The sequence below is a fragment of the Streptococcus sp. NLAE-zl-C503 genome (assembly GCF_900104285.1).
GTDB lineage: Bacteria > Bacillota > Bacilli > Lactobacillales > Streptococcaceae > Streptococcus.
Window position 1 is genome coordinate 1 of record NZ_FNJT01000002.1, and the last position, 57,671, is coordinate 57,671.

At 42.6% G+C, this 57,671-nt stretch carries 58 protein-coding genes (1 of these 58 running past the window's edge); 10 read left to right on the forward strand and 48 right to left on the reverse strand.

Annotated features, from left to right (window positions below; genetic code table 11):
• Window positions 1-117 precede the first annotated feature (117 nt).
• Window positions 118-1,488, reverse strand: coding sequence for a 23S rRNA (uracil(1939)-C(5))-methyltransferase RlmD (rlmD, locus tag BLS46_RS04140; RefSeq protein ID WP_093585842.1), 1,371 nt, complete (start codon window positions 1,486-1,488; stop codon window positions 118-120).
• Window positions 1,489-1,525: 37 nt separating this feature from the next.
• On the opposite strand from rlmD, the gene recX reads away from it, so the two are divergent.
• Both recX and BLS46_RS04150 read left to right on the forward strand, forming a co-directional pair.
• Window positions 1,526-2,302: a recombination regulator RecX gene (gene recX, locus BLS46_RS04145; RefSeq protein WP_093585844.1), complete on the forward strand. Its 777-nt coding sequence runs from the start codon at window positions 1,526-1,528 to the stop codon at window positions 2,300-2,302.
• A gap of 88 nt (window positions 2,303-2,390) precedes the next feature.
• Window positions 2,391-2,924 carry a nucleoside tri-diphosphate phosphatase gene (locus tag BLS46_RS04150; RefSeq protein WP_000775318.1) on the forward strand — a complete coding sequence of 178 codons (534 nt, stop codon included), beginning with the start codon at window positions 2,391-2,393 and terminating at the stop codon, window positions 2,922-2,924.
• A gap of 69 nt (window positions 2,925-2,993) precedes the next feature.
• Here the strand turns inward: BLS46_RS04150 and BLS46_RS04155 are convergent, their stop codons facing one another.
• The 28 genes from BLS46_RS04155 to BLS46_RS04290 form a co-directional block, all read right to left on the reverse strand.
• Complete coding sequence (locus tag BLS46_RS04155; RefSeq protein ID WP_093585846.1) at window positions 2,994-3,761, reverse strand: epoxyqueuosine reductase QueH; 768 nt, start codon at window positions 3,759-3,761, stop codon at window positions 2,994-2,996.
• Between the two features lie 125 nt (window positions 3,762-3,886).
• Window positions 3,887-5,509 (reverse strand): chaperonin GroEL, encoded by a 1,623-nt coding sequence (groL, locus tag BLS46_RS04160; protein ID WP_093585848.1) that lies wholly within the window; start codon window positions 5,507-5,509, stop codon window positions 3,887-3,889.
• A 15-nt stretch (window positions 5,510-5,524) separates the two neighbouring features.
• Window positions 5,525-5,809 carry a co-chaperone GroES gene (gene groES / locus BLS46_RS04165; RefSeq protein WP_000917317.1) on the reverse strand — a complete coding sequence of 95 codons (285 nt, stop codon included), beginning with the start codon at window positions 5,807-5,809 and terminating at the stop codon, window positions 5,525-5,527.
• 156 nt (window positions 5,810-5,965) lie between these two features.
• The gene (locus BLS46_RS04170) at window positions 5,966-6,361 is read right to left on the reverse strand and encodes a single-stranded DNA-binding protein (protein ID WP_000282433.1); all 396 of its coding nucleotides are present in this window, start codon (window positions 6,359-6,361) and stop codon (window positions 5,966-5,968) included.
• A 75-nt stretch (window positions 6,362-6,436) separates the two neighbouring features.
• The gene (locus BLS46_RS04175) at window positions 6,437-7,198 is read right to left on the reverse strand and encodes an SDR family NAD(P)-dependent oxidoreductase (RefSeq protein WP_093585850.1); all 762 of its coding nucleotides are present in this window, start codon (window positions 7,196-7,198) and stop codon (window positions 6,437-6,439) included.
• Between the two features lie 41 nt (window positions 7,199-7,239).
• Window positions 7,240-7,866: a YtpR family tRNA-binding protein gene (gene ytpR, locus BLS46_RS04180; RefSeq protein ID WP_084948561.1), complete on the reverse strand. Its 627-nt coding sequence runs from the start codon at window positions 7,864-7,866 to the stop codon at window positions 7,240-7,242.
• Window positions 7,867-7,880: 14 nt separating this feature from the next.
• Window positions 7,881-8,198, reverse strand: a complete 318-nt coding sequence (locus BLS46_RS04185; protein WP_084948560.1) for a thioredoxin family protein — start codon at window positions 8,196-8,198, stop codon at window positions 7,881-7,883.
• Window positions 8,195-8,494 (reverse strand): DUF4651 domain-containing protein, encoded by a 300-nt coding sequence (locus BLS46_RS04190; RefSeq protein ID WP_084925594.1) that lies wholly within the window; start codon window positions 8,492-8,494, stop codon window positions 8,195-8,197. Before BLS46_RS04190 ends, BLS46_RS04185 begins: the two co-directional genes overlap by 4 nt.
• Window positions 8,495-8,669: 175 nt before the next feature.
• Entirely contained in the window at window positions 8,670-10,277 is a 1,608-nt protein-coding gene (locus BLS46_RS04195; RefSeq protein ID WP_084925592.1) for a CTP synthase, read from the reverse strand.
• Window positions 10,278-10,593: 316 nt separating this feature from the next.
• A complete protein-coding gene (gene rpoE, locus BLS46_RS04200; RefSeq protein WP_000418415.1) occupies window positions 10,594-11,184 on the reverse strand; it encodes a DNA-directed RNA polymerase subunit delta in 591 nt (196 codons plus the stop codon).
• Between the two features lie 210 nt (window positions 11,185-11,394).
• Window positions 11,395-13,224, reverse strand: a complete 1,830-nt coding sequence (locus BLS46_RS04205) for a DUF6119 family protein (RefSeq protein WP_084925590.1) — start codon at window positions 13,222-13,224, stop codon at window positions 11,395-11,397.
• A 70-nt stretch (window positions 13,225-13,294) separates the two neighbouring features.
• The gene (locus tag BLS46_RS04210; RefSeq protein ID WP_093585852.1) at window positions 13,295-15,946 is read right to left on the reverse strand and encodes a valine--tRNA ligase; all 2,652 of its coding nucleotides are present in this window, start codon (window positions 15,944-15,946) and stop codon (window positions 13,295-13,297) included.
• Entirely contained in the window at window positions 15,939-17,345 is a 1,407-nt protein-coding gene (locus BLS46_RS04215) for a hypothetical protein (protein ID WP_093585854.1), read from the reverse strand. The genes BLS46_RS04210 and BLS46_RS04215 overlap by 8 nt, the downstream gene beginning before the upstream one ends.
• Entirely contained in the window at window positions 17,342-17,896 is a 555-nt protein-coding gene (locus BLS46_RS04220; RefSeq protein WP_093585856.1) for a GNAT family N-acetyltransferase, read from the reverse strand. Before BLS46_RS04220 ends, BLS46_RS04215 begins: the two co-directional genes overlap by 4 nt.
• A 282-nt stretch (window positions 17,897-18,178) precedes the next feature.
• Complete coding sequence (locus tag BLS46_RS04225; RefSeq protein ID WP_093585858.1) at window positions 18,179-18,574, reverse strand: helix-hairpin-helix domain-containing protein; 396 nt, start codon at window positions 18,572-18,574, stop codon at window positions 18,179-18,181.
• Window positions 18,575-18,671: 97 nt separating this feature from the next.
• A complete protein-coding gene (locus tag BLS46_RS04230) occupies window positions 18,672-18,926 on the reverse strand; it encodes a DUF1912 family protein (RefSeq protein WP_000119707.1) in 255 nt (84 codons plus the stop codon).
• 9 nt (window positions 18,927-18,935) lie between these two features.
• Complete coding sequence (locus BLS46_RS04235; RefSeq protein ID WP_093585860.1) at window positions 18,936-20,270, reverse strand: DUF438 domain-containing protein; 1,335 nt, start codon at window positions 20,268-20,270, stop codon at window positions 18,936-18,938.
• Window positions 20,270-20,503, reverse strand: coding sequence for a DUF1858 domain-containing protein (locus BLS46_RS04240; protein WP_000368739.1), 234 nt, complete (start codon window positions 20,501-20,503; stop codon window positions 20,270-20,272). The genes BLS46_RS04235 and BLS46_RS04240 overlap by 1 nt, the downstream gene beginning before the upstream one ends.
• Before the next feature lie 95 nt (window positions 20,504-20,598).
• Window positions 20,599-20,949, reverse strand: coding sequence for a 30S ribosome-binding factor RbfA (gene rbfA / locus BLS46_RS04245; protein ID WP_001273601.1), 351 nt, complete (start codon window positions 20,947-20,949; stop codon window positions 20,599-20,601).
• 250 nt (window positions 20,950-21,199) lie between these two features.
• Window positions 21,200-23,986 (reverse strand): translation initiation factor IF-2, encoded by a 2,787-nt coding sequence (gene infB / locus BLS46_RS04250; protein ID WP_093585862.1) that lies wholly within the window; start codon window positions 23,984-23,986, stop codon window positions 21,200-21,202.
• Between the two features lie 16 nt (window positions 23,987-24,002).
• Window positions 24,003-24,302, reverse strand: a complete 300-nt coding sequence (locus BLS46_RS04255) for a YlxQ-related RNA-binding protein (protein WP_001041396.1) — start codon at window positions 24,300-24,302, stop codon at window positions 24,003-24,005.
• Complete coding sequence (gene rnpM, locus BLS46_RS04260) at window positions 24,295-24,588, reverse strand: RNase P modulator RnpM (protein WP_000857560.1); 294 nt, start codon at window positions 24,586-24,588, stop codon at window positions 24,295-24,297. Before rnpM ends, BLS46_RS04255 begins: the two co-directional genes overlap by 8 nt.
• A gap of 21 nt (window positions 24,589-24,609) precedes the next feature.
• Window positions 24,610-25,746 carry a transcription termination factor NusA gene (nusA, locus tag BLS46_RS04265; RefSeq protein WP_084868903.1) on the reverse strand — a complete coding sequence of 379 codons (1,137 nt, stop codon included), beginning with the start codon at window positions 25,744-25,746 and terminating at the stop codon, window positions 24,610-24,612.
• Window positions 25,747-25,788: 42 nt separating this feature from the next.
• Window positions 25,789-26,268 carry a ribosome maturation factor RimP gene (gene rimP, locus BLS46_RS04270; RefSeq protein ID WP_000338696.1) on the reverse strand — a complete coding sequence of 160 codons (480 nt, stop codon included), beginning with the start codon at window positions 26,266-26,268 and terminating at the stop codon, window positions 25,789-25,791.
• Window positions 26,269-26,394: 126 nt separating this feature from the next.
• On the reverse strand, window positions 26,395-27,030 hold the full coding sequence (gene trmB / locus BLS46_RS04275; RefSeq protein WP_093585864.1) for a tRNA (guanosine(46)-N7)-methyltransferase TrmB: 636 nt from the start codon (window positions 27,028-27,030) through the stop codon (window positions 26,395-26,397).
• Window positions 27,027-27,821 carry a cell cycle regulator CcrZ gene (gene ccrZ, locus BLS46_RS04280; protein WP_093585866.1) on the reverse strand — a complete coding sequence of 265 codons (795 nt, stop codon included), beginning with the start codon at window positions 27,819-27,821 and terminating at the stop codon, window positions 27,027-27,029. Before ccrZ ends, trmB begins: the two co-directional genes overlap by 4 nt.
• 47 nt (window positions 27,822-27,868) lie before the next feature.
• Window positions 27,869-28,918, reverse strand: a complete 1,050-nt coding sequence (locus BLS46_RS04285) for an ABC transporter permease (protein WP_093585868.1) — start codon at window positions 28,916-28,918, stop codon at window positions 27,869-27,871.
• Entirely contained in the window at window positions 28,915-29,646 is a 732-nt protein-coding gene (locus tag BLS46_RS04290) for an ABC transporter ATP-binding protein (protein WP_093585870.1), read from the reverse strand. Before BLS46_RS04290 ends, BLS46_RS04285 begins: the two co-directional genes overlap by 4 nt.
• Window positions 29,647-29,713: 67 nt before the next feature.
• Here BLS46_RS04290 and BLS46_RS04295 point away from each other — a divergent pair, with 67 nt between their 5' ends.
• The 3 genes from BLS46_RS04295 (at window position 29,714) to BLS46_RS04305 (ending at window position 31,135) form a co-directional block, all read left to right on the forward strand.
• Window positions 29,714-30,124 carry an HIT family protein gene (locus BLS46_RS04295; RefSeq protein WP_093585872.1) on the forward strand — a complete coding sequence of 137 codons (411 nt, stop codon included), beginning with the start codon at window positions 29,714-29,716 and terminating at the stop codon, window positions 30,122-30,124.
• Between the two features lie 9 nt (window positions 30,125-30,133).
• Window positions 30,134-30,412, forward strand: a complete 279-nt coding sequence (locus tag BLS46_RS04300; RefSeq protein ID WP_093585874.1) for a hypothetical protein — start codon at window positions 30,134-30,136, stop codon at window positions 30,410-30,412.
• A 63-nt stretch (window positions 30,413-30,475) separates the two neighbouring features.
• Window positions 30,476-31,135, forward strand: coding sequence for a hypothetical protein (locus tag BLS46_RS04305; RefSeq protein WP_093585876.1), 660 nt, complete (start codon window positions 30,476-30,478; stop codon window positions 31,133-31,135).
• Window positions 31,136-31,215: 80 nt separating this feature from the next.
• Here BLS46_RS04305 and dnaJ read toward each other — a convergent pair whose 3' ends face one another.
• The 9 genes from dnaJ to BLS46_RS04350 form a co-directional block, all read right to left on the reverse strand.
• The gene (dnaJ, locus tag BLS46_RS04310) at window positions 31,216-32,352 is read right to left on the reverse strand and encodes a molecular chaperone DnaJ (protein ID WP_001066318.1); all 1,137 of its coding nucleotides are present in this window, start codon (window positions 32,350-32,352) and stop codon (window positions 31,216-31,218) included.
• A 516-nt stretch (window positions 32,353-32,868) separates the two neighbouring features.
• The gene (gene dnaK, locus BLS46_RS04315) at window positions 32,869-34,692 is read right to left on the reverse strand and encodes a molecular chaperone DnaK (protein WP_000034667.1); all 1,824 of its coding nucleotides are present in this window, start codon (window positions 34,690-34,692) and stop codon (window positions 32,869-32,871) included.
• Window positions 34,693-34,943: 251 nt separating this feature from the next.
• On the reverse strand, window positions 34,944-35,459 hold the full coding sequence (gene grpE / locus BLS46_RS04320; protein ID WP_093585878.1) for a nucleotide exchange factor GrpE: 516 nt from the start codon (window positions 35,457-35,459) through the stop codon (window positions 34,944-34,946).
• A 38-nt stretch (window positions 35,460-35,497) separates the two neighbouring features.
• Window positions 35,498-36,532 carry a heat-inducible transcriptional repressor HrcA gene (gene hrcA / locus BLS46_RS04325; protein WP_093585880.1) on the reverse strand — a complete coding sequence of 345 codons (1,035 nt, stop codon included), beginning with the start codon at window positions 36,530-36,532 and terminating at the stop codon, window positions 35,498-35,500.
• A gap of 191 nt (window positions 36,533-36,723) precedes the next feature.
• A complete protein-coding gene (gene glnA / locus BLS46_RS04330; protein WP_001122897.1) occupies window positions 36,724-38,070 on the reverse strand; it encodes a type I glutamate--ammonia ligase in 1,347 nt (448 codons plus the stop codon).
• A gap of 36 nt (window positions 38,071-38,106) precedes the next feature.
• Window positions 38,107-38,463: a transcriptional repressor GlnR gene (gene glnR, locus BLS46_RS04335; RefSeq protein WP_061409632.1), complete on the reverse strand. Its 357-nt coding sequence runs from the start codon at window positions 38,461-38,463 to the stop codon at window positions 38,107-38,109.
• A 76-nt stretch (window positions 38,464-38,539) separates the two neighbouring features.
• Entirely contained in the window at window positions 38,540-39,067 is a 528-nt protein-coding gene (locus tag BLS46_RS04340) for an FUSC family protein (protein ID WP_093585882.1), read from the reverse strand.
• A gap of 136 nt (window positions 39,068-39,203) precedes the next feature.
• Window positions 39,204-40,403, reverse strand: coding sequence for a phosphoglycerate kinase (gene pgk / locus BLS46_RS04345; RefSeq protein ID WP_084945802.1), 1,200 nt, complete (start codon window positions 40,401-40,403; stop codon window positions 39,204-39,206).
• A gap of 229 nt (window positions 40,404-40,632) precedes the next feature.
• Window positions 40,633-45,348 (reverse strand): endo-beta-N-acetylglucosaminidase, encoded by a 4,716-nt coding sequence (locus tag BLS46_RS04350; protein ID WP_093585884.1) that lies wholly within the window; start codon window positions 45,346-45,348, stop codon window positions 40,633-40,635.
• A gap of 315 nt (window positions 45,349-45,663) precedes the next feature.
• Here BLS46_RS04350 and BLS46_RS04355 point away from each other — a divergent pair, with 315 nt between their 5' ends.
• Window positions 45,664-47,295 carry a Na/Pi cotransporter family protein gene (locus BLS46_RS04355; protein WP_093585886.1) on the forward strand — a complete coding sequence of 544 codons (1,632 nt, stop codon included), beginning with the start codon at window positions 45,664-45,666 and terminating at the stop codon, window positions 47,293-47,295.
• Between the two features lie 97 nt (window positions 47,296-47,392).
• Here the strand turns inward: BLS46_RS04355 and BLS46_RS04360 are convergent, their stop codons facing one another.
• On the reverse strand, window positions 47,393-47,689 hold the full coding sequence (locus tag BLS46_RS04360; RefSeq protein WP_093585888.1) for a bacteriocin immunity family protein: 297 nt from the start codon (window positions 47,687-47,689) through the stop codon (window positions 47,393-47,395).
• A gap of 21 nt (window positions 47,690-47,710) precedes the next feature.
• Window positions 47,711-48,775, reverse strand: a complete 1,065-nt coding sequence (gene pepA / locus BLS46_RS04365) for a glutamyl aminopeptidase (RefSeq protein ID WP_093585890.1) — start codon at window positions 48,773-48,775, stop codon at window positions 47,711-47,713.
• A 232-nt stretch (window positions 48,776-49,007) separates the two neighbouring features.
• Here pepA and BLS46_RS04370 point away from each other — a divergent pair, with 232 nt between their 5' ends.
• The 4 genes from BLS46_RS04370 to BLS46_RS04385 all read left to right on the forward strand — a co-directional run bounded on the left by BLS46_RS04370 (window position 49,008) and on the right by BLS46_RS04385 (window position 52,726).
• A complete protein-coding gene (locus tag BLS46_RS04370; RefSeq protein WP_180364051.1) occupies window positions 49,008-49,967 on the forward strand; it encodes an ABC transporter permease in 960 nt (319 codons plus the stop codon).
• Window positions 49,957-50,913 (forward strand): iron chelate uptake ABC transporter family permease subunit, encoded by a 957-nt coding sequence (locus tag BLS46_RS04375; RefSeq protein WP_093585894.1) that lies wholly within the window; start codon window positions 49,957-49,959, stop codon window positions 50,911-50,913. The genes BLS46_RS04370 and BLS46_RS04375 overlap by 11 nt, the downstream gene beginning before the upstream one ends.
• On the forward strand, window positions 50,910-51,662 hold the full coding sequence (locus BLS46_RS04380) for an iron ABC transporter ATP-binding protein (RefSeq protein ID WP_093585896.1): 753 nt from the start codon (window positions 50,910-50,912) through the stop codon (window positions 51,660-51,662). Before BLS46_RS04375 ends, BLS46_RS04380 begins: the two co-directional genes overlap by 4 nt.
• Before the next feature lie 98 nt (window positions 51,663-51,760).
• A complete protein-coding gene (locus BLS46_RS04385; protein WP_093585898.1) occupies window positions 51,761-52,726 on the forward strand; it encodes a siderophore ABC transporter substrate-binding protein in 966 nt (321 codons plus the stop codon).
• Between the two features lie 31 nt (window positions 52,727-52,757).
• Here the strand turns inward: BLS46_RS04385 and yidD are convergent, their stop codons facing one another.
• The 8 genes in view from yidD to BLS46_RS04425 are tightly spaced (at most 18 nt apart) and all read right to left on the reverse strand, a layout consistent with a single transcriptional unit that may run on beyond the window.
• Window positions 52,758-53,000, reverse strand: a complete 243-nt coding sequence (gene yidD / locus BLS46_RS04390) for a membrane protein insertion efficiency factor YidD (RefSeq protein WP_093585900.1) — start codon at window positions 52,998-53,000, stop codon at window positions 52,758-52,760.
• The gene (locus tag BLS46_RS04395) at window positions 53,000-53,722 is read right to left on the reverse strand and encodes a pseudouridine synthase (RefSeq protein WP_001222214.1); all 723 of its coding nucleotides are present in this window, start codon (window positions 53,720-53,722) and stop codon (window positions 53,000-53,002) included. The genes yidD and BLS46_RS04395 overlap by 1 nt, the downstream gene beginning before the upstream one ends.
• Window positions 53,709-54,278, reverse strand: coding sequence for an SMC-Scp complex subunit ScpB (scpB, locus tag BLS46_RS04400; RefSeq protein WP_084974335.1), 570 nt, complete (start codon window positions 54,276-54,278; stop codon window positions 53,709-53,711). The genes BLS46_RS04395 and scpB overlap by 14 nt, the downstream gene beginning before the upstream one ends.
• Window positions 54,279-54,296: 18 nt before the next feature.
• On the reverse strand, window positions 54,297-55,025 hold the full coding sequence (locus BLS46_RS04405; protein ID WP_000351888.1) for a segregation/condensation protein A: 729 nt from the start codon (window positions 55,023-55,025) through the stop codon (window positions 54,297-54,299).
• Window positions 55,025-55,759, reverse strand: a complete 735-nt coding sequence (gene xerD / locus BLS46_RS04410) for a site-specific tyrosine recombinase XerD (RefSeq protein WP_306806748.1) — start codon at window positions 55,757-55,759, stop codon at window positions 55,025-55,027. The genes BLS46_RS04405 and xerD overlap by 1 nt, the downstream gene beginning before the upstream one ends.
• Window positions 55,756-56,217, reverse strand: coding sequence for a cyclic-di-AMP-binding protein CbpB (cbpB, locus tag BLS46_RS04415; protein ID WP_084974340.1), 462 nt, complete (start codon window positions 56,215-56,217; stop codon window positions 55,756-55,758). The genes xerD and cbpB overlap by 4 nt, the downstream gene beginning before the upstream one ends.
• Window positions 56,214-56,735, reverse strand: a complete 522-nt coding sequence (locus BLS46_RS04420) for a metallophosphoesterase (RefSeq protein WP_084945797.1) — start codon at window positions 56,733-56,735, stop codon at window positions 56,214-56,216. Before BLS46_RS04420 ends, cbpB begins: the two co-directional genes overlap by 4 nt.
• Window positions 56,711-57,671, reverse strand: partial view of a nucleoside-triphosphate diphosphatase gene (locus BLS46_RS04425; protein WP_373878966.1) — the 3' portion only. Its footprint extends 50 nt past the window's final position; the window shows 961 of its 1,011 coding nt (coding positions 51-1,011); its start codon lies off the right edge, out of view — the gene reads right to left on this strand; its stop codon occupies window positions 56,711-56,713. The genes BLS46_RS04420 and BLS46_RS04425 overlap by 25 nt, the downstream gene beginning before the upstream one ends.

Consider the following 57,671-nt stretch of genomic DNA (forward strand, 5'->3'; position numbering starts at 1 on the left):
GATTCGAACCCGTGTTACCGCCGTGAAAAGGCGGTGTCTTAACCCCTTGACCAACGGACCTGAGCTTTTCAACTCTTTCTATTATACCTACTTTTCCTACTTTGTCAAGAACTTTTTTCAGTGAATTTGATTTTTTCTTTTCTTCACTAACTTAACGACTGCTTCTGTCCGTGCAGTGTGTGGGAACATATCGACTGACTGGATATACTGGAGATCATAAACTTTTACTAGTTTAACCAAATCTCGAGCTAATGTCGATACATTGCAAGATACATAAACCATTTTTTCCGGTACATAGGTTAGGATGGTATCTAATAATTTGTCGTCTAAACCCGTTCGAGGAGGGTCGACTATCAAGGCATCTGCTCGGTAACCATCTTGATACCAGCGTGGAATAATCTCTTCTGCTGTTCCCGCTTCGTAATGGGTATTGTCAAATCCCATTTTTTGAGCATTTCGCTTGGCATCTTCTATGGCTTCTGGGATAATGTCCATCCCTCTGAGGCTCTTGACCTTATTTGCGAAGGCGAATCCAATTGTCCCAACACCGCAATAAGCATCAATCAGATGATCCTCTTTGCCAATATCCAGAGCCTTAACTGCTTCACTATAGAGAATCTCTGTCTGCTCAGGATTAAGCTGATAAAAAGCTCGAGGGGAGAGAGAAAACTCATAGTCGAGTACTCCTTCTTGAATACTCTCTTGGCCCCAGATAATTTCCGTCTTCTCACCATAGATTTCACTTGTTTTTGCTGTATTTGTGTTAACCGCAACTGTGACGACTTCTGGAAAATCTTTGACTAGGTCTTTGACTAGTTGATTCAAATTTAGCTGGCGATTTGTGACAATGATAATCTGAACTTGCCCCGTTTTTCTTGCTCTGCGTACCATGATGGTGCGAACGCCTAGTATTTTTCTCTCATCTGTAATTGGAATTTGATGGTAAGTGAGAAGCTCAGCTAAGCGATTCGCAATCACTTGAGTCTCCTTATCTTGCACCAAGCAGTCTTTCAACTCGACAAGGTAATGAGAATTTTGCGCATACAAACCTGCCTTAACCTGATTTTTAAATTTTCGAGTCTGAAATTGCAACTTAGCTCGGTAGTACTTTGGTTCCTGCATTCCGATAGTTGGACGGATTTCATAGTTTTCATATCCTGCAGGAGCAAATTTTTTCAAGGCTTGATGGAGCAAATCCGTTTTGAACTCTAACTGTTTATCGTAGTGGAGGTGCATAATTTGGCAACCACCACATTCATTATAAATCGTACAAGCTGGTACGACTCGAAACTTGGACTTTTTATTTACTTTGAGTAATTTTGCTTCAACAAAGTTGCGTTTAATAGAAGTAATCTGACAATAGATATCTTCTCCCTTGAGGGCGCCTGGTACAAAAACGAGGGTTTTCTGATAGAAACCGATTCCCTCACCATTGATGCCCATCCGCTTGATTTTTAAAGGTATTTTTTGTTTGACTTTCAGATTCATACCCCTATCTTATCACATTTTAGGGTATAATAGAACTATGAAAATCACAAAACTTGAAAAGAAAAAACGTCTCTACCTGATGGAGCTAGATGGACAGCAAACCTCTTATATCACTGAAGATACCATTGTCCGTTTTATGCTGTCTCGAGATAAGGTCATTAGCACAGAAGAACTGACCAAGATTCAGGATTTTGCCCAGTTTTCTTATGGTAAAAATCTTGCTCTCTACCATCTATCCTTCAAGGCCCGAACCGAAAAGGAAGTTCGTGAGTATCTGAAAAAGTATGATCTTGATGAAAATATCACTAGTCAAGTTATCGCTAATCTAAAAGAAGATAACTGGATTAATGATCGTCAGTATGCCTACTCTATCATCAATGCAAATCAACTTTCTGGAGATAAGGGACCTTATGTGCTAGCTCAAAAACTGTCTCAAAAAGGAATTGCCAAATCAACTATTGATGATGTTTTAAAGATTTTTGATTTTTCAGAAGTTGCTCAACGTATTGCAGAGAAACTGCTTAAAAAATACACCGGGAAGCTTCCTGCTCGCGCTTTGCAAGATAAGATTATTCAAAACTTGACCAACAAGGGCTTCTCCTATGCTGATGCTAAAAGTTCCTTTGATGACTTGGACAGTCAAGTCGACCAAGAAACGACTCAAGAACTCATTTTTAAAGAGCTAGACAAACAATATACTAAATACGCTCGTAAATATGAAGGATACGAACTTAAACAGCGTTTAACTCAAGTTTTAGCCCGAAAGGGCTACGATTTTTCGGATATAGCCAGCGCTCTTAGAGAATATCTTTAATATTTTCATGTAAAATTCTAAAAAATTAGACCAATTTATGATATAATAGTAGACGATAAACTTATAAATTGTAGAAAGTTGGTTAGTTATGAAACTTCCAAAAGAAGGCGACTTTATTACAATTCAAAGTTATAAGCATGATGGAAGTCTCCACCGTACTTGGCGGGACACCATGGTACTAAAAACAACAGAGAACGCCATTATCGGCGTCAACGACCACACACTTGTTACCGAAAGTGACGGTCGTCGTTGGGTGACTCGAGAACCGGCTATTGTTTACTTTCACAAAAAATATTGGTTTAATATCATTGCTATGATTCGTGATAATGGGATTTCCTACTATTGCAATATGGCCAGCCCCTACTATCTAGATGAGGAAGCCCTGAAATACATTGATTATGATTTGGATGTCAAGGTCTTCACTGATGGCGAAAAGCGCCTCTTGGACGTTGAAGAGTATGAGCGCCATAAACGCAAAATGAAGTATTCTGATGATTTAGACTATATTTTGAAAGAGCATGTTAAAATCCTTGTTGATTGGATCAACAATGGACGCGGTCCTTTCTCAGAAGCCTATGTCAACATTTGGTACAAACGCTACATAGAACTAAAGAATCGGTAAAGTTGTCAAACTGGGGTGAGAGCCCTGGTTTTTTATTTGAAAAACCCAGCTTTACAGCTGGGTTGATTTCTATATATCTAATTTAGTTACAGTAAACTTGATGTGGGAATAGTCTTTTTCAACATCCTTATCCAACAAGAAAGCCGTGGCATCCTTCTTAACCTGAACAAGATCAATATTCTGGGCTTGAGCTGCATAGACGCATCCACAATAACATTGACGGTAGATATCATACTCTTCACACATCTCCACTGAACGTTTGTAGCCTTGGTTTTTCTTGAAATCACTTGGAAGATAGTGGGTGGTATAAATCTTTTGCACATCAATTCCGATGCTGTTGATGGTTTGAGAATTCTTATGGGGACTGATGGTCAAAGCTGAACCAAAGTAGTCAAAGCCCAAGTCCATAGCTACTTGCGCTGTTTTATCCAGACGGTAGTCAAAACAAACCTTGCAACGGTCGCCACCTTCGGGTTCTTCTTCCAGTCCTCTGACTAACTTCCGGTATTCATTTGGTTCGTAGGGAGCTTCTAAGTACTGGACTGTATTTCCTGTTCGCTTGTTGAAATCACTGACAAATTTTTGGGTGACGTAAGCTCGCTTGTGGTATTCTGCCTTGGGATGGATATTGGAATTGGCAAAATAGATGGTCACATCAGCGTACTTGGTCAGATACTCTAGGGTGTAGGTACTACAAGGAGCACAGCAAACATGCATGAGAATAGTAGGACGTTGCTCATTTTTCTCCCAAACCTGAACCATTTTCTGCATGACACGGTCATAATTAATCTTCTGATTGGGATTCATCTTGCTCAGAATTTCTTCTACATCGATCATGTTCTTCTCCTTTTTCTAGTCTTATTTTATCATATAAGTTAGGAGAGCTCAAATCTATTTAGAAGTGATTATCATAAAAAGAAGGAATATGGTTTCCCTTCTTTTGTGTTTTTTATAAGTTACTTTTACATCATCCCGCCCATCATACTTGGATCCATGGCTGGAGCTGGGGCTACTGGTTCTGGTTTATTGGCTACGACTGCTTCTGTTGTCAAAATCAAGCTGGCTACAGATGCTGCATTTTGAAGGGCTGAACGGCTCACTTTAACTGGGTCGATAATCCCTTCTTCAATCATATTAACCCACTCGCCAGTCGCTGCGTTGAAGCCTGTACCAACTTCAGCATTCTTCAAGCGGTCAATAACGATAGACCCTTCAAATCCTGCATTGTGGGCGATTTGACGAACAGGTTCTTCCAAGGCGCGGAGAACAATATTGCGTCCTGTGGCTTCATCTCCTGTCAATTCCAAATTAGCTACGGCTGGAATGACATTTACAAGAGCAGTTCCACCACCTGCAACGATACCTTCTTCAACGGCTGCACGAGTAGCGTTGAGGGCATCTTCAATGCGGAGTTTCATTTCCTTCAACTCAGTCTCAGTTGCTGCACCGACCTTGATCACTGCGACACCACCTGACAATTTTGCCAAGCGTTCTTGCAATTTTTCACGGTCAAATTCAGAGGTTGTGGTTTCGATTTGAGACTTGATAACCACAACACGGTGAGAAATAGCTTCAGGATTTCCAGCACCTTCTACGATAACAGTGCTATCTTTGTCCACAGTCACTCTAGCAGCTTGACCAAGCGCCTCAATAGTAGCATCTTTCAACTCAAGACCAAGATCTTCTGTGATGACTGTTCCGCCTGTCAAGATAGCGATGTCTTCTAACATAGCTTTACGGCGGTCACCAAAGCCAGGAGCTTTGACAGCTACGACGTTGAATGTTCCACGAATCTTGTTCAATACAAGGGTCGGAAGAGCTTCGCCATCTACATCATCCGCAATAATCAAGAGCGGACGATTGCTTTGAAGAATGCTTTCTAGGAGGGGCAAGATTTCTTGGATATTTGAAATCTTCTTATCAGTAATCAAAATGTATGGATTTTCAAGGTCAGCCACCATTTTTTCGCTATCTGTCACCATGTACTGTGAAAGGTAACCGCGGTCAAACTGCATCCCTTCTACAACTTCAAGTTCTGTTTCCATACCACGTGACTCTTCGATGGTAATGACACCATCTTTACCAACTTTTTCCATGGCTTCAGAGATGTATTCGCCGACTTTTTCAGAACGAGAAGATACAGCGGCAACCTGAGCGATGGCTTCTTTATTGGCAACAGGGATGGCATTGTTTTTCAAGGCTTCTACAGCTGTGGCAACCGCTGCTTCAATCCCCCGACGGATACCGATTGGATTGGCACCTGCAGTAACGTTTTTGATTCCTTCGCGGACGATAGCTTGAGTCAAAACAGTTGCAGTTGTTGTTCCATCACCTGCGATATCGTTGGTCTTTGAAGCCACTTCTGATACCAATTTAGCACCCATATTTTCAAAATGGTCTTCTAGTTCAATTTCTTTGGCAATAGTAACACCGTCATTGGTAATCAAGGGTGAGCCAAATGATTTTTCCAACACGACATTCCGACCTTTTGGTCCCAAGGTTACTTTAACAGTGTCTGCAAGGATATCGACACCACGAACCATAGCTGAACGGGCATCTGATGAAAATTTAATTTCTTTTGACATACTTACTTTCTCCTTCTATTCTTCAATGATTGCCAAGATGTTGGCTTCGCCTACGATGATGTACTTTTCATCTCCATCTTTGACATCAATACCAGCGTGGGCTTCAACTAAAACACGGTCTCCAGCCTTAACGCTCGGAGCAACCAAGTCACCATTCAAGGTGCGAACACCTTGTCCTGTAGCTATAACTTGGGCAGTTTTGGTTTTTTCTTGGGCTGAGCCCGCAAGGACAAAGCCACCAACAGTTTGTTCTTTTTCTTCGATTTTCAAGACCACACGGTCTCCTAATGGTTTCAACATCTGTTTTCCTCCATGATGAACTACATATTATTAGCACTCTTTATATATGAGTGCTAATTCATAGTTCTATTGTATCACTTGGTCAGAAATAGTCAAGAAAAAAGTCTGACTTTCTCAAGATAAAAAAGCCTAAGATTGACTCAGGCTTTACTATGCTTAAAATGGCAATTCTTCCTCTTCCAAGACCAAGTCTGCCAAATCCTGTCCTGCGTTATTTTCACGCAAGGCACGTTGGGCGCGGCTTTCCAAGAGTTGGAAACCTGTCACGAGAACTTCGGTCACATAGTTGGTCTGCCCATTTTTCTCAAAGCGGCGGGTACGCAATTCCCCATCAACAGAAATGAGGCTACCTTTAGTTGCGTAACTTGCCAAGGTTTCAGCCAATTTTCCCCAAAGAACAAGATTGATAAAGTCGGCTTCGCGTTCGCCATTTTGGTCTTTGTAACGACGGTTCACAGCGATAGTTGCGCGCGCTACTGACTTGTCATTGTTGGTTTTGTGCAATTCTGGTGTAGACGTTAAACGTCCAATCAAGATAACTTTATTATACATATTTTCTTCCTCCTACTTATCTATTCGCAGGAAATCAAAAAAAGTTACAGAAATTTGTAACTTTTCGAGGAATTCTTATTTTTTATGAACCATGAAACCTGTCGCCTGTTGATTGGCCATAATGGTCATATCTGTAATCTGCACACGACGAGGCTGACTGGTCACATAAACAACCGTGTCTGCAATATCCTGAGCTTGCAAAGCCTCAATTCCCTGATAGACGGTCGCAGCACGCTCTTTGTCACCATGAAAACGTACCGCAGAAAAATCTGTTTCGACAATTCCAGGCTGAATGGCGGTCACCTTGATGTCTGTCGCAATGGTATCAATTCGCAGACCATCTGAAAAAGTCTTAACTGCAGCCTTGGTGGCTGAATAAACCGCTGCACCAGCATAGGCGTAGATTCCTGCGGTCGATCCCATATTGATAATATGCCCCTGATTGACTTTTACCATAGAAGGCAAGAAACAGCGAGTGACTGCCATCAAACCCTTGACATTGGTATCCAACATGATCAGCATATCCAACTCTTCATAGTCCTGATAGGGAGCCAAGCCAAGAGCTAGTCCAGCGTTATTGACCAAGATATCAATCTGCCCTATCGTTTCCAAAATATCGGAGCAGACAGTCTTTACCATAGCCATATCCGTGACATCCAGTGCAAAGGTCCAAACTGTTTGATTTGGAAAAGTTTCTGCAAACTCTGACTTGAGGGTCTCTAGTCTGTCTGTCCGTCGCCCTGTTAGAACGACATTCGCCCCCTGCTCCAGATAAGCACGCGCAATCGCTTCACCGATTCCTGAGGTCGCTCCTGTAATCACTACATTTTTTGCCATCTTATCCCCCTCTATCTGGTCTATCAAATACTGACAATTTCCTAGGCAGTCCAGTGTATCGCTGGGTCAAATGGCGTTCCGACAACTTGGTCTTCTGATAATTCAATAACACCACGTTTTTGCGGAGCATTTGGCAAGACAAGTTCACGAGGACTGCACATCATACCAAAACTCTTTTCACCACGAAGTTCGCCTGGGAAAATAAGATTGCCTTTTGGCATCATAGCTCCAGGAAGAGCCACAATGGTTTTCAACCCGACACGTGCATTGGGAGCTCCTGCAACGATTTGCACTGTCTTGTCACTTGCGACTGCAACTTGGCAGATGTTGAGGTGGTCACTATCTGGGTGAGCTACCATCTCGACAATCTCACCGACAACAAACTTGGGCTCTTTGTTGTTGATAATTTCTTCCACAAAGCCTTCCGCCTGCAATTCTTGGTTCAAACGTGCGACTCGCTCATCTGTCAAAAAGACTTGACCGCGCTCTGCAATTTCAAACAAACTTGAAACTTCGAAAATATTCCAAGCCACTGTTTCCCCATTATCTTTGAGGAAAATACGGGCTACCTTGCCTTTGCGCTCCACGTCTAGTTTGGCATCTCCGCTGTTTTTCACGATGACCATAAGGACATCGCCAACATGTTCTTTGTTATATGTAAAAATCATTCTTTCCTTTTCTCCTATTTCAGTCCTGCTAAAAAGTCGTTAATTTCTTCCTTACTTTTACGGTCGCGATTGACAAATCGGCCGATTTCCTTGTCCTTTTCTAAAACAACAAGACTAGGAATGCCGTACACATCCCAGAGTTTAGCCAGATCCAGATACTGGTCTCGGTCCACTCGAATAAAGGTGAACTCTGGATTGGTCTCCTCAATCTCTGGCAAGGATGGATAGATATAACGACAATCGCCACACCAGTCCGCCACAAAAAGGAAGACCTTCTTGCCATCTTGCTCGACAAAACCTGCTAGTTCTTCTATACTATCGGGAGTAATCATAAGGCTTCCTCCTCATAGACCAGGTCTTCATTTTCATAGACAAAGGTATAGTGACGACCATCCTCGAAAACGACTCCTCCGACGAGTCGCTCTAGGCTACTTTCGTAGACTTGAACATAGATAGTCGCAATCTCACCCATATCTGAGAAAAGTTCGCGCACGATAGCGGTCAACTCTTCTTGCGTCTTCATCAGTTTGTGGTTATCTGCTGCTTTTTTGGCACCCAAAGCGAGGGCACTTAGACCAGCCACAGTCAAGCCAGTCATCCATAATTTCTTAGCTTTCATACCATTCATTGTAACACAAAAAGGGCTCTAGGACAAATAGGGAAGCCGTATACGAGCAAGGAAAATCACTTCCCTCAGTGAGAAAAGAAAACTTCGGATTCTTATCGCCAAGCGCCTGAGTTAACAAGAATTTCCTGAATGGATTTAAAAACCTCTGAGATTGCTCTCAGAGATTAGAAGATAACTAGTTACTATTTTCAACTGCTGCTGTAACAAAGGCGGTGTAGAGTTCTTCTGGACGGTTTGGACGGCTGGAAAGTTCAGGGTGATACTGACAAGCCACAAAAAATTTATTCTCAGGAATCTCCACAATTTCTACCAAACGATTGTCTGGAGAAACTCCTGAAAAGACAAAGCCTGCTGCTTCAAACTGTTCACGAAAGGCGTTGTTAAACTCATAACGGTGACGGTGACGGCGTTGCACCACTTCTTGATTATGGTAAGCAGCTGCTGCCTTAGAACCACGTTTTAACTTAGATGGATAAAGTCCCAAACGAAGGGTCCCCCCCATATCCTCCACATCAATCTGATCACGCATGATATCAATGATAGGGTATTTTGTATCTGGTGCAAGTTCTGCAGAATTGGCACCTTCAAGACCTAAAACGTGACGAGCAAACTCGATACAAGTCAACTGCATTCCCAAGCAGACACCCAACATTGGAACATCATTCTCACGCGCATAACGGATGGCTTGAATTTTTCCTTCCGTACCACGTTGGCCAAAACCTCCTGGCACAATGATTCCGTCCGCATCAGACAAAAGCTCTGCCACATTCTCTGCTGTCACATCATTGGCATTGACCCAATTGATTTTAACTTCTGCGTCGTTGGCATAACCAGAGTGTTTCAAGGCTTCAACCACAGAGATGTAGGCATCTTGCAACTCAACATACTTACCGACAAGAGAAATTTTAACTTGTTTTTTCAGGTTCATGACCTTATCCACCATGGCTGACCACTCTGTCATATCTGCTACTGGTGCGTCTAATTTCAAATGGTCACAAACAATTTGGTCCATGCCTTGCGCCTGCAAATTCAATGGAATTTGGTAAAGGTGTTCGACATCCAAAGACTCTATAACGGCTTCTGGTGCCACATCACAGAACTGTGCTAGTTTGTTTTTTATTCCTTGACCAGCTGGTTTCTCTGTACGAATAACCAACATATTTGGCTGGATTCCCAAACCACGCAATTCTTTTACAGAATGCTGGGTTGGTTTGGTCTTCATTTCACCAGCAGCCCTGAGGTAAGGAAGCAAGGTTGTATGGATATACATGACATTATCTGCACCCACATCTGCCTTCATCTGGCGAAGAGCCTCTAGAAATGGCAAGGACTCGATATCCCCAACAGTTCCACCAACCTCTGTGATAATGACATCCGAGTCGGTCGTTACAGCGGCACGCTTGATTTTTTCTTTCAAAGCATCTGTGATATGAGGAATGACTTGAACAGTTGCCCCAAGGTATTCTCCACGGCGTTCTTTACGAAGAACTTCACTGTAAATTTTACCAGTTGTCACGTTTGAGTATTTGTTAAGATTGATATCGATGAAACGTTCATAGTGACCCAAGTCCAAATCTGTCTCAGCCCCATCATCTGTCACAAAGACTTCCCCGTGCTGGTAAGGGCTCATGGTTCCCGGATCGATATTGATATAAGGGTCAAACTTCTGAATAGTCACTTTTAGACCACGATTTTTCAAGAGACGGCCCAAACTTGCTGCCACAATCCCTTTCCCAATAGACGACACCACACCACCAGTTACAAAAATATATTTCGTAGACATAGATTCCTCTTTCTAAAATGCTCAAGGTCTTGTTGACTACGAGGGGACATAGAAAACAAGACCCTTATGAATAACGACTTTTCAAGAAAACTTCCTGAAAAACAAAAATAGCTCCCTAGTAACTAGGGAGCCCCGACCTCTAAAAGAGGTGCCCGAACAATATAATACCTTAAAGCAGAACATTTGTCAACCCGAATGGGTAAAACATGAAAAAAAGGAGATTGTTTTCAGAAAACCAGCTAAAGATCCGCATTCAAACGGATGACCTGCTCAAGGAACAAAAAAGGAGATCAGGCAATCTCCTCTGTGAAGTCTTTTACTCTTCTTCACTCGTTTCAGCGTCATCGTCAGAAAACTCGTCGTCTTCTTCGTTGAGATCCACGTCTTCACCCAAGTCATCAGGAGCGATTTCGTTGATTTCTGCATCATAAGCTTCCACTTCATTTTTCTCATCATCTGGATTTTCATCATCGTATGAAAGAGCTGGATCTGCTTCGTATGCATCTTCGTCTTCTGGATCATCCGCATTGTAGTCAATGGCATCTGAATCACCATCCATAAAGGCATTGACGCGTTTTTTCTTAGCTTTTGGTGCTACTTCATCGTCGTCACTTTCTTCAAGAGCGATGATTTCTTCGTCGATTTCGTCCACACCATACCATGAACGAAGACCCCATTTGTTGTCCCCAAGAGAGATGAAGCTACCGTCAAAGTTCAACTCTGTGTAGAACAAAGGCAAAGCTTCGCGGATATCGCTGTTTGATGTTCCAAGGTAGTTTTGAATTTCGTTTACAAGATCGCTAAAATGCATCTCATGATCGCGACCACGAAGTTCCAAGATAGCACGCGCCACCTCAATCATAGATAGTTCACTTTTTTCTTGCCCAGCAAATACTTCTAATTCCAAAGCGTTTCTCCTCATTTTTACTACTATCGCCAGAGCGAACAAACTCTGACCTCATTTTATCATGTACTCTTTATTGTACGATAATTTTGCGGAATAGTCAAAGGTTAAATGGGAGAAAGTGACAGGACTTTTTATTTCTTTGCTACCCAGCCGATGGTATCGATGGGAGCTTGGTACGGGCACGAATTGACTGAATTTTCATGTGGTAAGCTACTTTCTATATTTTTTATTTCTTCTTGCATCATTAGTTTGTAGATTACCATTATTTTCAAATTTTTCAAGATATTTTTTTTTAAATATATTTTTTGTGCCAATCTTATTTTCCATAAGAAAATCATTCAGTGATTCAAATAATTCGCTACTTGTTTTCTCGTGGTCACCTAATGTCTCTAAAACTCTGTCTAATACTTGTTCTTCTTTTTTATTATATACTGATACTTTTTGCTCAATAAATAATAGTCGACATTTTATTCCCATACTTGATAGAACATCATAATGTTGGGATAAATTAACCATCGAAAAGAAAGGAAGTATTTCGCTTGCTTTTTTATCATATCTTTTATCTATTACTCCATATATAACTTCAATCTTGTCATCTGGTTTAAAATAATCTTCTTCAAACAATTCATTGATATTTTTAATAAATAATATCTCATTTTTATATAACTGAGCAGATACAACTCCTTGAGCAAATAAATGACTTAAGTTTGCAGAGGAACCACCTTTTTTTATGTGAATAAATTGTTTATTAATTGTTATAATGTCAGCTGGTTCAATTTTACTATGGCCATAATCTTTCAATTGAAAGTTCTTCTTATCAAATAGTTTAAAGCGATTAGGATCAGATTCTGCAAATTTTTCATTGAATTCTCCCTCATTCCAATTTTCAGCACAGCTAGGAATTGCGGGATCATTGAATTTTTCTATATGATCAATTTTATTTACAATATCTGTATAATAGGTTGATTCTACTTTAAACCAGTCGCCATTATTTATAAAAAATTTTTCATTATTGTGATCAATTTCAATAAATAAAGCATCATAAATACTTGATATTTTCTGTGCAGAGTCGTTTGTCCAACAATATAAGGAACAACTTTTTAATTTATCTATTATTATTTTATCTTCTATATTTTTAGAAAGAAACTCCCAAAACTGTTCTGAAGGGATATCGTCATAAAAATTTTCCTTAATTTTATGACTAATATTCATACCTGATATAAAATATCCTTCTATATCAAGATAAGAGACAATTTTGTTAGGAGCAATAATAGGATTTTCTAATCGTTTATCTGTGATATGATCAAGTAATACTCCATCTAGTTCTGAGATAATTTCCTTTTCTTTAACATACTGAACATGATCAATCCACTCCAACCCTTTTTCTTTGTAGTTTTCACTAGAATACGCATCTAAAATTTCGTTTAACAAATCAGATAAAGTTACATCTGATTTAGCAGAAAATCTAAGATTATCAGCCCCATTTAACGTCGAATAATGACTATCATATGAGGCACGACCTGAAATTGATTTTAAAATATCAGCGTTTGTATCAATATGTAAATCAGAATGAGACCCATAGCTTAAAGCCTGTCTTTGAATATCTAGATAGTTTGTGGATATATTTAATGAATTAAGACTTTTGATATTACTTTCTTCAATAAGATTAACAGCCGTTCTTAATCCAAAATTCCTAACTATAGATTGCTCATTCAACATAGTTCGACCGTATCCAAAAACCAAACTAAAAACATATTCTACTTCATTTTTTACATATTTAAGCATCATAACAGCTTTATTCGATTTGTTTTTATATAAATCACTATCCAATTCACCCTTAGTATAGGACCTAAGAGTATCTAACCACTCTACTGTGTTCTCTTCCGTAGAAGCAATATATATTATTCCTTCTTTGAAATTATTATGTTTTTCTACATCCAAATCATGAGAAGCAATCCCCTCTAAGTCACCTTTCAAGCACTTCTTGAAATCATTGGTATTATGTAATATCAAATTATAATTTTCAGTATTCTTACCCATTAATACTTCCTCAAAAATCTATTTTAGTTCATTATACCAAAAAACACGGCTTCTCACCGTGTTTCTGTGTTTATCTCACCAACTTCTTCATCTCATCAATACGTGCGATGGTCGCATCATATTTAGCTTGGTAGTCGGCTTGTTTGTCGCGTTCTTTTTGGACGACTTCTGGTTTGGCATTGGCTACGAAGCGTTCGTTAGAGAGCTTCTTACCGACCATATCCAGTTCTTTTTGCCATTTATCCAATTCCTTGTCGAGACGAGCCAGTTCTTCTTCGACATTGAGGAGGTCTGCCAGTGGCAAGTAGATTTCTGCTCCTGTGATGACGCTTGACATTGCAAGTTCAGGTGCAGGGATGGTTGATGCGATTTCCAAGTGTTCTGGATTTGTGAAGCGTTTGATATAGTTGACATTGCTGTTAAAGAATGCTTCCAAGTCGCTATCGCTTGTCTTAACAAGGATGGTGATTGGCTTGCTTGGAGCAACGTTTACTTCCGCACGCGCATTACGAACCGCACGGATCAAGTCTTTAAGACTTTCCACACCAGTGTGAGCAGCAAGGTCTTCAAAGGCTGGGTTAACAGTTGGGTATTCCGCTGTGACGATAGATCCTTCTGAGATTTGTCCAAAAATTTCCTCTGTCACGAACGGCATGATAGGGTGAAGGAGACGAAGGATCTTGTCCAAGGTGTAAAGGAGAACAGAACGTGTGATGACTTTCTCTTCTTCATTATCGCTATAAAGGACTTCCTTGGTCAACTCAACGTACCAGTCCGCAAACTCATCCCAGATAAAGTTATAGAGGATGTGTCCAGCAACACCAAACTCAAATTTATCAAAGTTTTCAGTGACTTTGCCGATCGTTTCATTGAGGTTGTGGAGAATCCAGCGGTCTGTGACATTTCCAGCTTCCTTGTTGGCAACTTTTTCTACATTAGCCGTTGCTTGCTCAAGGGTCAATCCTTCATTGTTCATGAGGATGTAGCGAGAGATGTTCCAGATTTTGTTAATGAAGTTCCATGAAGCATCCATTTTCTCATAAGAGAAGCGGACGTCTTGCCCTGGTGCAGAACCGTTTGAAAGGAACCAACGAAGGGCATCCGCACCGTATTTCTCGATAACATCCATTGGGTCAATTCCGTTACCGAGAGATTTAGACATCTTACGACCTTGCTCGTCACGAATGAGACCGTGAATCAGAACGTTTTGGAATGGCTGACGACCAGTGAATTCCAAGGATTGGAAAATCATACGAGACACCCAGAAGAAGATAATGTCGTAACCTGTTACCAGGGTTGAAGTTGGGAAGTAACGTTTGAAGTCTGCTGAGTCGACATCAGGCCAGCCCATGGTTGAGAACGGCCAAAGAGCAGAACTGAACCAAGTATCCAAGACGTCTTCGTCCTGAGTCCATCCGTCACCTTCTGGAGCTTCCTCACCGACGTACATTTCGCCCTCAGCATTGTACCAAGCAGGGATTTGGTGCCCCCACCAGAGCTGACGAGAGATTACCCAGTCATGGACATTTTCCATCCATTGGAGGAAAGTATCGTTGAAACGAGGTGGGTAGAATTCTACCTTGTCCTCTGTGTCTTGGTTGGCAATAGCATTTTTCGCCAATTGGTCCATCTTGACGAACCACTGAGTAGACAAGCGTGGTTCAACCACAACACCTGTACGCTCTGAGTGACCAACACTGTGGACACGTTTTTCGATTTTAACGAGGGCACCGATTTCTTCCAACTTGGCAACGACTGCTTTACGGGCTTCAAAACGGTCCATGCCTGCAAATTCAAAGGCCAAGTCATTCATGGTTCCGTCGTCGTTCATGACGTTGACGTGTGGCAAGTTATGACGTTGACCAACCAAGAAGTCGTTTGGATCGTGGGCAGGCGTGATTTTCACAACACCCGTACCAAACTCAGGATCTGCATGCTCGTCGGCAACGATTGGAATGAGTTTGTTAGCGATTGGAAGGACTACATTTTGGCCGATCAAGTCCTTGTAGCGTGGATCTTCTGGATTGACCGCAACGGCAACGTCTCCGAACATAGTTTCAGGACGAGTAGTCGCAACTTCAAGGGCGCGTGAACCATCTTCCAGCATGTAGTTCATGTGGTAGAAGGCACCTTCGACATCCTTGTGAATCACCTCGATATCAGAAAGGGCTGTGCGAGCTGCTGGGTCCCAGTTGATGATAAACTCACCACGGTAGATCCAACCTTTCTTGTAAAGTTCGACAAAGACCTTGCGAACGGCTTTAGACAAACCTTCGTCAAGAGTGAAACGCTCGCGAGAGTAGTCTACAGAGAGCCCCATCTTGCCCCATTGTTCCTTGATGGTTGTCGCATATTCGTCTTTCCATTCCCAGACTTTCTCGAGGAATTTCTCACGACCCAAGTCATAACGACTAATGCCCTCACCACGCAAGCGCTCCTCAACCTTAGCTTGAGTCGCAATCCCCGCATGGTCCATACCCGGAAGCCAAAGCGTATCAAAGCCTTGCATGCGTTTTTGACGGATGATAATATCCTGCAAAGTCGTGTCCCAAGCGTGACCAAGGTGGAGTTTGCCAGTTACGTTTGGTGGTGGAATCACGATCGAATAAGGCTTAGCCTTTTGATCGCCTGAAGGCTTGAAAACATCCGCATCAAGCCATTTTTGGTAACGACCAGCCTCAACCTCGGCTGGATTGTATTTAGGTGAAAGTTCTTTAGACATTATTTTTTCTCCTTTTACGAATATTTCTTTTATATCTACGATTTATTAGGGCGCTGAACCCATTATTTCGATACTCATAATATCCCTTAGCGGAATCTGAATAATTCAGTTTTAGAAATTTAACTACCCCTACACTAAGTGCCGTTGCTAGAATAATAGACAAGGATACAATTATAAACGAAGTTATAATACTAGACATCCATACCGAAGCAAGTTCTTTGTTACTGGGATTGATTAAATTGATTATACTGAACTTAGCTGTATTTACCGGAATAATTTCATCTAGCTTTATCTTTTGTACCGTGAACAATGCAGAGAATAAATTTAAACAAAAAAGTGTAAGAAAACTTATCAAATGTAACCAGTAAATATGTTTTTTCATTTTCAAAGTCGGAATCGGAAGTTGCGAGGAATCATCTGTTGCAAATTGATAATGTAATTTGCCTATAATCGTTGAGATCAAAACAGGAAGTAACCATGTTAGGATGATAAGGAATCCTCCTTCTATTCGATCATAGAAAAAAATAAGTAACACATATAGAACACCAAAAACCCATCTAAGCAGTTCATTCTTTTTATCATACCCTCCCTTATCAAGTTGTGTTTTTAATACAAACCAAAAATATATAAATAGAGTTGCAAACATCATATTTACGGGAGCTAAGTCTACAATTGATTTATCTTGTAACTTCAAATAATTCAATGTCGTTGTTAAATATAAAAACAATTGAACAAATGATATAATATACATAACGACGTAGGAGGAAAAATACGTCTTATCTCGGTTTTTCCGTTTTTTACTTTGTTTAGTATAAAAATTTAATAAGCCTGTACGTAATGCAGGACAGATAATTGTAATAAATAATACAATACCCCAACTCAACCATTCTGGTGAAATATCTAAAGGTATAACCCATTGAAGCGCAAATATATAGCAAACGTCAAATATATTTAAAGATGCAAGCATAACTTTACTAGTACTAAAAAAGTCCCTAATTTTGAATAATTTCTCTTCAAAAATAATTGCATATACTAGAGGAAGTGCTGGTTGTAATAGTATAACGAACCTGTACCTATAACAAAATACCAACGCTATACTAAGAATTAAAACTAGACAATACAGGAATACTGCTATCTTGTTATTTTTAATTTTTGAGTATATTCTATATCCATAGTAACTCATCAAAGTGAGTACTATAAACTCTAAAATAAAAAATGGCAAACTTTTCTCATTGAATATTTTTACTTCCTTAACTGGTAACAAAGTAAAAGGTAGAATTAAAAATATTGATACCAAAGATGATATTACAATAATGGCAGGCCCCCAAGCCAGTATATTATATAAAAATTTTAATATTTTCTTAACATTAGATTTAAAATTACAGTTTTTGATAATCATTCCCACTCACTCCTCAGCAAGCCATATATCAGACTGTCACAGCGGTTTCCTTGAACATCCTTTCTGTCTCGGATGCGAGCTTCGAGGGTGAAGCCAAGCTTCTCTGCGACTCGTTGACTTTGGACATTATAGCCAAAGCAAGTCAACTCAATCTTGTGAAGACCCAAATTTTTAAATCCTAGGTCAATCAAGGCACGCGCTGCTTCTGGAACATAACCCCGACCCCAATAGTCTGGGTGTAAGGTATAGCCAATCTCCAGCACATCGTCTTCGTGGCGATGATTAAAATCAACAGAGCCGATGATAGTATCGGTCCCTTTAACCACTATGCCGTAACCAGCTGGGAGATTGTCCTTTTCAATGCGCTCGGGCAGAATATGCTCCAGATAATAAATCTCATCTTCCAAGGTTTTTACAGGGTGAAATGCTGCTGGATAGGCGACTTCTGGCAGACTAGCGTAGGCATGGATATCCTCAGCATCAGCCACTGTACGGACTCGTAAGACGAGCCGATCGGTTTCTAATCGTTCTGGTAATTGTGCTTGCTCCATCTTCCTACCTCGCTTCCCATAAAAAATGCCCCTGCCATCTACATGACAGGGACGAATGTGTTTATCCGCGGTACCACCCAATTTCGGGCAGAGACGCCCGCAACTCTTGTCTTTGAAGGATATACAAAGACACTTTTATTTCATTTTCATCCATCAGCAACCAGTTTTGACACATTTGTGGACTTCTCAGCGCCGCCACTTTCTGTAAAATGTGGAATTCAAAACACCTCTAATAGCTCTATTGTAACAAGTTTTTCACGGAAATGCAAGGCTCAAGAAAGATTACTTGAAACTGATTCCGTGTTCTTTTAATTTCTTGATGGTAGCTGGACCGATTCCTTTTAAGGCAAGAAGTTCTTTTTCAGTCCAGTTTTTGAAGTCAGCAGCTGACTTGATGCCTTCATCATAGAAAGTCTTAGCACGATCTACTGAGAGGCCACCCAAAGTAGCTGCGAAATCTTCTACTGAATTGGCTACTTTTTGAGCTTGTTCCTTGGTCACTTCTACTGCTTGTTCCACTTTTTTAGAGACAACTTTTCCTGCTTGACTGGCAGACTTTTCCGCATGTTTCACGACTTTTTTGGTCTCTTCTACAACTTTGGTCACTGTAGTTGAAAATGCACCTGAACGACGAAGGCTATTTCGCAATTGTTTTTTACGTTGGAGTTTCTTTGACATGATAAAATCCTTTCAATAAAAAATCCCTGCTCTGACAAGGATTTAATAAAGATATTCTATCAAGATTTCGGCAAAAAATCAAGAAAGTATCACTATTTTAATAATTTCGCTCGCCAAACAAGCCCTCTGGCAGATCATGAAATCCCTTGCCTGCTTTGAAGTTTTCAAACTTACCCAGCAAGAACTGGTAGGCATCCAAGCGACTTTCGTAGCGAATCATGGCATCTTTGGCACGTTCGTCTTGGTCTTCTTCGTAGACTTTTTGACTTTCCTTGTGCGCCATGTCATTGATCATGATCTGGGTATTAACCCAGGCTTCAAATTCCTTCATAAATTCTTGTTCGTAGCTCATTGCTTCTCCTTATTCTAATCCACGGAAGTAGTCCGTATCAATCTCTCGGTAGGGCTGGATATCCTGAACGTACTCTAGCACGCCTTGAAATTCCCCGTTCTCATCGTGTACTGCAGCGTAGGTGATGTGGACAAACTTGCCTCGCGACTCAGACTTGAACCACATTTCATACTTGTCCTTGACCCCTTCACGAAGACCTTTCATAACGGCCTTCACCTTGTCTAAGTACTTGGGCGGATGGCAGAGTTCTACATTGCGCCCGACTTGGGACGGCGTCCGTTTGAAAATCATCTCATCAGCTGGCGCATTGTCATTGTAATACTGAAAAATATCGTCTTTATTGACAAAGGTAATCTCCATAGGGAGGTGATTGAGGATGAGGTTGGCCTGCTCGACTGAGAGATAGCCATTGCCAAAAGCCTGTTGACTATGGCGGTCCAGCACTGCTTCCTTTTTCTTAGGGGTAAAGGTAATGGTAAACTGACCTTCTGGTGTATCGATAACTTGATGCACTTGGCCTTCAGCCGTGTCTAGTTGTACTGGCTCTTCTGCACTCTTTTCCTCAAGGAAACTCTGGCGTTCTGGAACCCATTTCTCAGACGGACGGATGATGGCATAACCGTAAACATCGCTCTCCTCCGCAATCTGAAGCCAGTCATCCTGAGTAAAGGACTCAAGGAGAATCATGAGAAGGATGGACTCTTCCTTGAAAATCATACTTTCAAACTCTGTCGCAAAAGCTTCAAAATCTTCTTTTACACTGCTAATCGACACTTCTGGTAGTGCCTTAGCCGTCGCTAGAGCTGTCTGAAAGAGTTCCCTGATCTGGTCATCCACTCCCCACATGACCTTAGGGGGTGAATCGTGACCATAGCGCTCCATGATGGGGAAAAAGAGCTCTTCCTTGCGCTGGTAGTGGAGGTCAAATTGCCCCAAAAGCCCCATTTGACGGACCAAGCCCTTGCGCATCTCTGCCAGCATTTCCTCATCTTCCATAGACTCATAGGTATCTAACAGTCTCCGAATGCGAATCAAGGCAGCACGGAGAGCCAGATTTTCATCCTTGAAGACGCGAACGGGGTGGCCAGGATGCTCGGTATCCTCTACTTCGACACCCTTAACAGCATTTTTAAAAAGATTAGCATGGACATCACAAAGCTCCATGACATCTTCAAAGGTAACACCTGAGTCTGAGTTCATCAGCTCGTGCTCCATGAGGGAAATCTCGATGGCTGAAACACCTGTAAAAGTCGCATCAAAACGCTCCTGAACCGACTCGGGAGAGGCGCCATTGTGCAATTCTAGCAAAATATCCCGTAGGATATGAATCCGTTCATCTGCCATTAGTCTAATCCAATCACTTCGTAGCCATTCGCTTCCAGTGTGCGAACAATCTTGTCCATAGGAGTTCCTTCGAGCTTAGAACCCTGTTTGAGCGATACCTTGCGACCGACTGTGTTACGCATCAAGGGATTAGCAAGTGGTTTAAAACCAAGCTCCACTAGGATTTCCAAGACTTCTGGATGCTTGTCTACCACTTCCGCAACGGGAATTGACACATCAATGATATTATCCATGACGACCTCCATGTATGTTCTAAAATGATTTTGCTGCTTATATTATACCATAAGGACGATTAGCATACACCAAAAAAGAGGGTTTCCCCTCTTTCTTAGTTTTTATCCAGATTGCGTAGCATCTCGTCAATCTTGTTTCCATATTCGATGGATTCGTCTTTGACGAAGGTCAAATCTGGGATTTTGTACAATTTCAAATTGCGACCAAGTTCACGTTTGATGGTACCAGTTGCTTTTTCAAGCCCGATTTGAGCTTTTTGGTTATCCGAAGCAAGGTTACTCAAAATGGTGTAGTAAACCTTGGCAACGGACAAGTCACCTAGCATCTGAACATCTGTGATGGTCACACCTTGGACCCGCGGATCACGGACTTTCTTTTGCAAAATCTCATTGACTTCACGCTTGATTTCCATGCCCACACGATCCGTTCGGAAATGATTTGCCATGATATTCCTTTCTCTACTTTGAACCAAAAGCTAGGCCAGCAGACCTAGCTATTTTTAAATTTATTGATTTTCAGCTCAAATTGAAACGAAGTTCAATTTGAACTCATCCGCTTCTTTCGCTGTGGTGAAAGTGATGGAATTGATTTATCAGTCCCATCACAAGGGATTTTTGAGACACTAGCCTCAAAAATAAGCAATGAAACCATCGGTTTGCCTGCGTCCCTCACCACCTAAGAAAGGAGCAAAAATCTTATCGCTTGATTTCTTCCATGATATAGGTCTCAATCACATCATCCATCTTGATATCATTGTAGCCTTCAATCATCAATCCACCTTCACGACCGTTCGTAACTTCTTTCACGTCGTCTTTGTAGTGTTTCAAGCTTGCGAGTTCGCCGTCATAGATAACGACACCGTCACGGATAACACGAACTTTAGAGTCACGAGTAACCTTACCGCTAGTAACCATAAATCCACCAATGGTTCCCACTTTAGATACCTTGAAGGTTTCACGGATAACTGCTTCACCGATAACTTTTTCTTCAAATTCTGGGTCAAGCATCCCTTTCATGGCTTCTTCCATCTCTTCGATAACCTTGTAGATAATACTGTGGAGACGGATTTCTACATCATCAGCTTCGGCTTGTTGACGAGCTTGTGGTGTAGGGCGTACGTTGAAACCAACGATAAAGGCATTTGAAGCTTCCGCAAGGGTCACGTCAGATTCATTGATAGCACCGACTGCCGAGTGAACGATAGTAACTTTCACACCTTCCACATCAATTTTTTGAAGTGAGGCAGAAAGGGCTTCAACAGAACCTTGTACGTCGGCCTTGATGATAACGTTAACTGACTTAAGCTCACCAGCTTTAAGTGTATCAAAGAGGTTTTCAAGGCTGACACGTTGAGTAGCTTGACGTTGTTTCATGAGGGCACGTTTTGCACGCTCTTCACCGGCTGCACGCGCAGATTTTTCATCTTCGTAAACGGCAAAGTGGTCACCCGCCATTGGCGCTTCGTTCAAACCTGTGATAGAAACCGGCGTTGATGGGCCTGCAACCTTGACACGACGACCAAGGTCATTGGTCATGGCACGGACACGACCGAAGGTATTTCCGACAACGATAGGGTCTTGGACATTTAAGGTACCTTGTTGAACAAGAAGGGTTGCGACCGCACCTTTTCCTTTATCCAAGCGAGCTTCGATAACAGTACCGATCGCACGAACTGTTGGGTCTGCCTTGAGTTCTTGGATTTCAGCCACAAGAAGGACTGTTTCCAAGAGTTCATCGATGTTTTGATTGAACTTAGCTGAGATTTCAACAAATTCAGAATCTCCACCCCAAGCTGTTGACATAACCCCATGCTCAGCCAATTCACCGATAACACGTTCTGGATTGGCACCTGGTTTATCAATCTTGTTGATAGCTACGATGATTGGAACGTTGGCCGCTTTTGAGTGGTTGATGGCTTCGATAGTCTGCGGCATAACACCGTCATCTGCCGCTACAACCAAGATGGTAATATCGGTAACAGAAGCACCACGCGCACGCATAGAGGTAAAGGCCGCGTGCCCTGGTGTATCAAGGAAGGTGATCTTCTTGCCATTTTCCACGATTTGGTAGGCACCAATATGCTGAGTGATACCACCCGCTTCACCTGTCGCAACACGAGAGTTACGAAGGGTATCCAAGAGGGTTGTCTTACCGTGGTCAACGTGTCCCATGATCGTCACAACTGGTGGACGCTCAACCAATTCATCTTCATTGAGATACCCATCTTCGACAAAGAAACGTTCGATGTCGGCATTATCCACTTCAACCTTTTGTTTGGCTTCGATACCGTAATCCACCATGAGGAGTTCGATGGTTTCTCCGTCCAAGGATTGGTTTTGTGTGGCCATAACACCCATCATGAAAAGTTTCTTAACGATTTCAGCTGGTTCACGTTTGATACGTTTTGCGATTTCCGCAACGGTCATACCATCTGTATACTCAAATTCTGTTGGCAATTCATGGAACTTGCGCTCTGTAACAGGTTTTGGAGCCTGGTTACGGTTATTTTGCTTGTTGCCTTTTTTATTCTTTTTGTTGTTATTCCAGTTACTATTTCTTTGATTTCTCACTTGATTCTGACTACTTCGATTCTTTTGTTGTTTTCTAGGACCATCTTCTTCGTGATCATAATCATCACGTTCTTTGTCTGGTCGAGCTTGTTTTTTACGACGTGTATCCACTGGCGCTTCTTTCGCTACAGGAGCTACTGTTACGGCTGGCTGCGTTTGTTCAGCTAGCTTAGCAGCTTCTTCAAAGATTTCCTCTGGTTCCTTGCGTTTATTAGCTTGAGCCAAGGCTTCTTTGGCAGCTTGCGATTGTTTGAAGCGCTCCTCACTTGAGCGTGCGTACTCTGCATTTTGCTCTGCTTTTAGGGCTGCTGCACGGGCTTTAAAGTCAACACGTGGTCCAGCTTGCTTGGACTGGAAGTCTTGTTGCTGACGGCGATTATTGCCACGATTTCCCTGACCTTGTGGTTTTTTCCCTTGGTCGTTAAAACGGCGATTGTCGCGGTTTCCTAGACTAGGTTTGCCACCATTACGGCCGTCGTTTTTCTGACGGTTACCGTTTTGTTGTTGGTCACGGTTGTTGCCCTTGTTTTGTTTGCGTCGCTCTGCCTGCTCTTTGGCACGCGCCTCACGCTCCGCCTTGAAGTTTCGACTCTGTGGTCTTGCAGCCACCACTTTTTCTTCCTTAGGCGCTACAGGTGTAGCTGGTTTGCTTTCTTCCTTAGCGACAGCTGATTTAGCTGGTGCAGGCTTTTCTGCTTTCTTTTCTACACTTGCTTTTGGTGCCTCTTGTTTGACTTCTGCCTTAGGAGCAGGTGCAGGTTTGAAGCTAGCTGCGATTTGCTCAGCAGCAGCAACTTCCACGCTCGATGAGTGGCTTTTCACATCCAAGCCCAACTCTTTTGCACGCGCTACAACTTCCTTACTTTCTTTCCCAAGTTCTTTTGCGATTTCGTACAATCTTTTCTTAGACAAATCATGTCCTCCTCTTCTATTCCATAAGAGACCTCATTTTCTTTGTAAATCCAGCATCTGTCACAGCCAGGACTTTTCTTGATTTTCCGACTGCTATGCTTAATTCCAGTGTTGAAAACACGGTTATAACTTCTACTTGATAATAGTCACTTTTATCTTGAATCTTCTTGGTTAGATTGGGGCCAGCATCATGGGCTAGAAAGACTAGCTTGGCTTTCTGGTCTTGGATAGCCTTGACCACCAATTCCTCACCCGATATGATCCGGCCTGCTCGCTGAGCAAGTCCCAAGAGATTGCTTATCTTTTGCTTATTCAAGTCCTAACTCTCTTCTTTTTACTTTGTGATCAACATAAGCGATCAACTCGTCATAAAAGCTTTCTTCCACTTCCATGTTAAAGCTACGGTTAAAGACTTTCTTCTTTTTTGCCTCTAGGGCTTCTGCATTGTCTAGCTTGATATAAGCGCCTCGACCATTGGCCTTGCCTGTCGGATCGATAAAGACTTGCCCTTCTTTGTTCTTGACAATGCGGAGCAAATCACGTTTATCAATCACTTCGTTGGATACAACAGACTTGCGCAAAGGGATTTTTCTTGTTTTCATCTTTCCCTCCTCTAGCAGCTTTTATTCTTCGATCAATTCGTCCGCAGCTGCGTAATCCACTTGACCTGCTTCTTCCATAGCTTCAAATTCGCTGGCAGACTTGATATCGATACGGTAACCTGTCAAATGAGCTGCCAAGCGAACGTTTTGTCCACGACGACCGATAGCAAGAGAAAGCTTGTTATCAGGTACAACGACCAAGGCACGTTTGCTGTCGTTTTCATCAAAGATAACTTGGTCAACCTCTGCCGGTGCGATAGCATTGTAGATAAACTCAGCTGGATCTGCTACCCACTCGATAACGTCGATGTTTTCTTCGACAGGAATCATGCGATCGCTCTTGGAATCGTAACGAGCTGGGTGGAATTTGCTGGTGATTTTCTTGATATTTGCACCACCACGCCCAACGATTGTCCCGATAGCGTCCACGTTTGGATTGTGGCTACGAACGGCAACTTTCGTACGGTCACCAGCTTCGCGGGCTACGCTCATGATTTCAACAGTTCCATCGTAAACTTCTGGAATTTCTTGCTCCATCAAGCGTTTGATCATTTCTGGATGGCTACGGCTAACAAAGACGTTGACACCACGAGGGTTGTCTTCAACCTTGTAAACATAAACTTCGATACGATCATGGGAAGCAAAAACTTCTCCAGGGATTTGGTCTTGTTTTGACAATTGGGCTTCGATGCTGCCGAGATTGACGTAGATGAAACGGTTGTCAAAACGTTCTACCGTACCAGACATGATTTCTTGTTCATGTTCTTTGTAAGTATTGTAAGTGATGGCACGTGTTTGCTTGCGCATTTTTTCCATAATGGTTTGTTTGGCAGATTGGGCTGCTACACGACCAAACTCAGCTGGTGCTTCTTCAAACTTGATCTTGTCACCAAGCTCATAGGCTGAATTAATGGCAAGAGCATCTTTCAAGCTGATTTCCAAACGGCTATCAAATACTTCATCAACAACTTCACGGACAGTATAAACTGTAAAGTCACCTGTCTTTTCATTAAAGTCGATGGCTACGCTATCAGACTGACCATAGCGTCTGCGATAAGCGGAACGAAGCGACTCTACTACTGCGTCGATGATGTCTTCTTTTTTGATTCCCTTGTCTTCTTCCAAAATGCGGAAGGCCTCTAGCATTTCTTTACTCATGTTTTCTTCACTTTTGAATCCTCAAAAGCTATCCTTTCTTTTCTATAATTTTACTGCTAAACGTGCTTTTGATACTAAACTGTATGGAATTTGGACGGTTTTCTTACGTGTCTTGTCCATATACTCCATAGTCAACTCATCCCCTTCAAAGGATACTAAGGTCCCTTCAAAGACTTTTTGCTTATCGATGGCCTGGTAGAGCCCGACATGGATGTATTTCCCAACAGCTCCAGCGACAGCATCCTTGGTTTTCAAAGGACGTTCCAAGCCTGGACTGGTGATTTCTAGGAAATATTGTTCTGGGAAGGGATCGGGCTTGATGGTGTCTAGGACAGGACTGATGATTTCTGTCAAGTCTGCCGTGTCGTTCAAGGTAATTCCTTCAGGTTTATCTACAAAAATACTGAGAATCATGTCACTGCCAATCTTTCCATACTCAATATCCACGAGTTCGAAAGGCGCTTGGATGACAGGTTCTACAACTTCTCTGACTAATTCTACGATTGTTGCGATTGCGTCCACCTCCTCATAAGCAAGAGGCGAAGATATTTCCCCGCCTCTCTTTCTCATATTCTTACTATCAGTATAGCACGTTTGTCAATTTATGTAAAGTATAAGCACTCAAACGGCTGGTTTTCAAGCTATTTCTTAAAATTCTGCCTCAACTCGGTAGATCACTTGACCTTTGCTGGAGAATTTTTGCTCATATTCCGTCATGACATTGCCTTCAAAATCACTGACATGCAGGTCCAGCCAAACCCCATTGAGTTTCATCCCATACTGAGAAAAGCTCACCAGGCTGTACTCAAACAAACCACGATTGTCTGTCTTGAAATGGATTTCCCCATTCTCAGGCAAGATGCGTTTGAAGGTATCCAAGAAACTCTTGTAAGTCAAACGACGTTTTTCATGGCGTTTTTTAGGCCAAGGATCTGAAAAGTTTAGGTAGAGACGATCAATCTCACCGTCTTCAAAATAGTCTGTCAAGTCAGAACCATCTACCCACAAAAGTTTGATATTAGGTACTCCAACTTCAAGCACCTTGTCCAAGGCATAACTCAATACCGACTTTTGGATATCAATTCCAATGTAGTTGATGTCAGGATTTTGCTTGGCCATTCCTGATACGAAGGCCCCTTTCCCACTTCCAACTTCAACATGAATAGGATGATCATTTCCAAACAAGTCTCGCCATTTCCCTTTAGCCTCCAAGGGATTGAGGACCACATACTGGGGATTAGCCTCTAGTAACTCTGTCGCCCCTTTACGATTTCTAACTCTCATCTCTTCTTTCCATACTTGTCACGGAAGACACGCAAGGCATAAATCTCCCGGTTTACATTATCTAAATCTTGATTTACAAAGTATTTGGCAATCTGGCTCAAGTAAGAATACTGACCATACCAATACAATTTATCTAACACTGTCTGATTGTACTTATAACCGTAATAAGTTAGCCAATCATGCCAATGTTGCTCTGGAATATAATGACACAACATATGCGCCACATCAAACATGCGATCCGTCAGACGAACCGAATCCCAATCCACTAGATAAACGAGTCCACTCTCTGTCTCAATCCAATTACTATGGCGAAGATCCCCATGCACAATCGTTGCATGGTCTTCCCTAAAGCCTGGAACTGTCCTACGCAAATCATCAATCACCGAGTTTAAGTACTGATGTCGTTTCAAGACTTCGGGTGCTTCCTGCCTCCAAGACTGCAACAAGTCTACTGGCGTCTCCATGGTATATCCCAAACGGCTCAACTGCTTCATCAAGGGACGTGAGCGGTGAAGACGTGTCAAGATATTGATGATCTGCTTGCGGTTCATATCGTGCGGTGTCAAGATTTTACCCGTCAACCATTCTTGAGCACACATATCACGACCATCTGGCAAACGACGAGTCCATAGTAATTGAGGAGCGATTTGTTCTCTGGCTAGGCCAGGTAGGATTGGAGAGGTGTTCATTTTTACAAAGACGCGCTTCCCATCAGGGTAGCTTCCCATATAAGCCTTGCCACTCTTCCCAGGGATAGGGGTCAGCGTTAGCTCATTATCACCCAAGTCCATTTCTTTCCTCCGTATAAAGTTTCCTTACTATTCTACTAGTTTTTGGTCTATTCGTCAACCAATCTTTTTAGTTGGTAAGGTAAATAAAACAATTGTAGGAAGAGACTAGCCCCTACAAGAGCCAACAAGGCTATTTTTTCTTGAAAAACCACTGCTCCAACTAGCAATTCCAACAAAAGAACAGTACCTCCCACACCGAGCACAATCTGTTTTAATCCCTTCTCTTTCTCCCCTTTTTCTAATGGAAAGAGCTGGGTCAAGTATTGGTAATCAAAGGCGTGATATAGGGCTAGCAATTGGAAGAGCAAGAGGTAATTAAATAGAACCACCACTGCCATCGCAATCCAAGATTGCTCGATAAAGATCACAGCTAACAAGGATAGGAGCAAAAGGCGCAAACTAAGGGCAAATAAATCTCCATTTCGCAGATAAGAACGGAGATAGAGGTTTTGCCAAATCTTGCTTGGTACTTTTTGAACTACTTTTAAGATAAAGTCCAGATAAGCTCGGCGCTTGACGCTGTTAGAAATCCCCTTGACCTGAGTAAAGAGAGCAAAGAAACGAAGCAAGACTTGCTTGCGTTTGCTTTCTTGGGAAATCACATAGTCCCAGTCCAGTCCATTGTCAGTAAAAAATTTACTGGCTTTTTGGCGAAAGACTATGTACTTCGCTGCTCCCAGTAAAAGCACATAGATGAGAAAAACTGGTAAGCCATAACCCATGGCTAAAAACAAGGGCGCAAAAAGAAGTAAGCAGAGAGTCTGTACCAATAGCCAAAAGACCAGTGAGCGCACCGTCTGCCCTTTGAGGTGGGACTTGACCTCCTCTTCACTGACTAAGAGAAAGAGCTTGTCAGGTACTTCCATGTAGGTCGCGATTCCTCCCCAAGCCAAAAACAAGGCAGAGACAATCCCCAAAAACAAGAGAATAGGCCAATGATTTTCAGGAAAATGTTGCAGGAGTTGGCTGTACTGGTAGGCTAGAAAACCGATGAGAACCAGCAGGAACAAGACAAAGTGGTCATTGAGAACATAACGTAGATAACCGACACACTCCTTACGAAAAGCCTGCTTTCGCTTTAAAAACAAGTCTTTCATAGCTCCTCCTCTTTGGTCAGAGCCAAGTAAATATCATTCAAACTCGCTTCAGGCATGTTAAAGGCTTCGCGGAGTTGCTGGAGGTTCCCCTGAGCTCGCACCTCCCCCTTGTGGAGAATGACAAAGGCATCACACATCTTCTCCGCCGAATCCAGCACGTGGGTACTCATGAGAATGGACTTGCCTTTTTGCTTTTCCACTTCCAAAAGCTGAATCAAATCGGAAATAGCCAGCGGATCAAGCCCAAGGAAAGGCTCATCGACGATAAAGAGACTCGGATCCACCACAAAAGCACAGATAATCATGACCTTCTGCTTCATTCCTTTGGAAAAATGCACAGGAAACCAATCTAATTTTTGATCCAAACGAAACATTTTTAACAAAGATTCTACTCGCTCAAAAGCCACTTTTTGCTCAATACCATAGGCCATGGCAACCGTTTCAATATGTTCTCTGAGGGTCAATTCCTCATACAGACTAGGCGTTTCTGGGATATAGCCAATCTGCTTACGATAGCTGGTCGCATCTTCTCGCAGGGTGAGACCGTTAATCTTGATTTCCCCATTGTAAGGCGTCAACAGACCAATAATCTCATTGATTGTCGTTGATTTCCCAGCACCATTGAGACCAATCAAACCGACCAACTGCCCACTTTCAACTGTAAAGGACACATCTTTCAAGACAGGAATGTGAACATAGCCTCCTGTCAGGTTTTTAATTTCTAACATATTTTCTCCGAATCTGGTATAATGTAGCTATATTATATCAAAATTCAATACAGTAGAGGTGGATTTTATGTCAGATTGTATTTTTTGTAAAATCATCGCAGGGGAGATTCCTGCTTCAAAAGTATACGAGGATGAGCAGGTTCTTGCCTTTCTTGATATCTCTCAAGTAACGCCTGGACACACCTTGGTCGTACCCAAAGAGCACTATCGCAATCTTTTGGAAATGGATGCTGCGAGCGCTAGCCAACTCTTTGCCAAAGTGCCAACAGTGGCTCAAAAAGTCATGAAGGCTACCAAGGCTGTCGGCATGAATATAATTGCCAACTGCGAGGAAGTCGCTGGTCAAACGGTCTTTCATACCCATGTGCACCTCGTTCCTCGCTACAGTGCAGAAGATGACCTCAAGATTGACTTTATCGCTCACGAACCTGACTTTGACAAACTTGCCCAAGTCGCTGAAACTATTAGAAATGCCTAAGGAGTTGCCATGAAACTATCCAATCTATTGCTATTTGCAGGAGCTGCAGCTGGAAGTTATTTTGTAGTAAAAAATCGCCAAGCCATCACAGAGGAGTTTATGGATACTAGTGACCGTGTCGAAGCTATCAAGGAGGATTTGGATGTCATTCAAAACAGCCTACAAATCATCAACCAACAAAAAGCCCTTATCAAGGAATACCAAAAAGACCTAACCTACAAGTTCAAAGTCTTAGAAAAGGATTTCCAAACCAGAATGGCAGTCCTCCAAGAAGAAAAACAAGGATAAGAGAGTCTCCAACTTTCCTTAAACTCTTTTTTGGATACTGGGTTTGAACAGAGAAGGGAGGGAATGAAAGTGAAACAGTTTTTAAAAGTTCTAGCAAAGGTCATCGCGATCCCTTGTGGTTGCCTCTGCCTGCTTGTAGCCTTGGCATTTCTACTACTTATGAATCTTTTCAAGGCCTCACCGAGTGACATCCAAAAAGGGAATGACGACTTAAAACAAATCTTTATCTCTCTTGACATGCCTCCTGAAAAAGTAGAATCAAATGGAAGGTATCAATTTGAGGGTGGAGGCTTACATTTTTATGTTACTTTCTCAGATGAGGTCATCAATAGCCACCCCGTCCTAAAAGAAAGTCCAAAACTCACCAAAAACCGACTCGAAGTCTATGTCCTCCAGACAGGAGAGATTTCCTACTATAAAGTAGGGGATAACTTGTTCAACCATGGCTTATTCCAATTTTTAGAGAAAGAAAGTGAAAAGTATTTCCAAGAAAAAGGAAAGACATTTAACCCTAATTACTCACTTCTCTTTTGGGATGATCAGGAAAGTTTTAAAAAGGGAATTTCATTCTATGAAAAAGCTTTGACTTTGGTGGAGATTCAGGATAATTCGGCAATCAACCACATTGATACTATCACAGTTAAGTCTGGCAAAGAAGCGGAAATCAAGCAACTCATTCAAGACATGGATGCAGCTGGCTTGCTCACTCAAAAGTATAAATAGTAGACCAGCTGGAGAATGATTTTCTCCGATGTTAAATTTCCAAAAACTACACAAAAAAGAGCCAATCGGCTCTTTTTACTTTATTCTCCTTCAAAGGCATCTTTTATGTGGTCAAAGAAGCCTTTTTTCTTTGGATTAACTTTCAAGTCGCCTGCAGCTGCGAACTCTTTAAGCGCTGCTTTTTGGCGGTCGTTCAAACCTGTCGGTGTTACAACATTGACAGTCACGTATTGGTCACCAACGGCACCGCCACGAAGGCTCGGTGCTCCCTTGCCACGTAGGCGGAATTTCTTGCCAGTCTGAGTTCCTTCTGGGATAACCAATTCAACATCTCCATGCACGGTTGGAATTTCTACAGTATCACCAAGGGCTGCTTGGACAAAGTTGAGGTTCAGATTGTAGAAGATAGTCGTTCCTTCACGTTCAAACTTATCACTAGCTTCTACTGAAACCACCACATACAAGTCACCATAAGGTCCACCGTTAAAGCCTGCTTCACCTTGACCCGCTAGGCGGATTTGTTGGCCTGTTTCCACACCAGCAGGGATTTTTACATGTACGCTATGAGCTTGTTTTTCATGACCTGTTCCGTGACAAGTTGTACATGGATCCTTGATTTCTTTTCCGCGACCATGACAGACATCACAGGTTACTTGGCGACGCATCATACCAAGAGGAGTCTGCGTATCGACGTTAATGACACCAGCGCCATGACAGCGTCCACAAGTGACCGGACTTGTCCCTGGCTTAGCACCAGAACCATTACATGTACGACAGCTGGCTTCACGATTGTATTTAACTTCTTTTTCTGTTCCAAAGATAGCTTCTTCAAAAGTCAAATTCACACGATACTGGAGGTCGTCTCCTTGACGAGGAGCGTTTGGATTGCGCGAAGCTCCGCCTCCGCCAAAGAAACTTGAGAAGATATCCTCAAAACCACCGAAGCCACTTGCTCCGTCAAAGCCGCCAAAACCGCCAGCACCACCAAAGCCACCATTGGCACCTGCAGCACCATATTGGTCATAGGCAGCACGTTTTTGGTCGTCACTCAAAGTCTCATAGGCTTCTTGAACTTCCTTGTATTTTTCCTCAGCACCAGGCTCCTTATTGATATCTGGGTGATATTTTTTCGAAAGCTTACGATAAGCCTTTTTGATCTCGTCTGCCGAAGCGTTTTTTGACACCCCCAGACGATCATAAAATTCAGTATTGTTCATACAAGATACTAAGAGCGAACAGAAAGCGACTGAAATTTAGGAAACCGACAAGAAATCCTGATTTCTTAGGAGGTTTATCTAATTTCCAAGCTTTCCGCTCGAGTTCAATTACGAACACCCTTATTCCTTTCTGTTAATATTGTGGAACGAGACCACGATTTAGGTCGGGTTCAATTCCCTTCTTTTATATTGATGAGATAATACTCCAGCCACTCGGCCCTATCCCTTTTTACCGAAAAACAGAGGCTGGGTTGCAACCTCTGGACTTCTTCCTATCATTACGACGTTCAAAAACAAAGTCGATTATACTTTGTTTTTGAACTAGTAAGGCGTTTAGGCAAATCGCCATAGCGATTGCCTTAGAATGACAATCACTTTAGTGATTAGCCATTCTTACCGAGTTAGGCTGAATTGAGTTTCGGCTAAAAACTTCGGAAAAAAGATAAGCCATCTTTTGTGCATCGCACAAGGCGATGGCTTCCTATTTTTCTTTCGTTTTCTTAACGCCTCAACATCTTATTTTTCCGTAAACTCTCCGTCTACGACGTCATCGCCTGCGTTTCCTGTTGCTTGTGCGCCTTCTGCTCCTGCTTGAGCTTGTTGAGCTGCTGCGGCTTGTTCGTAGAGTTTAACAGCAAGGCCTTGAGCTTTTTCGTTCAAAGCTTCGAGTTTTGCTTTCATTTCGTCCAAGTTGTTGTCTTCTTGGGCTTTCTTAAGGTCATCAAGGGCAGCTTGGGCAGCATCACGTTCTGCATCGAAGCCTTTGCCTTCAGTTTCCTTGATTGTCTTTTCAGTCGCAAAGATTGCTTGGTCTACTTCGTTACGAAGGTCTACTTCTTCTTTACGTTTCTTATCTGCTTCAGCGTTAGCTTCAGCATCCTTCATCATGCGGTCGATTTCTTCGTCTGTCAAACCTGAGTTTGATTGGATGACAATAGTTTGTTCTTTTTGAGTTCCAAGGTCTTTGGCCTTAACAGATACGATACCGTTCTTGTCGATATCAAATGTTACTTCGATTTGTGGGATACCACGAGGTGCAGCTGGGATATCTGTCAATTGGAAACGTCCAAGAGTCTTGTTATCTGCTGCCATTGGGCGTTCACCTTGAAGAACGTGGATATCAACGGCTGGTTGGTTGTCTGCTGCAGTTGAGAAGACTTGTGATTTAGATGTTGGAATAGTAGTGTTACGATCGATGAGTTTTGTAAATACTCCACCCATTGTTTCGATACCAAGTGACAATGGTGTTACGTCAAGAAGGACAACGTCTTTGACATCACCAGTGATGACACCACCTTGGATAGCAGCACCCATGGCAACAACTTCATCAGGGTTTACTGATTTGTTTGGTTCTTTACCAGTTTCAGCCTTAACAGCCTCTACAACGGCAGGGATACGAGTTGAACCACCAACAAGGATAACTTCATCGATTTCTGACAAGCTCAAACCTGCATCTGAAAGGGCTTGACGAACTGGAACTTTTGTACGTTCTACAAGGTCACGAGTCAAATCGTCAAATTTCGCACGAGTCAAAGTCATTTCCAAGTGAAGAGGTCCAGCTTCACCAGCAGTGATGAATGGCAAGCTGATTTGAGTTGAAGTTACACCAGAAAGGTCTTTCTTAGCTTTTTCAGCTGCATCTTTCAAACGTTGCATTGCCATTTTGTCAGTAGACAAGTCAATACCGTTTTCTTTCTTAAATTCTGCTACCAAGTGGTCGATGATTTTTTGGTCAAAGTCATCACCACCAAGTTTGTTGTCCCCTGCAGTTGACAATACATCGAAGACACCATCGCCGAGTTCAAGGATAGATACGTCGAATGTACCACCACCAAGGTCGAATACCAAGATTTTTTCTTCTTTGTCAGTCTTATCCAAACCGTATGCAAGGGCTGCAGCAGTTGGTTCGTTGACGATACGTTCTACTTCAAGACCAGCGATTTTACCAGCGTCTTTTGTTGCTTGACGTTGAGCATCGTTAAAGTAAGCAGGAACTGTGATGACTGCTTTAGTTACTTTTTCACCAAGGTAATCTTCAGCGTAACCTTTCAAGTATTGAAGGATCATAGCTGAGATTTCTTGTGGAGTGTATTCTTTACCGTTAGCAGAAACTTTTTCAGAAGTTCCCATCTTAGACTTGATAGAGATAACTGTATCTGGGTTTGTTACTGCTTGGCGTTTTGCAGCGTCACCAACGATGATTTCTCCGTTTTTGAATGACACTACAGATGGAGTTGTACGGTTTCCTTCTGGGTTTGCGATGATTTTACTTTCAGTTCCTTCAAGAACTGCAACTGCTGAGTTTGTTGTACCTAAGTCAATACCGATAATTTTAGACATGTGTTTTTCTCCTTGTTAGTTAATTTTCTATTTTTGATATTCCCCTTAAGTGGTGGGGGCGTGAGCAACTCCCTACGGGATTTCATCACTTATTTTTGAGCCTATTGTCTCAAAAATCCCCTGTTTCAGTAGCAAAAGCTACTGAAACTTTCACCACAGCGGGCAATATCTTCCTTGCAAGCCTCTGGCTTGCCCCTTATCTTTCTTCATAGTTTATTGTCATTTCGGACAAAATTTTTAAGCTCTATTGCCTAGTTATAGACTACCACCATTGCTGGGCGTAGGATACGGTCATGGAGTTTGTAGCCTTTTTGGAAGACTTGAGCGATGGTATCTGCTGGGTGTTCATCGTCTGCTGGGAGAGTTTGGATGCCCATATGATAGTTATGGTCAAATTCTCCATCCGCTGCGATTTCTTCGATTCCCTCTTCTTTCAAAGCGTGAATCAAGCTTTCTTGCACCATCTCCAATCCCTTTTTGACATCGTCTGTCAAACCTTCAACTGCTAGTGCACGTTCTAGATTGTCGAGCGATGGTAAGATTGCTTTTGCCAAGTCTTGGCTACGATAACGTTGCAAGTTTTGACGTTCTTCATTGGCACGGCGTTGGATGTTTTGCATTTCTGCATGAGCACGAAGGTATTTATTTTCAAACTCATCCGCGCGTTCATTTGCCAAGTCTAACTCTGACTTTTCAGGAGTTGTTTCTTCAACTGTTTCCACAACTTCCTCTTCTTTTACTTCTTCGTTTTTTATTTCCTCAGACATTTTTCGCCTCCTTTTTAGGAATTTATATAATTTCATGTTCAACTCACCTCATAATGATTACTACTCAAATAGCGATAGAAATCTGTGAGTTTCATAGTTAAGACTCGATTGACCACATTGAGTTGATTGACCAATTGCTGGTAATCCAGATTAACCGGACCGATAATGGCAAGAATTCCAAAACCTCGATAAGGAATGAGGAATTTACTGCTAATCACTGCTAGGTCTGCTAGACAAGACTCTTGACTGTCCGCAACACGGACATTTTGCATTTGATCTTCATGCAGACCCTCACGAATTTCCAGAGCCACTTTCTGTGGTTGGTCAAAGAACTGATAAGCTGCTAGATTTGCAAAATTCAAGAGATTGACCTTGCCCGACACCACAATGTTTTCGTTGAACATTTCCTTAAAGATGTGTTCAAAGAGATCGATGACATTGTCCGTCGTTGTGAAGTAACGCTGGATAATCTGCGGAATCTCCGTCCGAATCTTGTAGTGAATATCTAGAACGGTGTGACCGAGGAAACGTTCCTGAATGATGCTCTTCAGTTTCAGCAAATCCTCCTGCAAGAAGTTTCTTGGAATCAAAAACTGACTGGTAACCGTTCGCGATTCGTCTAAGGTAAATACTGCCAAGGCTGTATGTTGTCCTAAAATAACGATATCAAAGGCTGTCAACTGTTGTCTGCTGGGCTCAACATCCAGTGCCACTACCGTACAACCACTCAAGTCTGTTAGTAGATTAGCAGCCTCTTGCAGAATATCCTCCAGTTTGAAGAACTCCTGATCAAAGGCTTTGACAATCTCATAAACCTCATTTTCAGCTAGTCTGTCGAAATCCAGTGAGTGTTTCACATAGTACTGAAAACCAGCAACACTTGGCATCCGACCGCTTGAAGTATGCGCCTTCTCAAGCAAACCTTGCTTTTCGAGAGCTGCCATATCATTACGAATGGTTGCACTGCTAGAGTTGATAGACTCTTGCAAGGCTTTGGATCCGACAGGTTCGTGCGTTTTGGTAAAGATGTCAATAATCAGATTTAAAATATCCTGCTGACGCTCTGTAACCATCTCATCACTCCTCTCTGTCTGATCGATTAGCACTCAATACACTCAAGTGCTAACTCATGATTCTATTATACACCCTTAGAAGAGAATGTCAAGACAAAAACCCAAAAAATTAGCACTCTTTTATTAAGAGTGCTAAAAATCAGTCTGAAGACCTAAAAAAAAGACCGCCCTCAGGTAATCTTTCTTCTATATTAGTAAAGGTCAAGATAATTATCAACTTCCCATTGTGACACAAAGGTTGCATAGCTAGCCCACTCGATACGTTTAGCTTCGAGGAAGCTAGTGTAAATGTGTTCACCTAGGGCTGCCTTGACCACTTCATCTTCTGTTAAAGCTTTCAAGGCGTTATGAAGAGTTGATGGAAGATCGGTAATTCCAGCTTCCTTACGCTCTTCTGCTGTCATGATGTAGATATTTTCTTCGATAGGAGCTGGTGCTTCGATTTTGTTTTCAATACCATGCAAACCAACTTCCAATAGAACTGCCATAGCGATGTATGGGTTTGCCATTGGGTCCACTGAACGCAACTCAAGACGAGTTCCCATGCCACGTGAAGCTGGTACGCGCACAAGTGGCGAACGATTACGACCAGCCCAAGCAATGTAAACAGGCGCTTCATAACCTGGAACCAAACGTTTGTATGAGTTAACTGTTGGGTTCATGATAGCAGTATAGTTGTAAGCATGCTTGATCAAACCACCAAGGAAATGGTAGGCCGTTTCAGATAACTGCATTCCTTTTGGATCATTTGGGTCAAAGAAGGCATTGTTTCCTTCTGCATCAAACAAGGACATATTACAGTGCATACCTGATCCAGCAATACCAAATTTTGGTTTTGCCATAAAGGTTGCGTACAAACCATGTTTACGAGCAATCGTTTTAACAACGAGTTTAAAGATTTGAATCTTGTCACAGGCACGGAGGACTTCATCATACTTGAAGTCAATTTCATGTTGTCCAACCGCAACCTCGTGGTGACTCGCTTCTACTTCAAATCCCATTTTAGTCAAGACATTCACGATTTCACGACGCGTATTGTCTGCAAGGTCAGTAGGGGCCAAATCAAAGTAGCCACCCTTATCATTTACCTCAAGAGTCGGATCCCCATTTTCATCGAGCTTAAATAGGAAGAATTCTGGTTCTGGACCAAGGTTGAAGGATTTGAATCCTACTTCTTCCATGTGACGAAGAGCACGTTTCAAATTGCCACGAGGGTCACCTGCAAATGGTTTACCTTCTGTTGTATAGACATCACAGATCAAACCTGCAACACTTCCGTTTTCATCTCCCCAAGGGAAGACTGTCCATGTATCCAAGTCTGGGTACAAGTACATATCTGACTCATTGATACGTACAAAACCTTCAATAGAAGATCCATCAAACATAGCCTTGTTTGACAAGACTTTATCTAACTGTTCATCTGTAGCAGGAATTTCGACGTTTTTCATTGTCCCCAAGATATCTGAAAACATGAGACGAATAAAGGTAACATTTTTTTCCTTGACTTCACGACGAATATCTGCAGCTGTGATTGGCATGGGTTTTCTCCTTAATATATGACTACTTGCGATTGCCTAACCGCGACCAAAGGGTGACTGCGCTGAAGCAAAGCGTCCCTGCTGGAGGAGTTCATTGTGAAGTGCGCGACGCACTTCCGTCTGACTCACGGCTTTCTTGGACTTCGCCTCCCGTTCAGCATATTTTTTCTTAATCGCAGCAATATTATGACCTTCAGAGATATAATCTTTGATTTCAAGTAGACGATCCATGTCATTCAACGAATACATGCGACGGTTCCCTTCGTTTCGATCAGGCTTTATCAACTCTTGATCTTCGTAATAACGAATCTGACGCGCCGAGAGATCGGTCAATTTCATAACACTGCCGATAGGAAAAACAGCCATATTTCGGCGAAACTCTCTTTCCTTCATTTACAATTTCCTTCTTCCTGTCTATTATAATCTAAAAAAAGACAAACGTCAACGAATAATGTCACAAAATGTAACATTATTTTCTTTTTTTCTCCCAAAAGAGTTTCAGTTGCTCAATATCATAATTTACAAGGATTGCGACAAAAACTCCCATAAAAGTTTCAAATACACGAGCAAACACGTACAAAAATGTTTCTCCGCTCGGTATTGATAGGGTAATAATCAACATAGCTGCTACACCACCGATAACTCCCGCCTTGTTGTTCATGGCAACATTTGTCATAATGGTTAACATGGTGCAAATCGGAACAACTAATAAGGTTACCCAAAAGGCTTCTTGAAATAAGGTATTTAAGAGGAAAAAGACAAGGGCGTAAAAACCGCCAATGCTATTTCCTAAGATACGTGATGTTCCAAAATGAACACTCTTATCAAAGCTTTCTCGCAAACTAAAGACTGCTGTCAAAGCCCCTATTTGCAGTCCCTTCCAGCCAAAAAAACCAAAGATTAAGAGGACTAGAAAAACAGCAATTCCGGTTTTAAAGGTTCGTAGACCAAGCTTGAACTGTGACGTATCAAATTTATATTTTTTAAAATAACTCATAATCTCAACTTTCTATTTCCATTTTATCATAATTTAGTTGATTTTATGAGCCAAAATCAATCGGAAGCGTTTTTAATTTAGACTATAAAAAAAGAGGAAACAGAGTTCCTCTTTTCATCGTTTCATTTAAGAAAGCTTATTTTTCTGTAAGTGCAGCCAATCCTGGAAGAACTTTACCTTCAAGGAGTTCCATTGATGCTCCACCACCTGTAGAGATCCATGAGAACTTGTCTGCGCGACCAAGGTTGATAGCTGCGGCAGCTGAGTCACCACCACCGATGATTGATTTCACGCCTGGTTGTTTCACGATAGCGTCCATGACACCGATTGTACCAGCTTGGAAGTCAGGGTTTTCAAATACACCCATAGGTCCGTTCCATACAACTGTTTTGGCACCAGTCAAAGCTTCGTCGAATTTAGCGATAGATTTAGGACCGATATCCAAACCAAGGAATCCTGGGTCTACTGCTTCACCTTCAGTGTCTTTTACTTCAGTGTAGTCTGCAAATGCGTTTGCTTCTTTTGAGTCAACTGGCAAGATCAATTTGCCGTTTGCTTTTTCAAGAAGAGCTTTAGCGACATCCAATTTGTCTTCTTCTACAAGTGAGTTACCGATTTCGATACCTTGTGCTTTGTAGAATGTGTAAGTCATCCCACCACCGATAAGAACTTTATCAGCTTTTTCAAGCAAGTTTTCGATAACACCGATCTTGTCTGAAACTTTTGAACCACCAAGGATAGCTACAAATGGACGTTCTGGAGCTTCAACAGCTTCTTGGATGTAGGCAATTTCGTTTTCAAGAAGGAATCCAGCAACTGCTTTTTCAACGTTTGCTGAGATACCTACGTTAGATGCGTGTGCACGGTGAGCTGTACCGAATGCATCGTTTACGAAGATGCCATCTCCAAGTGATGCCCAGTATTTACCAAGTTCAGGATCGTTTTTAGATTCTTTCTTGCCATCAACATCTTCGAAACGAGTGTTTTCAACCAAGAGAACTTGTCCATCTTCAAGAGCGTTAACAGCGGCTTCCAATTCAGCACCACGTGTAACACCTGGGATAAATTTAACTTCTTGTCCCAATTTAGCAGCCAAGTCAGCAGCTACAGGAGCAAGTGATTTACCAACTTTGTCTGCTTCTTCTTTTACACGGCCAAGGTGAGAGAAGAGGATTGCACGTCCACCTTGTTCAAGGATGTACTTGATAGTTGGAAGAGCTGCAGTGATACGGTTGTCATTGGTAATCACGCCATCTTTAACAGGTACGTTGAAGTCAACACGAACGAGAACTTTTTTCCCTTTCAGGTCAACGTCTTTAACAGTCAATTTTGCCATTAGATATGACTCCTTCTTTTTTTATACGTGTTAATTATATCACAAAATCAACAAAAGAGATAGCAAAACCCTAAACTTTTCGAGTTCTTTATTGCAACTGAAACTAGTATTTTTTAAATAAACTCTAAAAAGACCTCATCAAATAAGTAATTAAAACAAGGTTTGACCGTTCTGCAGTCAAACCTTATTTTTAGTTTTATATGAGAAGATCCAAGAATTCTAAATCCGATTAATCTTCTCTCTTTTTCAAAGCTACAAGTCCATAGCCACTCATTACTCCGAGAAGTCCCAGCGCTACTAGACTAGCATCTCTTGTCGCTCCTGTATTTGGCAGCTCTTTACTTACTTCTTCAACTTTTGATGGTGCTGCTGAAAGAGCTTGATCCCTTGTTTGTGAGACTTGCTCCTCTTTCGTTCCTACTTCAACAATTTCTGGAAGGGCTTCCTTGAGAACCTCAATAGAATGAAGGGTGCGTTTGCCCTGAGCATCAACTTCTACAAAGCGACGAACTTGGCCTTCAACTCCTGCTTGAACTAGCTGGCGTTGGCCTTTGAGAAGGGCTGCATTTGGTCGTTCCTGACGTTCGAAGGAAACTGTCCCCTCTTCAATTTCCAGTTTCGGAGTTTCTAGAACTAAATCTTTCACACCTTCATCTGGTTGCTTGCTTGATAGAACTTTTGTCCCAACTTCAGTGATTTCTGGGATTGCTTCCTTAACAACCTCAGTCGAACGTAGAGTGCGTTTGCCTTGGGCATCCACTTCTACAAAGTGACGAACTTGACCTTCAACTCCAGCTTGCACAACACGGCGTTGGCCTTTGAGAAGGTCGGCATTTGGTCGTTCTTGGCGTTCATAGGCTTTTGTTTCAGTTTCAACAACCAGTTCAGGAAGGGCCTCAACCGTTGGAGCCACTTCATTTGGATCCATGCTACCAACATGGTGGCTTTCTTCTGCAGGAGCTAGTTTCTTATTCAGCTTTTCTTTCATGTCCGCATAAGCTTGTGGAGTTGGCGTTTGTGAAGCTAACAAAGCTTCTGCTTGTTCAATCAACTCAGCTTTAGGATCTTTTTCACGGACGGATTCGAGCAAACCTTCCAATTCTTCTCTAGCAGTTTGATAACGTTGATTCCCATCCAGGTCTGCTCCTGCTTGTTTCAACTCATTCAAAGCCTGGTTGACTTCTTCTTGGCTAACATTGTGGTTTTCTGCTACTGCTTTCGCTGCATTGAGCTTCTCTACTAGCGCTGCTTGTTTGTCCTCACTTGAGAAGGAGTAGACAAGGGTTGACTGACGGCCTTGGGCAGCAGTGATTTCTTGTTTGAGGTACTCATCGTTGACAGCTGCTTTTGGAGAAACCAAGACATCAAACTCAGCTGTATGCCCCTTGTAATGCAAGATCAAGGTTTGACGGCCAGTCTTTTGAGCATCGTAGCCCGTAATTTCAACACCTTGATCTGTGAAGGCATGACTTTCTTCTGTCTCATCATCATAGAGAACGTTGAAGCGACCTTCTGCAAGATCCAGTTGATCACCTACTAGATAGTCCGTTTTCGGTTTCTGAGTAATGTACAGACCTGCTACTTCCTTTGGTTTTCCTTCATCTTGACCAGTCACTTGTACTTTTAAGTCACCAGTAACCGGAAGTCCAAGGTAGCTGACTGTGAGCTTCTGTTCCCCTTTTTGATGAGCGTTGTAGCCAGATACTGTCACACCTGAATGAGTAAGGTTGATCAGCTCATCAGCTTGTCCCCCTTCGTATTGAACACGGAGAGTGCCGCCTCTAAGGTCAAGTTTTTCTCCCTCTTTATAAACTGTCTTCTTAGGCCCTTTTTCAAGACTAACTGCAGCAATTTTTCTCTCATCCTGCGGAATCGCTACTGCCAAGGTGTTACTAATTTCTTTGCCAGGTAGTTGGGTACGATAGTAGAGGAGAGTTGGTTGTTTGTCAAATGCTAATGGTGCTGTTGCCAAGTCGCCACCATTTTCAGACTTCAAGGTTGCAATCGGTGTTTGTGAATCTGCCTTGTCGTAAACGGTGATAGTTACACCCGCTGGAACATCAGAGAAACCAAGTTGAACTTGATGGTTTCCAAGTGAACGGGCAGCTACCTTAGCCATTGGAATATTTTGACTTTCTGTGTCCAAGGTTTCGTACATCTTCCAATTGTAGATACGAATAGCTTTCCAAGGTGTCCCATTATCAGATGTAATAACATGCAAACGCCAGTCTTGAGCGGTGATTGGTTTGTCAAGAGTGATATCTGTAACGTGCGCTTTGTTGCCACGGACTTCCTTAGCTAGTTTCCATTCACTATCTGCATCTTTATAATAAAGATCAAAGTCCTTGGTATTCATCAAACCATCGTTAACAGACTCACCACCGGCTCCTGCATGATCCATGACCCATCTAACAACACGACGTGGTTGGGTCAAACGAATATCGACACTACCGCTCAATTGTCCTGAAGACCACTTGTCTGACAGACTTGTAATCGTACCGTTCAACATACCTTCAATACCTTCTCCACCTTCAGTATTTGGGAAAGTGCTACCAATAACCTTTGCACCTGGAACAATATTTTCAGCTAAAGGTCTTGGGAGAGTTGTATCCTGAACTGTCATCCCCCAGTTAAAGGATGCCGTCGCCGCTTCAGAACGAAGTCCATTTTTACCAACTGCAACGACTTTCAATTCTTGAGTCCTACCAGTCGCATTAGCAGAACGGCTAACTTTTGGCAAGTAGATAGTGGAAGCAGATGATCCTGTCAATAAGCGCCAGTTATCTCCATCTTTTTCGTAGACTTCATAGAAATCGGCATCTTGGTTACCCGCAAACTGGATCACTGCTTCAGCTTCTTGGGCGTTCTTAAGAGATTGCTTCACTACAGAGAGGCCTGTCGGCGCTTGTGGCGCTTGGTAATTGTCTGAAATTGTTAATTGACCTAGGTTGAACTGATAATCTTTTACAGCTCCTTCATGCTCAAAGAAGAGTTTGACTGCATAGATGGTTTTACCTGCTAGTGAGCTGAGGTCAAATTCTTCATTTGTCCAATTATCAGAAAGAGTCAGTTCTTTCCATGCAGCTGCATCCTCAAATTTGTAGTCTGGAGTCGTAGAGAAGGCCATATAAACTTTAGAGCCTTTTCCTCCCTTGTGAGCAACACGAAGTTTGGTGTTTTCAGTCACTTCTAGTTTGGTAGAATACAAATTCACATTCTGGTCAGTCTTACCAGCTACATCACCTGAGAATTTAAGGGAGTTACCACCATTATAAGCATCTGTAAAGTCATATTCCGCACGAAGTTTTTCCCCCGTCGAAGTCTGCCACCAGCGCCATGTTGGCAAGACACCCGAAACCGAACGGTAGTTCCACTCAGAATCCTTAGAAACTTTGCCGTCTACAAACCACTTTCTACCGTGGCCTGTATTAAAAGAGGTAGTGAAGGTGCGTCCTACTGCTGGTGTCCGGTCCGCAACTAAATTAGCAATCCCATACCACTCTTTGTCCGCTGGTTTTTGAGCCGTTGGATCTCCTTGGTAGCCTGTAAAGAAGATATCTTCGTTCTTGTGGTAGTCTTCGCCTGTTTTTCCTAGACTGGTAATCGTATCTGGTGCAAAAAGTCCTAACGACAAACGCAACTTGCCTTTTTCATCTAAGAGGGCATCCCATTTGACTTTGGTCTTATAAGAACCACCTTGTTGCAATTCCAAGCCTGCAAAGACATCATATTGGCTACGTTCTAGCCATTTTGCCATCTCTACGGAGTGGTCATTCTTTTCCTTATTCCAGTTGAAGTTAGCAAAGAATTGATCCGCAGGGACCTTGTCTCCTTCTTTTTGCATAAACTGGTAGTTGTAATCACCAAGACCATCCTCGTGGTAACGACCATATTTGTAGGTCATGGCATCGTACCAAGCATACTTGATTGGGTGGTTGACTTTAGCTGCGTATTCTTTTGTATAGAGCATGAATTGGCGCATTTTTTCACCAAGAGGTGCTACCAATTCACCCGTTGTCTCCTGGTTGATAAAATAGCCATCAAATCCGTAGTACTTAGCGAGATCGACGAGTTTTCGTGCGATAGGGAAGGTGCCATCCTCATCTTGTTTCAAAGCAGCGGCAAATTTCTCTTGGTCAGCAATGCTATTTGACCAGTTGAAGAAAAGTGTTCCATAAACGGGCACACCATTACGGTGCCCTGCATCAATGACATCTGGAGTAGGGACTAGGCCCTCCCAGAAGACCATTGAATCCAAGTATTGCCAGTAGTCAAAAGCATAGGCCTTGAATTCTTCTCCACCGACAGAAGCGTGGTCTTTGGCCTTTGAATTGGTATTTGCTAGTGCTTGAACCTGGGCTCTTCTGCTTGCTTTTTCATTAACCAGCTGACCTCTATGGCGCTTGGCAAGCTCAACTGAGGAACGGTTAATGGAGTCGTCCTCACGCGCACCCGGTTCCCATTTCAACAAATCTTCCCAAGTATCAAACTTGATTTCTTTTGGTCGGAGACTCTTCTCTTCATTTTTAGGAACGTCTGCTAAACTTGGTTTGTCGGCTTTATTGTCAACCACTTGAGGAGCTTCCTCAGGCTTGACTCCTTCTTTATCAGTTGGTTTTTCAGCTGTTTCTGTCGGAGCTGGTTTCGCTTCTTCTTTTTCATTAACTAGATTAGTTATTGCTGGAGTGTTTTCTGAAATTGGTTGCTCAGCTACTTTGTTTTCAGTTTCCGATAATTGTTTTTCGATAGCTGCAGTGTCTGGATTAGAAGTTTCACTCGCACTTGTCGCTTGAGCTCTCGTATTAGCAACTGTCTCAGGTACAGCAACCTGTTCGGCAAGAGCTGGACTCGCAAATAAAGCTGAACCAATCATCAAGGAACAAGCCCCAATCGACAGCTTACGAATACTGTAACGGCAACGTTTTTCAAAAAATAGATCTTTCATCTTATCCTCCTAATAGAACAAAAAAGTAACTGTTCCCACAATCAATCATCAGAACAGGATTATCTTCATTCTATCTTATATGAAAGCGTTGTCAATCTATTTTACGCATAAACTATAACTAGGATAAAAAACAGTTAAATTTGGATATAATCCTTGCAGACATTTATACTTGAGGTAAGAATACTATTTAAGGAAGAAATTTAAAAAAGTTAGCGATTTCTTACTAAAATATCAAGAAAACACTTGTGGGATTTCCTATTATCCTTTAAAATAGAATAGGAGAAATTCCGTTATTATTTTTCGGAGGAAAAAGAAATGTCCATTAATTGGCAGGAAATTTTATTTCACTTTTTAGGAGGTCTAGGACTGTTTTTATACAGTATCAAGACCATGGGAGACGGTTTGCAACAAGCTGCTGGAGATCGCCTTCGTTTTTACATTGACAAGTACACTAGCAATCCCTTTTTAGGTGTTCTAGTCGGGATTGTCGTGACTGCCCTCATTCAGTCAAGTACAGGGGTTACAGTTATCACGGTTGGGCTGGTCAGCGCTAGTCTTCTCACTCTTAGACAGGCTATCGGAATTATCATGGGAGCCAATATTGGAACCACTGTTACTTCCTTTATCATCGGTTTCAAATTGGGTGAGTATGCTTTGCCCTTGATTTTCCTTGGAACCATGTTCCTCTTCTTTACAAAAAATCGAACAGCAAATAATATCGGGCGCATCCTGTTTGGTGTGGGGGGGATCTTCTACGCTCTCAACCTCATTAGTGCTGGTATGAGTCCTCTTAAAGATTTACCACAATTCAAGGAATATATGGTGACCTTGGGACAAAATCCTATTTTAGGAGTGGTAGCTGGTGCAGTGATTACCGTCCTCATTCAGGCCTCTTCTGCGACAATTGGGATTTTGCAAGGTCTCTATGCAGGTAACTTCCTTGACCTTAAAGGTTCACTACCAGTTCTCTTCGGGGATAATATCGGGACAACCTTAACTGTTATCCTAGCAGCTGCTGGAGCAAACATCTCTGCAAAACGGGTTGCAGCAACCCACGTTACCTTTAACGTTTTAGGGACTATTCTCTGCTTAATCTTATTAGGCCCCTTCACTGCTATGATTGAGTACTTCCAGGCACTCCTTCACCTCTCACCTGAGATGACCATTGCCTTCTCGCACGGTGCCTTTAACGTAAGTAATACCATTGTACAATTTCCATTCATCGGAGCCTTGGCCTACTTTGTAACCAAGCTTATCCCTGGTGAAGACGAGGTTGTCAAGTACGAGCCTCTTTATCTCGACGAACAACTTATCCAACAATCTCCTTCTATCGCTCTAGGAAATGCCAAAAAAGAACTTTTGCACTTGGGGAACTATGCAGCCAAAGCTTTTGACCTTTCTTATACCTATATCATCGCTTTGGATGAAAAGGTAGCTGAAAAAGGGCACAAAACAGAGGAAGCCATCAATACCATTGATGAAAAACTCACTCGTTACCTCATCAGGCTCTCAAGCGAATCCTTAAGTCAGAAAGAAAGTGAAGTGTTGACCAACATTCTGGATTCATCTCGTGATTTAGAACGGATTGGAGACCACGCAGAAGGGTTGCTCAACCTAACAGACTATCTCCAACGCAAAGATGTTCATTTCTCTGAAGCTGCTCTAGAGGAATTAGCTGATATCTATCAAAAAACTACTGCATTTATCAAAGATGCCCTTGATAGTGTGGAAAACAATGATATTGAAAAAGCTCAAAGTCTGATTGAACGCCATAAAGAAATCAACAATATGGAACGTATTCTCAGAAAAACCCATATCAAACGCCTTAACAAGGGTGAGTGCTCAACACAAGCTGGGGTCAACTTTATCGACATCATTTCTCACTACACTCGTGTATCTGACCATGCTATGAACCTAGCTGAAAAGGTCATCGCTGAACAAATTTAATAAACAAGAAGCTATCCTGAATGGGGTGGCTTTTTTCTTCTCCTCATCAAGAATGTCTTTTCTGACATATAAAAAAATGCTTTGATTCACAGTGGAATCAAAGCATTTTAAAGAGTTCTCCAAACATGATAGCAGAAACTGCAGTGCCTCTGTACTTGGCTTCTTCTCTTTTGATAAAGCGCGCCAAGTTGATCAGTTCAGGTGCTGGGTGTTTGGGATTGGTGAGTAATTCACGGGTGACCAGTCCTGAGAGACGGACTGCTAGTAATTGCTCATTTGTAGTTGGTAGTTTTTTAGCAGTCTCTAGGAGAGCAGCAACTAAATCTTCACTCAAGCCCTGACGAGCATGGTTGTAGAGATCTTTTATTAAGCTTTCTAGATTTGCTTCCGCCATTCCGAGCACCTCTCTTATTCTTTAATAATTTTTAATCAAATCAACCGTTGAACGATCCAATTTTTTCACCAAGGCTTGCAAGAAAGCTTGAGCTTCTAGGAAGTCATCCATCGCGTAGAGAGTTTGGTGAGAATGGATATAACGAGCGCAGACACCGATAGTTGTAGATGGGACACCACCATTTTTCAGATGAGCTGCTCCTGCGTCCGTTCCGCCTTTTCCACAGTAGTATTGGTACTTGATACCAGCTTCTTCAGCCGTTGTCAAAAGGAAATCCTTCATGCCGGGGAGAAGCAAGTGACCTGGATCGTAGAAGCGAATCAAGGTTCCATCTCCAATCTTGCCTTGGCCACCATAGACATCACCAGCAGGTGAACAGTCAACTGCTAGGAAGACTTCTGGGTCAAACTTAGTTGTAGAAGTATGAGCGCCACGAAGACCAACCTCTTCTTGGACATTGGAGCCAAGATAGAGTTCATTTCCGAGTTTTTGACCTGAAAGGGCTTCTGCAAGCTCGCTTACCATGAGAACACCGTAGCGGTTATCCCAAGCTTTCGAAATGATATTTTTTTCATTGGCTGTCAAGATAGTAGAGCTATCAGGGACAATGGTGTCACCTGGACGGATTCCAAAACTTTCTGCTTCAGCCTTGTCCGCAAAACCGCCATCAAAAATGATATCGGCAATAGCTGGCATGGTTGGTCCACCTGTTCCACGTGTCAAATGTGGCGGGACAGAACCTGAAATCACAGGAATTTCACGACCGTCACGAGTAAAGAGTTTGAAGCGTTGGCTGCTGACTACCATTGGATTCCAGCCACCGATTTCAACGACACGGAAGGTACCATCTGGTTTAATTTCGCTGACCATAAAACCAACTTCGTCCATGTGAGAAGCGACCAAGACGCGTGGCGCATCCGCAGCTTCTGAATGCTTGATACCAAAAATACCACCCAAGCCATCTGTCACTACTTCATCCACGTGCGGTGTCAACTTCTCACGAAGATAAGTCCGGACAGGTGCTTCATGACCTGAGATCGCAGCAAGCTCTGTTACTTCTTTGATTTTTGAAAATAATGTTGTCATATCAGTTCCTTCTTTCTGTCCTCCATTTTACCACTTTTTATAGGAGAAGGGTAGTGGGAAGGTAGATTGGTTTTACTCAGTTTTCCAATAAAAGAGAGGGGCAGATATTATTTCAGGAATTTTTCTTTCTTTTTACATTAAATTGTCAGAAAATTTATTGACAGATTAAAAAAATCGTGTTACATTATCTCCAAGGGTATTTTTATACCAAATCTACATGAAAGGACGGGGTATGAAACTTTCTCATTATTTAACTGGCTTACTTCTACTCTTGGTCTTTCTCTCTATCAGCATTGGAACCAGTGATTTTTCTTGGGAAAAATTCTTTGCTTTTGACCAACAGACTTGGCTTCTCTTTCAAGAGTCGCGTCTTCCAAGAACCATTAGCATTCTCCTTGCAGCCTCCAGTATGAGCATGGCAGGACTCCTCATGCAGACCATTACTCAAAATCAATTTGCTGCTCCGAGCACAGTTGGAACGACTGAAGCCGCCAAACTGGGAATGGTGCTGAGCCTCTTTGTCTTTCCATCAGCGAGTCTGACCCAAAAAATGCTCTTTGCTTTTGGCTCATCCATCTTATTTACTCTCTTCTTCCTTGCTTTTATGACTATTTTTTCTGTAAAGGAAAGGTGGATGTTGCCCTTGATTGGGATCATCTATAGTGGGATTATCGGTTCTATCACAGAAGTTATCGCCTATCGTTTCAATCTGGTTCAGAGTATGACTGCTTGGGCCCAGGGCTCCTTCTCCATGATTCAGACCCATCAGTATGAGTGGCTCTTCTTAGGCCTCATTATCCTGATAGCCGTTTGGAAATTATCCCAAACCTTTACCATCATGAATCTGGGCAAGGAAACCAGCGAGAGTTTAGGGATTTCCTACTCCCTACTTGAAAAGCTGGCCCTCTTTCTAGTGGCACTAACGACAAGTGTCACCATGATTACCGTGGGTGCCTTGCCATTTCTCGGGGTCATCGTTCCCAATCTTGTCCGCAAGCACTATGGAGATAATCTGAGCCAAACCAAACTCATGGTCGCACTGGTCGGCGCCAATCTGGTTCTGGCCTGCGACATCCTCTCTCGAGTCTTGATTCGGCCCTATGAGCTGTCTGTCAGTCTCCTACTAGGAATCATCGGTAGCCTCGTCTTTATCCTACTTCTCTGGAGAGGAGGACGAAAAGATGCAGTCTAAAAGCAAACACACCAAGCTCTTCTGGCTTCTCATTATTCTGGCCATCGGAGCTTGTCTCCTATACTTTTGGCCTATTAGCCACCTGTCTGCCTTTGCCTGGAAGCTGCGTTCCCAAAAAATCATCGTTTATCTCTTGGTAGCCATCGTGACAGGGATTTCGACCATTAGTTTTCAAACGCTGACGGAAAATCGCTTTCTAACGCCAAGTATTTTGGGAATCGAATCCTTCTATGTCTTGCTACAAACCCTGCTACTGGTTTTTGAGAGCAAATTTCTTCAGCTTGGGAAGTCTCCAATCTTAGAATTTCTGGCCTTGCTTCTGCTTCAATCCCTCTTCTTTCTCGCCTTACAAGGCTACTTGAAAAAGCTGATGAAACAAGATCTGGTCTTCATCCTGCTAATCTGTCTAGCCATCGGAAGTCTCTTTCGAAATATCAGTACCTTCCTCCAAGTCCTGATGAATCCAAATGAATACGATAAACTGCAGAACAGTCTCTTTGCCTCCTTTCAACATCTCAACACTTCCATCCTAGCCAGCGGTTCTTTGATCATCCTCGCTTTGACAATCTTTTTCTTTCGAAAAGCAGTCATTCTGGATGTCTTGCACCTGCAAAGAGAAACGGCTCAGATACTGGGACTCGATGTTGAAAAAGAACAGAGAGAACTCCTCTGGGGCATCGTGCTTTTGACCTCAACAGCGACTGCCTTGGTAGGGCCTATGGCCTTCTTCGGCTTTATGCTGGCCAATCTCACTTACCTGATTGTCAAAGATTATCGACACAAGTTGCTCTTTATCGTAGCCATTCTGATTGGATTTATTAGTTTGACCTTGGGGCAAGCCCTGATCGAACGAGTCTTTGCACTAGAAATTCGCATCAGCATGATTATCGAGAGTGTTGGAGGTATCTTATTCTTTATCTTACTTTACAGGAGGGCACGTCGGTGAAACTGGAAAGCATTGACAAATCCATTCAAAAACAGGATATTTTGCAAGACATTTCGCTTGAAGTCAGTCCTCAGAAACTGACAGCCTTCATTGGTCCAAATGGTGCTGGAAAATCAACTCTCCTCTCCATTATGAGCAGACTGACCAAGAAGGATCAAGGAATCCTCAGTATCAAAGGCCGTGAAATCGAGAGTTGGAATTCGCAAGAACTGGCCAAAGAGCTCACTATCCTAAAGCAGAAGATCAATTACCAAGCCAAATTAACCGTTGAAGAACTGGTCAGTTTTGGACGTTTTCCCTACAGCCGAGGACGTCTGAGAGCAGAAGACTGGGAAAAAATCCGAGAAACTCTGGACTATTTGGAACTGACCAACTTAAAAGACCGCTACATCGATAGCCTGTCTGGTGGACAGCTCCAACGTGTCTTTATCGCTATGGTACTGGCTCAGGATACGGACTTTATCTTGCTGGACGAACCGCTCAATAATCTCGATATTAAGCAAAGTGTCAGCATGATGCAGATCCTTCGGCGACTGGTGGAGGAACTTGGCAAAACCATTATCATCGTCCTCCACGATATCAACATGGCTAGCCAGTATGCGGATGAAATTGTTGCCTTTAAAGACGGTCAAGTCTTTTGCAAGGGAACGACTGCCCAAATCATGCAGGCTGACCTGCTCAGTAAACTCTATGAGATTCCCATCACTCTGGCTGATATCAATGGCAAAAAGATCTGTATCTATAGCTAGCTATTCTGAACTCATGTTAGAGAAACCTCTGTCTCTTAGCTAACAAGCCTATCTAAGAGCCCCCCTACATCGTTATCACATTTTAAAAAGGAGAAATCATGAAAACATCCCTTAAACTTTATCTCACTGCCCTAGCGGCTAGCTTCTTGCTCCTACTTGGTGCATGTAGTACAACTAAAACTACGAAGCAGACAGAGACAAGTAGCTCTGCTCCAACAGAGGTAATCATTAAAAGTTCACTAGATGAGGTCAAACTTTCAAAGGTTCCTGAAAAGATTGTGACCTTTGACCTCGGCGCTGCGGATACTATTCGCGCTTTAGGTTTTGAAAAGAATATCGTCGGAATGCCTACAAAAACTGTTCCGACTTACCTAAAAGATCTTGCGGGAAATGTCAACAATGTGGGTTCCATGGTTGAGCCAGACCTAGAAGCCATTGCTGCTCTTGAACCGGATTTGATCATTGCTTCTCCACGTACCCAAAAATTCGTAGATAAATTTAAAGAAATCGCTCCAACCGTCCTCTTTGAAACAGGAAAAGAAGACTACTGGACTTCAACTAAAACCAACATCCAATCACTAGCTGCCGCCTTCGGTGAAACAGGTACACAGAAAGCCAAGGAAGAATTGGCCAACCTAGACAAGAGTATCCAAGAAGTCGCTACTAAGAATGAAAGTTCTGACAAAAAAGCCCTTGCTATCCTCCTCAACGAAGGAAAAATGGCCGCCTTTGGTGCCCAATCTCGTTTCTCTTTCTTGTATCAAACCTTGAAATTCAAGCCAACTGACACTCAATTTGAAGACTCACGCCATGGTCAGGAAGTCAGCTTTGAAAGCATTAAAGAAATCAATCCTGACATCCTCTTTGTTATCAACCGTACCCTTGCCATCGGTGGTGACAACTCTAGTAACGATGGCGTCCTAGAAAATGCCCTCATCACTGAAACTCCTGCTGCTAAAAACGGTAAAATCATCCAACTAACACCAGACCTCTGGTATCTAAGTGGTGGCGGACTTGAATCAACTAAACTCATGATTGAAGACGCTCAAAAAGCGTTGAAATAAGCAAGAAAACCCAACATCATCTGATGTTGGGTTATTTTTTTTCTTGATTTCGTTTGAGTGAAAAGTGGTCTGGGACGGGGTCCTTACCTGTTTTCGACCAGGGATGGCAACGCAAAATCCGAGCCAAGCCCATCAAAACACCCTTAAAGCCATGTTTTTCAATAGCTTCAATCATGTAGTTTGAACAAGTAGGCTCAAAACGACAAGAGGGTGGAAAGGCTGGTGAGATAAAACGTTGGTAAAAGCGCACAGGCGCTATTAAAATTCGTTTCATTATTTCTTGGTTACCGCCATGGTGTGTAGTTGGCTGATTTCTTTTTTATTAAGGCGACGGGATTCTCCCGGACGAAGACCTGTCAAGTCTAGGTGCCCAAAACGTGTCCGAGACAACTTATCCACTTGAAGACCGACAGCTTCAAACATCTTTTTAACCTGATGGTTACGCCCTTCATGGATGGTCAACTGCACCACAGAGCGATTTTTGACTGGATCTACTTTGAGAATCTCATAGACAGCAGGCTTGGTTTTCTTGCCATCAATCTCAAGACCACGGGTCAAGGGGCGGAGATTTTCCTTATTGGCTACACCTTTAACACGCGCAACATAAACCTTGTCAATCTCATTACGGGGGTGAATCATCTCATCCGTAAAGTCCCCATCATTGGTCAAAATCAAGACACCTGATGTATCCCAGTCCAAACGCCCCACAGGGTAAATGCGTTCTTTGACATTGGGCAAGAGATCGACAACAGTCTTGCGACCCTTGTCGTCTGTCACACTGGAAATCACACCGCGCGGTTTGTTTAGCAGATAGTAGACCTTTTCTTCGTTGTAGATAGGTTGGCCTTCAACTTCAACCTTGTCGCCAGCCTTGATGGTCGTTGCTAGTTCACGCACCACTTGGCCGTTGACCGTCACCAAGCCTTGCTTGATCAGCTCTTCTGCTTTTCTCCTACTGGCCACACCTGCGTGGGCAATATATTTATTGATTCTCATCTTCTTCTATCCTTTCACCAAACAATTGGCTTTCTTGCGCCTGAATCTCAAGCTCATCAATCACTGGCAGTTCTTCCAAATGGTTAATTCCCATGTAATCTAGGAAATAATCCGTAGTCACATAGAGGTTGGGGCGACCCAACACTTCTTTTTTCCCATCTTCTCGTATCAAGTCAAAAGCCTGCAACTTTGCCAAGGCCCCACTCGAGTTAACTCCGCGGATGGCATCAATTTCTATCCGCGTAATCGGTTGCTTGTAAGCAATGATGGACAAGGTCTCAAGGGCAGCCCGAGATAAACTCTGGTTGATGGGAGCTTTAGAGTATTCCTTCAAAATCGCTGCAAATTGAGGCTTGGTGACCAATCTATATGCACCACCTGTCTCAATCAGGGACAGACTCGACTCTTGGTCTTCTTCATACTTCTGGGCTAATTTTTCTAAACTCTGTTGGATGCCTGTCGATGGAAGTGATAGGAGTTCAGCCAACTGACGGACCCGAATCCCATCTTCACCTGCTACAAACAAGAGCGCTTCTATTTCTGCTAAAGTACTCATCTTTCCTCTCTATCAAGTCTAGCTTTGTGCCTCTTGACTTTCTTCCTTCTTTTCCATGAGATAGATATCTCCGAAACTCTCCTCTTGCACGAGGATCAGTTCTTGGGTTTTGATTAACTCTAAGGTTGCCAAAAAGAGGGTAATGACCTCTTGGACATTCTGGGCTTCCTTGAACAAATCCTGCAAACGTAACTGGTCTCGTCCAGTCAAGGACTCTTTTACGATGACCATCATGTCCTCAATCTTATACTCATCGCGCAGGATGGTCGTGTGATTCTGAGCGAATTCCTCTTTTTTCTTGGCTAGAATATTTGAAAAAGCCAAAAAGAGGTCAATGGTCGTCTTGTCATGTACAAGCTCCGCATCCTCGTAAATCAACTCTGTCGGCGCTTTGGAATAGTACTGGGCCCGATCTTGGTGCTTCGCCTCCAAGTGCTCACCCAAGAGTTTGAACTTGCGGTATTCTTCGATTTGAGAGAGAAGATCCTGCTCTAGGTCATCCTCTAAGTCTGTCACTTCTGCTACCTTTGGCAAGAGCTTGCGACTCTTGATCAGCATCAGCTGACTAGCCATGACCATATACTCGCCCGTCACTTCCAGACGCATGGCCTGCAGAGTTGAGACATAGGCTAGGTACTGTTCGATGACTTCTGTGATGGGCACATCGTAAATATCCATCTGATACTTAGAAACCAAGTGCAAGAGCAAGTCCAGGGGCCCTTCAAAATCTTTTAATTTAATATCCATTATCTATATTTTTCTAAGGTCAGGACTGTTTTTAATCCTAGTTTTTTTGCAATTTCGTACAAATCGACCTTCTCTTCTATCTGTCTTAGAATGAATTGTTCCCGCAAGGCTTGGGCTGATAAGGTTGGTAAACCTTTCTCCTTGACAAATGACTCCAGCTGTCGAAAAGCCCACTGACGAGAATAGGCTTTCTCTTCCCTTTCAAAGAGATAGGTCTGCCCCATCAAGGGTTCTAGCTCTGGAATCAAGGTCGTGGGTATGGTGACAATCCTCTGTTGGGAAGCCTTGTTAATTCGCAACACCTGAAAATCCAGATTGATATCTGCAACCTTGAGGGCTAAAATCTCACTAGGCAAGAGTCCCATTTCTAGAATTAAGAGCGCTAGTAAGCGACCCTCTGGATAATTACTTTCCTGCCAAAAAGAGGCTAGGTTTAGAATCTCTGGTTTTTCAGTCTTCTTTTCAGCTTGCTTGGCTAATTCCAGACGGTAAAAACTGTCCACTTCTCCTTTCCGATAGAGAAAGTAGAGAAATTGGTTACAGGCCGAAAGTTTCCGCTTTTGGGCGCTGATTTTTAGATTGGCTAGCTGGGCTTGGTAAATCTTGAGACTAGTCTCGGAAATCCGCTCACCTACAATGTCTAAAAATTGCTCCAGATCATACCTATAGGACTGCTTGGAATTGGCAGACAAACCCTGCTTTCCCTCTAAAAAGTCTGAAATCCTATCTCTCATTTGCATCGAATCTCATATTCCTTACTAAAGTCATGCAAGAGGGCATTGACAGCCTTGAGGATAGACTTGCGCGTGATAATTCCTTGGAAAATTCCTTCATCATCTACCACTGGCAAGAAAGGTTCATCTACCAGTTTATGGAGGACCTCTGTGATGTTATAGTCTGGAGCGACGACTGCCACATCTGTCTTGGTCATATTGACGATATCTGTCGTTGCCATCTGCTCATCCGTCAAACCCTGCTCCATTTGATAAGCCAAAATATCTCTCAGACCAATGGTTCCGACAAAGCGTTTGTCAAAGGTCACAACAGGGATACGGGTATAGGTGATTTGGCTCAGCACTAAAATCGCATGGTCAGCATTATGGGTATCAATCAAGGCTGCTAGATTCTCGGCAGGGGTAAGGAAAGTCTCTTCCTGATCCAGTAAAAATGCTTCAAATTCCTTGGCAATCATCGAGCAAACTCCTTGGACAAGCCTGGATAAACCTCGTGATCGCGTGTTAGAAAGTCTACTTTGAAACAGCTGTCATCAATCTCCACACGGGCATAGAGACATTCTCTGATAGTCCCTCGTGGTTGGCTGATGGAGCCTGGATTGAGAAAGAGTGTCTTTCCTTCCATCCAAGCATTTGGCACATGCAAGTGACCATAGAGACAGATATCGGCATCTTCTTCCTGAGCCCAGTAGTCCAACTTTTGAAAGTTGAAATTGATGTCAAACAAGTGTCCATGCGTCTGGATGATCTTAGTCGGACCAAGTTGAGTCACCAAACGTTCTGGGTAGCCCGCATAAAAGTCCATATTGCCTTTGACGACATGGATGCCCTCCCAAAGCGGAGAATCGGGACGGAGTTCAGAGTCACCATCGTGAAAAATGGCATCGACTTTACCCAGATAGCGGTCACGGATTTCTTCGACAATCAAGCTATCGCCATGGGAATCACTCATTACAATGATGGTTTGCTTTGCCATGATGGAAATACCTCCAAAAGTTTCTTAACGGCTAAGGCACGGTGGGATTGGCTATTTTTTTCTTCAAGGGTTAGCTCTGCTGAGGATTTACCTGTCTCTCCTACAAGGAAGAGGGGATCATAACCAAAGCCATTTTCACCCTTGGGTTCAAAGTTGATATAACCTGGCCAGTCAGCTTCAACAACCAAGCTTTCCTTATTTGGACTAGCTACAACTAGGGTCGTATGGAACTGAGCCGAGCGGTCCTTTAGCTCAAAAACCATGGCCAATTCGTGCAAGAGCTTGGCATTGTTTTCACGATCAGTCGCCCCCACTCCTGCAAAACGGGCTGACCAGACTCCTGGCAAGCCACCGAGGACATCGACTTTGAGACCAGAATCATCTGCCAAAACCATCTTGCCTGTTAATTTTGAAATGGTTTCTGCTTTCAGGCGGGCATTTTCTTCAAAGGTCATACCTGTTTCAGCTACTTCAGGCAGATCTGGATAGTCATTGAGATTTTCCACATCGTAGCCTAGTTTGTCAAAGATAGCTCGGAATTCCTTGGTCTTGCCCTCGTTACGAGTCGCAATGAGCAGAGTTTCTCTAACCTTGCTAGTTTCAAAGAAGGCTTCTACATCGACTCCTTCTTTAGGCAATTCTACATGCAGGAGTTGCCCATTTTCTATCAAGAGCAAGGCTCCCTGACGTTGGATGACTTCTAGATTGCGACCTGCCTCTGCATTTAAAATCTCAACGATAAAAGAGAGCAGACGAAAGTTAGAAGACCAGCGCATCACCGTTATCGTAATCGGAAAGCCATTTTCTTCGTCACGAAAAATCCGAGCCAAATCCATAAACTCAAGCTCGAGAGGATCTTTGATGAGGCTATAGATGCCTCCATAGACATCCCAGACACCGACATACCAGTCCTGGTCATCCTTGTATTCATAAATT

Bases quoted from the DNA above. Each gene is read 5' to 3' on its own strand.
- BLS46_RS04300 (WP_093585874.1), top strand. From the start codon at position 30,134: ATGAAACTATCCAATCTATTGCTATTTGCAGGAGCTGCAGCTGGAAGT.
- BLS46_RS04190 (WP_084925594.1), bottom strand. From the start codon at position 8,494: ATGAATGGTATGAAAGCTAAGAAATTATGGATGACTGGCTTGACTGTG.
- BLS46_RS04195 (WP_084925592.1), bottom strand. From the start codon at position 10,277: ATGTCTACGAAATATATTTTTGTAACTGGTGGTGTGGTGTCGTCTATT.
- BLS46_RS04230 (WP_000119707.1), bottom strand. From the start codon at position 18,926: ATGAGCTACGAACAAGAATTTATGAAGGAATTTGAAGCCTGGGTTAAT.
- rlmD (WP_093585842.1), bottom strand. From the start codon at position 1,488: ATGAATCTGAAAGTCAAACAAAAAATACCTTTAAAAATCAAGCGGATG.
- BLS46_RS04240 (WP_000368739.1), bottom strand. From the start codon at position 20,503: ATGGATAATATCATTGATGTGTCAATTCCCGTTGCGGAAGTGGTAGAC.
- rnpM (WP_000857560.1), bottom strand. From the start codon at position 24,588: ATGAAAACAAGAAAAATCCCTTTGCGCAAGTCTGTTGTATCCAACGAA.
- BLS46_RS04285 (WP_093585868.1), bottom strand. From the start codon at position 28,918: ATGAAAGACTTGTTTTTAAAGCGAAAGCAGGCTTTTCGTAAGGAGTGT.
- dnaK (WP_000034667.1), bottom strand. From the start codon at position 34,692: ATGTCTAAAATTATCGGTATTGACTTAGGTACAACAAACTCAGCAGTT.
- BLS46_RS04370 (WP_180364051.1), top strand. From the start codon at position 49,008: ATGAAACTTTCTCATTATTTAACTGGCTTACTTCTACTCTTGGTCTTT.
- BLS46_RS04355 (WP_093585886.1), top strand. From the start codon at position 45,664: ATGTCCATTAATTGGCAGGAAATTTTATTTCACTTTTTAGGAGGTCTA.
- grpE (WP_093585878.1), bottom strand. From the start codon at position 35,459: ATGTCTGAGGAAATAAAAAACGAAGAAGTAAAAGAAGAGGAAGTTGTG.
- BLS46_RS04375 (WP_093585894.1), top strand. From the start codon at position 49,957: ATGCAGTCTAAAAGCAAACACACCAAGCTCTTCTGGCTTCTCATTATT.
- groL (WP_093585848.1), bottom strand. From the start codon at position 5,509: ATGTCAAAAGAAATTAAATTTTCATCAGATGCCCGTTCAGCTATGGTT.
- BLS46_RS04210 (WP_093585852.1), bottom strand. From the start codon at position 15,946: ATGTCTAAAGAACTTTCACCTAAATACAATCCAGCCGAGGTTGAGGCT.
- BLS46_RS04360 (WP_093585888.1), bottom strand. From the start codon at position 47,689: ATGGCGGAAGCAAATCTAGAAAGCTTAATAAAAGATCTCTACAACCAT.
- BLS46_RS04235 (WP_093585860.1), bottom strand. From the start codon at position 20,270: ATGGCAGATGAACGGATTCATATCCTACGGGATATTTTGCTAGAATTG.
- BLS46_RS04155 (WP_093585846.1), bottom strand. From the start codon at position 3,761: ATGATCGATGTAGAAGAAATTCTGAGCAAGATGAATCCCAATCAGAAG.
- BLS46_RS04225 (WP_093585858.1), bottom strand. From the start codon at position 18,574: ATGTCAAAGAAACTCCAACGTAAAAAACAATTGCGAAATAGCCTTCGT.
- groES (WP_000917317.1), bottom strand. From the start codon at position 5,809: ATGTTGAAACCATTAGGAGACCGTGTGGTCTTGAAAATCGAAGAAAAA.
- BLS46_RS04205 (WP_084925590.1), bottom strand. From the start codon at position 13,224: ATGGGTAAGAATACTGAAAATTATAATTTGATATTACATAATACCAAT.
- BLS46_RS04290 (WP_093585870.1), bottom strand. From the start codon at position 29,646: ATGTTAGAAATTAAAAACCTGACAGGAGGCTATGTTCACATTCCTGTC.
- BLS46_RS04385 (WP_093585898.1), top strand. From the start codon at position 51,761: ATGAAAACATCCCTTAAACTTTATCTCACTGCCCTAGCGGCTAGCTTC.
- pgk (WP_084945802.1), bottom strand. From the start codon at position 40,403: ATGGCAAAATTGACTGTTAAAGACGTTGACCTGAAAGGGAAAAAAGTT.
- pepA (WP_093585890.1), bottom strand. From the start codon at position 48,775: ATGACAACATTATTTTCAAAAATCAAAGAAGTAACAGAGCTTGCTGCG.
- BLS46_RS04175 (WP_093585850.1), bottom strand. From the start codon at position 7,198: ATGGCAAAAAATGTAGTGATTACAGGAGCGACCTCAGGAATCGGTGAA.
- trmB (WP_093585864.1), bottom strand. From the start codon at position 27,030: ATGAGAGTTAGAAATCGTAAAGGGGCGACAGAGTTACTAGAGGCTAAT.
- ccrZ (WP_093585866.1), bottom strand. From the start codon at position 27,821: ATGGACTTGGGTGATAATGAGCTAACGCTGACCCCTATCCCTGGGAAG.
- BLS46_RS04215 (WP_093585854.1), bottom strand. From the start codon at position 17,345: ATGATTATCAAAAACTGTAATTTTAAATCTAATGTTAAGAAAATATTA.
- cbpB (WP_084974340.1), bottom strand. From the start codon at position 56,217: ATGATTGCCAAGGAATTTGAAGCATTTTTACTGGATCAGGAAGAGACT.
- nusA (WP_084868903.1), bottom strand. From the start codon at position 25,746: ATGAGTAAAGAAATGCTAGAGGCCTTCCGCATTTTGGAAGAAGACAAG.
- BLS46_RS04420 (WP_084945797.1), bottom strand. From the start codon at position 56,735: ATGGCAAAGCAAACCATCATTGTAATGAGTGATTCCCATGGCGATAGC.
- BLS46_RS04340 (WP_093585882.1), bottom strand. From the start codon at position 39,067: ATGAGTTATTTTAAAAAATATAAATTTGATACGTCACAGTTCAAGCTT.
- dnaJ (WP_001066318.1), bottom strand. From the start codon at position 32,352: ATGAACAATACTGAATTTTATGATCGTCTGGGGGTGTCAAAAAACGCT.
- BLS46_RS04220 (WP_093585856.1), bottom strand. From the start codon at position 17,896: ATGGAGCAAGCACAATTACCAGAACGATTAGAAACCGATCGGCTCGTC.
- BLS46_RS04395 (WP_001222214.1), bottom strand. From the start codon at position 53,722: ATGAGAATCAATAAATATATTGCCCACGCAGGTGTGGCCAGTAGGAGA.
- BLS46_RS04150 (WP_000775318.1), top strand. From the start codon at position 2,391: ATGAAACTTCCAAAAGAAGGCGACTTTATTACAATTCAAAGTTATAAG.
- BLS46_RS04185 (WP_084948560.1), bottom strand. From the start codon at position 8,198: ATGATTACTCCCGATAGTATAGAAGAACTAGCAGGTTTTGTCGAGCAA.
- BLS46_RS04170 (WP_000282433.1), bottom strand. From the start codon at position 6,361: ATGTATAATAAAGTTATCTTGATTGGACGTTTAACGTCTACACCAGAA.
- ytpR (WP_084948561.1), bottom strand. From the start codon at position 7,866: ATGATTTTTACATATAACAAAGAACATGTTGGCGATGTCCTTATGGTC.
- glnA (WP_001122897.1), bottom strand. From the start codon at position 38,070: ATGCCAATCACAGCTGCAGATATTCGTCGTGAAGTCAAGGAAAAAAAT.
- hrcA (WP_093585880.1), bottom strand. From the start codon at position 36,532: ATGGTTACAGAGCGTCAGCAGGATATTTTAAATCTGATTATTGACATC.
- glnR (WP_061409632.1), bottom strand. From the start codon at position 38,463: ATGAAGGAAAGAGAGTTTCGCCGAAATATGGCTGTTTTTCCTATCGGC.
- xerD (WP_306806748.1), bottom strand. From the start codon at position 55,759: ATGAGAGATAGGATTTCAGACTTTTTAGAGGGAAAGCAGGGTTTGTCT.
- BLS46_RS04295 (WP_093585872.1), top strand. From the start codon at position 29,714: ATGTCAGATTGTATTTTTTGTAAAATCATCGCAGGGGAGATTCCTGCT.
- rbfA (WP_001273601.1), bottom strand. From the start codon at position 20,949: ATGGCAAATCATTTCCGAACGGATCGTGTGGGCATGGAAATCAAGCGT.
- recX (WP_093585844.1), top strand. From the start codon at position 1,526: ATGAAAATCACAAAACTTGAAAAGAAAAAACGTCTCTACCTGATGGAG.
- BLS46_RS04405 (WP_000351888.1), bottom strand. From the start codon at position 55,025: ATGGATATTAAATTAAAAGATTTTGAAGGGCCCCTGGACTTGCTCTTG.
- BLS46_RS04350 (WP_093585884.1), bottom strand. From the start codon at position 45,348: ATGAAAGATCTATTTTTTGAAAAACGTTGCCGTTACAGTATTCGTAAG.
- BLS46_RS04305 (WP_093585876.1), top strand. From the start codon at position 30,476: ATGAAAGTGAAACAGTTTTTAAAAGTTCTAGCAAAGGTCATCGCGATC.
- yidD (WP_093585900.1), bottom strand. From the start codon at position 53,000: ATGAAACGAATTTTAATAGCGCCTGTGCGCTTTTACCAACGTTTTATC.
- scpB (WP_084974335.1), bottom strand. From the start codon at position 54,278: ATGAGTACTTTAGCAGAAATAGAAGCGCTCTTGTTTGTAGCAGGTGAA.